This is a genomic window from Gordonia sp. SGD-V-85, from assembly GCF_001456905.1.
In the GTDB taxonomy this organism is placed as follows: Bacteria; Actinomycetota; Actinomycetes; order Mycobacteriales; family Mycobacteriaceae; genus Gordonia; species Gordonia hongkongensis.
Window position 1 is genome coordinate 1 of sequence record NZ_LNQO01000013.1, and the last position, 56,181, is coordinate 56,181.

The following is a 56,181-nucleotide window of genomic DNA, read 5'->3' on the forward strand; positions in this document are numbered from 1 at the left end:
AGCATCCGGAGTCCACACGCAGCATCGCCAAGGCGCTCATCAGCATGGCGGGGGACCTCGTCAAGCAAGAGGCGTTCGTTCGGGAGATGCTTGAGCGTGACGAGCGCATCGCAGGCGTGTCGTTGAGCAGGTTCTTCGTCATGCTGTACTGGGATGGCCATGCCTTCGCGTGTATGGAGAAGCGCATGCTCGTCGTGCGCATCCCCGCCGCTTCGTCTAAGCGCCCGATCCCCGCCCACCGGGCAGAGTGGGTACTTGGGGATATGGTCATGGAGAACTGGCGTGTGGACAACGCTGAGCACTCGATGTGGGTTTCGCTAGCGCTACACGCCCGAGATATCGTCAGCGACGAGCTAGGGCAGGCGGCGTAACGGGTCATCCGCGCCGGGGTTTGGGCAGGTCAAACGGCAGATTGAGCAGATGGTTAGTCTCGCTACTGAGGTTTGAAAGCCATGACGTTCCTTCCACCTGAATGAAGCCCGTTCCGACCGATGTCGGAACGGGCTTCGTCGTCGAACGGGTCGGTTCAGTCGCGCCCGATGCCCACCGGCATGGGGAGGATCTCGACGCGGGCGAGGCCCGAGGTGACGGCCGGGTCGGTGGCGCTGATGGCCCGGACATCGTCCTCGGAGTCGGCGCGCACCACGCCCAGGCCCCAGTCCCCGGCCGGGTCGACGACGGGACCGAAGATCACGGCGGTGCCGTCGGCGAGGAGCCTCGACCAGTACGCGCCGTGCCGGCCCATGATGGCGGCCTCGTCGTCGGACATGTCGCCGGGGCCGAAGGTGGGACGCGGCGGGACGAGTTTGTACACGAAGTGGGTCATGTTCTGACGCTCTCTCTCTTCAGGGGTGGGTAGATTCGATGACGTCGACGCAGGCCGCCAGGGCGGTGGCCCAGCCGCCGGAATACGCGCCGGAGCTGTAACCGCCTGGCGCGGCGCAGTCTTCGCGAAGCTGTTCCTCGCTCAGGTGCTCCCAGCCGCGGTGTTCCACGGACACCCGCGTCAGTGCCGGACCGAGCGAGGTGAACGCCAGCTCGACCTCGGTCGGCTCGGGGGTGTTCAGCCACGACATGACGAACCGGCTCGGGGGTTCCCACACCGCGAGTCGACCCCATTCGGCGGTCGTGCCGTCGTCCCAGGTCTCATAGACCCGGCCGCCGGTGTACTCGTCGATGGTCACCGTCCGTGCCCGGTCCCCGCCGATCGACATCGGCTGCAGCGGCCACCAGACCCCGATGGTCCGGACGAAGGTGGTGAAGACGTGGTCGAGATCGCTGCGTACGGTGGTGGATTGACGTATCGGCGGTCGCCGGAGCGGGAGAACGGCACCGCCATCGCGACTCCCGGCGTCGTCGACCTCGCGTTCACCCGGCACGGTTCACCTCGTCGTCGGTCAGTCCGCGTTCGGCCTCGACCAGTTGGCGCGCGACGTCGAGAGATGACGCCCACATGGTGTCGAGCAGGTCGCGTAGTCGGTCGATGCCCTCGGGTCGGGCGCGGTAGATGCGTCGGGTCCCCTCGCGGCGCTCGGCCAGCAACCCGGCGTCCTTCAACACCGTGATGTGCTGGGAGATCGCGGTGCGGCTGACGTCGAACCGGGCGGCGATGTCGCCCGCGGACAGCTCCTCGCCGGAGACGAGTTCGAGGATGGCGCGGCGACGGGGCTCCGCCATCGCGCGCAGGGCCTCGTCGACGCCCGGGGACTTGTCGGTCACGCCCAGAGTCCGATCGAGTTGCCGTCGGGGTCGGCGAACATGGCGAATCTGCCGTACCCATCCGGGAGGTCCGTGGGCGGTATGAGTGCCTTGCCGCCGAGCGTCTCGGCCCGGTCGAGGGACGCCTGCAGATTATCGACGCGCATGTAGACACTCACCCCACCGGTCCCGCCGGGTTCGGACACGGCGCCGATGCCGCCGGAGACGGCGCCGTCACCTGCGCCGGTGTCGACGAGCGAGTATTCCGGGCCGGAACTGTCGTCGATGGCCCAGTCGAACAGATCGCGATAGAACGCGGTGAGACGGGTGGGGTCATGCGAGGTGATCTCGAAGAATGCGACTGGTGCTCCCATGAGGACTCCTTGTGCCGGAATGTGTCGGTAATGGCTAACGTTAGCGAAGTCTGACGGAAGACGCAAGGGCGTGGAGAGCCATGACCGGTCTCGGCCTGTGCCCTAGAGTCCAGCCATGGGTGTCGCACTGTCGTCGGAGGTCGTATGCGGGATTCGGTGAGCCACGACCGGCCGTGGCGGCGCTCGGGTGCTTTCCGCTACGGCCTGCGGCGGGTGCGGAACGCCGTGCGCCCGCCGGTGACCGTCTACCCGGCACCCGATGACATGATCAAGGACGCCGATGTCCCGGTGGTGATGCGCGACGGGGTCGCCCTGCGGGTCAACGTGTATCGACCGGTGGGGGATGGTCCGTTCCCGGTCCTGCTCTCGGCGCACCCCTACGGCAAGGACGCGCTGCCGGTCCGGACGTGGTTCGGCTGGAAGATCAATTTCCAGTACCGGATCATGAACCAGCCTGCGCCGGTCCGCATCTCTAGTGAGACCGGTTGGGAGGCGCCCGATCCCGCGGTCTGGACATCGCGGAGCTACGTCGTCATCAATGCCGACCTGCGCGGCGCGGGGACCTCGGAGGGAACCGGATCGCTGCTCTCCGACGCCGAGGCCCTCGATGTCCACGACCTGATCGAGTGGGCCGGCCGGCAGTCCTGGTCGACCGGAGCGGTCGGCATGCTGGGCGTGTCGTATCTCGCGCTCTCGCAGTACAAGGCGGCAGCACTTCACCCGCCCCACCTCGCGGCGATCTGTCCGTGGGAAGGGTTCACCGACCTCTACCGCGACTTCATGAAGCCCGGTGGAGTCGACGAGAGAGGGTTCTCCCGCATCTGGGCTCTCGTCACCCGGAAGGCCGCCCGGTTGTCGGAGGACATCGGTGCCGAACGCCGCCGCCACCCCCTGCGAGATGACTGGTGGCAGAGCAAGACACCGAATCTTACGGCCATCGAGGTGCCGATGCTGGTGTGCGCCAGTTTCTCCGACAGCAATCTGCACAGCGCGGGTTCGATGCGTGCGTTCGAGCGGGCCGGGTCGGCTCACAAGTACCTGTACACCCACCGCGGACCGAAATGGGCGACGTTCTACAGCGACGACGCGGTGGCGACCCAGCACGCGTTCTTCGACCGACACCTGCGCGGGGACACGACCAGGACCCTGCCACGGGTCCGCCTCGAAGTCCGGGGGTCGCGGACCGAGGTCACCGATGTACGCGAGGAACATGAGTGGCCGCCGGCGGCGACCACGTGGACCGAACTGCTACTCGCCGACGGTGATCGTCTGACCCGGGTCACCGGGGGAGGCGTGGCGAGTGGTTCGTCGGTTCTCGACCTGCGCGGGGCCGGGCTGGCCTACGACCTTGCCATCGATTCTCATCTCGAACTCCCCGGACCGATGAGTGCTCGACTATGGGTCAGCCTGCCGCGCGGTGGGGATGCGACGTTGTTCGTGGCAGTGGAGAAATGGGCCGGAACGCGGTGGGTCCCGTTCGAGGGTTCATACGGATACGGCCGGGACCGCATCGTGACGGGTAGGCAGAAGCTCTCCCTGCGAGCACTGGACCGCGATGCATCGTCGGTGGCCCGGCCGGTGCACAGCTTCGACCGCGTTCAGTTGCTGGAGCCCGGTCAGATCGTGGAGATAGAGGTCGGACTCGGTTCGTCGGCAACATCTTTCATGCCCGGCGATCGCCTGCGGCTGGTGCTCGCGGGACGGAACATCGACCGGGGCAACCCGTTGACCGGACATTTCCCCGCCCGCTATCAGACCGGTCCCCGCGGAACGTGTCGGATTCATCGGGGCGGAGATCATCCCTCGATGCTGACGGTGCCGCTGATCGAGGCGACGAATCCGGCGGCCGGTCTGAATCCGTGACGACAGCTGAGGAGAGTACGTGGTGACGACCGAACCCCCGACCTGGCTGCTACTGCCGGGAACCCCGCTGTCGCCGGCGGTGTGGGACGGCGTGCGTGCCGAGCTGGCCGAGTACGGACACGTGATCACGCCTGCGATCAGCCCGCCGCCGGGTTATGCGGATGACGATCTACCCGCGCGGCTCGCCGCCGGGGTCGCGGAATCGGTTGCGTCCGAGGCGCCCTGGCATGTGGTGGGACATTCCTTCGGCGGACAGGTGGCCCTGGAACTCGCGATCCGGCGCCCCGAGCTCGTCTCCCGCCTGACGCTGCTGTGCACCCGAGACACGCCCTTCCCGGCATTCGACGCTGCGGCAGCCGCCGTCGAGGCCGACACCGTCGATGTCGACGGCACACTCGGACGCTGGTTCAGCGCAGACGAATTGCGCAACGATGGACCGGTCGTCCGCTACGCTCGCGAAGCCGTGGCCGCCGCGGACCACGCGTCCTGGGCGTCGGCGCTGCGCGCGATCGCCCACTTCGACTGTTCGCAACGCACCGCGTCGATCTCGTGCCCGGTGACCGTGGTCGCGGCCGAACACGACACGGTGTCCGACGTCGCCTCCATGAGAGCCATGCATCAGCGGATACCGGGATCGGACTTCATCGTCTGCGCCAGGGCCTGGCATATGAGCATCTTCGACGACCCGGCCGCGGTGGCGCGAATCCTCCTCTGACGACCGACGAATCTCGACCGTCGGGCTTCAGGTCGCGTCGGCGATGATCTGCCGCTGGGCCGTGAACATCTCGGCCAGATTGTTGCTGACCGTGGTGTCCATCGCGGGCGGTGCGTCGTCAACCGTGTTGTGCGTGACCGTGAACGATACGCCCCGCTCCTCGCCGACCACGATGATCCCGGCGAGGTGAACCTCGATCGCACCGACCTCGTACTCGCCGGTCATCCGGACCGCTTTGTAGTCACCGTCGATCGGCAGCTCGACCTTCTCGAGCGCGAGAGTGACCGGGACGTCGCCGTCCTCGAGGGTCAGCGTGAAAGACGAACAGGCGGAGACGATCTCGTCGAACTCGTCGTAACCGTTGTCGGCCGGCTTGGTCACGTCGGCACTGTAGTTGTCGAGACCGAAGAGTATCTCGTTGGAGGACGAGGTCTCGGTGAGCTCGCGCTCCGCGCGTTCGTTGCCGGTCTGCTGAGACTGGACCAGCGTCGCACACTTCTCGTTGTCCACGGTGCTGCCGTCGTCGTCGGTACTGCCCGTCTCCGTGCTGAATTCGCCCGTGATGTCCGGGAACTGGTCTTCGGGCAGCACCAGTTGGAGGGCCGAGGCGGTCGGGATCGACGGTTCGTCGTCGCCACCACCGCGCAGGGTCAGCGCCAGCACCACCGCCACCACGACGATCAGTACGAGGACCAGTCCGCCGCCGCCGATGAACCACCACTTCTTGCTCCCGCTCTTGGCCGGCGGGGGCGGTTGCTGACCGAACGGCTGGCCATACGGTTGTTGAGCGTACGGATGCTGGCCGTAGGGTTGCCCGCCATAGGGCTGTTGGCCGTACGGCTGCCCACCGTACGGGCCCGGGTTCGGCGGCTGGCCGGGAGCCGGCTGCGGACCGCCGGGTTGGTGACCGCCAGAAGGCGGCCATCCGGGTTGCTGCGGCCCCTGCGGACCCATGGCGGTCGGCTGGTTGGGGTCGTAGGGACTGCCCACGGTCGGCTCCTCTTGGTCGGTGACCTCGGGAGATTACCGCGCTTCGGTGGGGGCATCGCCGGGTTTCATGCGACCGAATGAGCGACGTCCGGCAGACGGGTCCGGACGTTCACATGAGCGCGGGCGGTGAGTATCTCGGTTCGTACAGCGTGATCTCTCCGGCACCGGGGACCTTGACCCGGACAGTCACGCCCCAGCCCTCATCGGTCGGGGTGCCCGCGAACTCGGCGCCTCGGCCGGCGAGTTCGCGCATGGTGGAGTCGAGATCGTCGCACATGAACGACACGTCGAACTTCTGATCGGTGCGCCCGGCGCTTCCCTCGTGCTCCCAGGCATTCGGGTGGGCTCCGAGTTCGCTGGGACCGGTCTGGAAGATCAGCCAGCCGCCGCCCGTGTCGACGTGCGGGAAGCGCAACACGTTGCGGAAGAAGGCGCGGGCGGCGTCCGGGTCGTCGCAGTAGATCAGTGTGTGCACCGCGGTGATCATGGCGATCAGAGTAGTCCGGCCGCGGGAGTCGAACCGGCGTTGTTCGCAGAAGCCCGAACCGGCTCCCAGCGCTGAATCTCCGTCCCCGTGAGTCGGCGCGAAGGGCAATATACCCTTCAAACCTGTTGAGGGGGAGGCAAATTCGCTGGGAGGACGATCCCGCGCCGGTTGCTGGCCCTTCGTGGCTCGTCGCTAACGCTCCTCACACCTCCGGGAGCAGGGCTGGGACCTGCGGGTTTACAGTCTTTCGGATGAGGCAGTAAGGGGAAGGTCAGCTCACCGCCTTGGCGACCAGCGTCGCGATGGTCTTTTCCGCCTCGGTGTCCAGGGTGCTGACCGCGAACGACGTCGGCCAGAATCCGCCGTCGTCGAGGTTGGCGTTCTGGGTGAACCCGAAGGTGGAGTACCGCTCCTGCGTCGTGCCCGCTGCGGAAGAAACACACCACCTTGCCCTGCGACGCGTAGGCCGGCTGTCCGTACCAGAGTTTGGGCGCGAGGTCCGGCGCGGTCGCGGTGACGATCGCGTGGATGCGTTCGGCCATCGCGCGATCGGCCGGGTCCATGGTCTCGAGCTTCGCGAGCAGATCGAGTTCCTCGGCCGCCTTCTTGTTCCCGCGCCCGCGGGTCTTCTCCTTCTCGAGTTCCGCGGCGCGCTCCTTCATCGCGGCCCGTTCCTGATCGGAGAATCCTCCAGAGCTGCCCATTCGCGTTCCCTTCGCGGTCGACGGCCTCGGGGCCGAGGCAGCTCTCACGGTAGTGCGCGGCGGGTCTAGGGGCTTCTCGATTCCGAACCGGTCACAGGTCTCGACGCGGACTCACACCCGCCCTCGCAGGATCGCGTTCCAGTACAGGCGCGGGAGGGCATATCGGTCGAAGGCCCACGCACTCCGGCGCGGTTTGAGCGGGTCGATGACCGACGGCAACGACGACGTGACGGTCCCGTCGCGGTCGAACTCGGCGGCGATCAGATGATGTGCGTCCGTCGCGATCGGAGCGACGGTGTACCCGTCGTAGGCGGTGAGCTCCTCGCCGGCCCGCGCGGCCGCGATGTTGTCTGCGAGCACCGAGATCTGCCGTCGCAACCCGCCGCCCGACGGGTCGGTCGCGATCGCGGCGCCATCACCGGCTCCCCAGATGGACGGATGGGTGCGGTGACGCAGCGTGCGCGGGTCGATGTCGACGAGCCCCCGGCCGCGGGCGCCGGCCAGGTCCGAGTCGGTCACCAGGTCGGCACCTCGGAAGGGCGGGACGAGGTGCAGCATGTCGTAGTACACGTCCTGGGTGTCCGAGCCGGTGACCACGGTGACCCGGCGATCGACCGGATGCAGTCGTACGGAGCTGTCGAGCAGCACGCGGACGCCGAGTTCGTCGAGGCACTCCGAGAGGCGGGCGTCGAGGGCATCGACGCCGAGCAGGCGGGGCCGGTCTACGGTCAAGGTGATGTCGAGCGACTCGAGGATTCCTCGACGCCGCCAGTGGGCGGCGGCCAGGAAGAGTGGTTTGAGTGTGGTCCCGGTGCAGCTGACCGGCGGACGCGGGACGGTGAACACGGCCCGTCCACCCCGCGGCATCGAGGTGACGAGATCCCAGGTCTGTTCGGCCCGGTCGAGATAGTTGCTGGCCACCGCCGGGTCGGCGATCGCGAGCTCGATCCCCGGCATCGCGTCGTGATCCGGTACGAGTCCGACGGCCAGGACGAGGTCCCGGTAGCCGATGTCGGCGCCCGAGACGCAGCGGACCGTTCGCTTTCCCGCGTCGACGACGACGGCGGTGTCGCGCAACCACGTCACCCCGTCCGGCGTCACCGATCGCTGCGTGCGCTCGGCGTCCTGCAGCGTCGCCTGACCTCCGCCGACGTAGGAGAGCAGTGGGCGGTACGTGTGGACGGCCTGCGGTTCGATCACCGCGACATCGGTGACGCCCAGGCGCAGCAGTCGCGCCGCCGCGCTGAGGCCGGCGTTTCCGCCGCCGACGATGACGACGTCGAAGTGTCGGGTCTCGCGAGATGAGGTCATGCGGGTCAATACCCGGCCGGGCGCTCGGGAAAACCGGGGGAGTCGGCTGCCGCGTGCCGGAGCCGCCTCGGCCGGGTCCTCGTGGTCCGAGAGCTGGGTGCGACCATGGACCGATGACCGCCACGCTCGTCGCCAAGGACGTCGCCGGGGGATATGCCCACCGCGTCCTCTTCGACCACCTCGATCTCACGGTGGCACCCGGCGACGTGATCGGCGTGGTCGGTGCGAACGGTGCCGGGAAGACCACGCTGCTGCGGGTACTCGCCGGTGATCTCGCGCCCCTGGAGGGGACGGTGACCCGTGCACCGTCCGACGCTTTCGTCGGATGGTTGCCGCAGGAGCACGAACGGGTTCCCGGTGAGGTGGTGCGCGCGTACGTCGCCCGCCGGACGGGGTGCGCGGCGGCGACGACCGCGATGGACGCGGCGGCGGACGCGTTGGCCGACCCCGACGCCGCGGCGCCGGGAGATCCGGCCGAGACGTATGCGGCCGCGCTCGACCACTGGTTGGCCACCGGGGCGGCCGATCTCGACGAGCGGCTGCCCGCGGTCCTCGCCGACCTCGGGCTCGGTGACGGTGTCATCGACCCGGATGCCACCCTGATGGCGGATCTGTCCGGCGGCCAGGCCGCCCGGGTCGGGCTCGCCGCGCTGCTGTGCTCGCGCTTCGACATCGTGCTCCTCGACGAACCGACCAACGACCTCGATCTCGACGGTCTCGCGCGCCTGGAGGAGGTCGTGGCCGGCATGCGGGGCGGCGTCGTCCTCGTCAGTCACGACCGAGAGTTTCTCGCGCGCAGCGTCACCCGGGTGCTCGAACTCGACCTCGCGCAGCACACCAACACCGTGTACGGCGGCGGCTACGAGAGCTACCTCGAGGAGCGTGCCGTCGCCCGCCGTCACCGTCGCGAGGAGTACGAGGAGTTCGCGGCCAGGAAGGCCGACCTCGTCGCACGCGCTCGGACCCAGCGTGAATGGTCGAGCCAGGGTGTCCGCAATGCCATCCGGAAAGCGCCGGACAACGACAAGATCCGACGCCGCGCCGCCACCGAGTCCAGTGAGAAGCAGGCGCAGAAGGTCCGGCAGATGGAGAGCCGGATCGCTCGGCTCGACGAGGTCGCCGAACCGCGCAAGGAATGGGTTCTCGAGTTCACCATCGGGTCCGCGCCGCGCTCCAGCTCGGTGGTCGCCACCCTCAATGAAGCGGTCGTGCGACAGGGGGATTTCGTGCTGGGCCCGGTGTCGTTACAGGTGAACGCCGGCGAACGCATCGGCATCACGGGCCACAACGGTGCCGGCAAGACGACGCTGCTGCGGCTACTGCTCGGTCGCGTCGAACCCGACGAGGGGACCGCGCGACTCGGTGCCAACGTCGCGATCGGCGAGATCGACCAGGCGCGTGGCCTGTTCACCGGTCCCCGGCCGCTGGCCGAACGGTTCGAAGCGCTGGTCCCCGAATACTCCACCGCGGACGTGCGGACGTTGCTCGCCAAGTTCGGCCTGCGGGCCGATCACGTGGACCGGCCGGTCGGAGAGCTGTCACCCGGCGAACGCACGCGGGCCGGACTCGCCCTGCTGCAGGCGCGGGGCACCAATGTCCTTGTCCTCGACGAGCCGACCAACCACCTCGACCTGCCGGCCATCGAACAACTCGAGTCCGCTCTCGATTCCTACGACGGCGCAGTGCTTCTCGTGACCCACGATCGGCGCATGCTGCAGAACGTGCGCGTCGACCGGCACTGGGACGTCGACGGCGGCCGGGTCGGCGAGCGCTGAGTTCTCTCAGCCCGCGAGCCGGGTGTCTACCCCACGCACGTCCGCGGGCAGATCCTCCTCGGCGCTCCCGAGCCCGAGGTGCTCGCGCAGGGTCGTGCCCTCGTACTCCGTGCGGAACAGGCCGCGGCGCTGCAACTCCGGCACCACGTAGTCCACGAAATCGTTGAAGGTGCCCGGGGTTTGCGCACTCGACACGATGAACCCGTCGGCCTCACCGCCGGTGAAGGACTCCTCGATCTGATCCGCGACATCGGCGGCCGTGCCGACGAACTGCGGCAGCAGGACTCCCTGGGCGTAGAGCTTGCCGATGTCGCGGAGGGTGAGACTGTCCCGCTCGGAGAGGCGTCGGGCGACGTCGAACAGCCCCTGTGTGCCGCTCACCTGGACGTCTTCGACGGGAGCGTCGAGATCGTAGGCGGAGAAGTCGTGGTCGGTGTGAACCGACAGCGTGATCAGGCCGGAGATCGGATCGGCGAGTTCGTTGTGGAACGCCTGCTTCTCCCGGGCGATCGACTCGGTCTCGCCGATGAACGGGATGAACGCCGGGAAGATTGTGACGTGGTCGGGATTTCGGCCGAAGTTCACCGCCCGCGACTTCACGTCGTCGTAGTAGGCCCGGCGTCCCTCCGGGGTCGGGTCGATCTCGAAGATCGCCTCCGCCCACCGCGCGGCGAAGTCCTTGCCGGTGTTCGACGACCCCGCCTGGATGAGTACCGGGCGATGCTGCGGTGAGCGGGGCTGGTTGAGCGGACCCCGCGTGCGGTAGTGCGTGCCTTCGTGGTCGACGGTGTGGATCTTCGACGGATCCGCCCAGACGCCGGACTCCTTGTCGGCGGTGACGGCGTCGGCATCCCAGCTCGACCACAGCTTGATCGCCGTGCTGACGAACTCCTCGGCACGCACGTACCGCTCGTCGTGTCCGACGTGGTCGTCGAAGCCGAAGTTCTGCGCCTCGGCCTGCGACAGCGACGTCACGATGTTCCACGCGATCCGTCCACGGGTGAGGTGATCGAGGGAACCGAAGACGCGCGCGAGTTCGTAGGGGTGAAAGTAGGTGGTGGACTTGGTGACCGCGATACCGAGTCGCGTGGTGACGGCGGCGATGCTCGCCGCGACCAGGCTCGGATCGATCGTCGCGGCGGCCTGAGTGCCGCGCCGGAAGGGTTCGGACTGGTTACCGCCGAACCGGACCGGTGCGGCGAGCAGGTCGGCGAAGAAGGCGAAGTCGAACTTGCCGCGTTCGAGGATGCGGCCGACCCGGTGGTAGTGGTCTGGCCCGAAGTAGTCGGTCTCCGAGCCGGGATGACGCCATGCGGCGTGCGAATGGGTGACGGGGGAGGCGATCAAGAAACCACCGAGGTGGAGCTGACGGGTCACGAGTGGGGTCCTTCGGGTTCGGGATCGCGGAGTCGGTCCGGTGGCGGCGACGCGCGACGGGTGCAGCGAGACGGTCGGGACAAGTCAAGGCGCAGGGTCCGCCGGAGGCCAGGGTTGAGCCCGTCGTGATCGCAACAGACCCTTGACATACAACCAATTGGTTGTATGTTTGAGGCGTGGCCGAGAATGCAGGCGAACCGACAGACGAGGATCGGGCCGACGCCCTGTTCCACGCGTTGTCGGACCGCACCCGTCGTGACATCCTGCGACGCGTGCTCGCCGGCGAACACTCGGTCTCGGTGCTCGCCGCGAAATACGACATGAGCTTCGCGGCGGTACAGAAGCACGTCGCCGTCCTGGAGAAGGCCGGTCTGCTCACCAAGCGTCGTTCCGGACGCGAGCAGCTGGCCAGCGGCGATGTCGCGGCAGTGCGTTCGGTGGCCTCGATGCTCACCGAGCTCGAAGCGGTGTGGCGTGGTCGTATCGCCCGCATCGACGATCTACTCACGCTCGAATCACCCTCACCCACAATCACACCGGAGGAATGACCAATGCCTGTCATCGATGTGACACCCGACCTGGACGCCCGGACGATCACCATCAACGCCGAGTTCGCGGCCCCGATCGAACGGGTGTGGCAGATCTACGCCGATCCGCGTCAGCTCGAGAAGATCTGGGGCCCGCCCACCTATCCGGCGACCGTCGTCGACCACGACCTGCGCCCGGGCGGCAAGGTCACGTACTACATGACCAGTCCCGAGGGCGAGAAGTTCGGCGGCTACTGGAAAGTCGAATCGGTGGACGAGCCCACCGGCTTCACCTTCCTGGACGGCTTTGCCGACGGGGACCTCAACCCGATCACCGACATGCCCGAATCCCGCAATTCCTACGCATTCACCGAGACGGACGGTAAGACCGTCGCCACCTTCATCAGCACCTACGACTCGGCCGAGGCGTTGCAGAAGGTGCTCGACATGGGAGTCGTCGAAGGTGCGTCGTCGGCGATCAACCAGATCGACGAGTTCCTCGCGGCCTGAGGGTCACAGGTTCGAGTTGAGTGTCGGAAACCCCTCGGGCAGTTCGGCAGCCGGGCCACCGGCGCCGGACCCCGTGGGCTCGACCTCCAGCCCGTGCGTGTAGGCGGCCATCGAGATCGACCCGGCGGCATGGCCGTCCACGAGCAGATTCAGCGGGGCGTCCCCGGCGAGTCCGGCGATGTACAGCATCGGCAGATAGTGGTCCGGGGTCGGTACGGACTTGTCGAAGTCGGGATGTCCGTCCAGACTCAGCACACTCGACGGCTTGTCCAGCAACACCTCTCGGGCCGCATCGTCGAACCGGTGGGCCCAGTCGAATCCGCTGTCGGGCTTCGCGAAGTCGACCGCGCGTAGGTTGTGCACGATGTTGCCGCTGCCGATGATCAGCACACCCTGGTCGCGGAGCGGGGCGAGCCGGCGGCCCAGTTCGTAGTGGTGTTCGTAGTCCTTGAAAGCGTTGAGCGACAACTGGAGTACGGGTACGGACGCATCCGGGAACGTGTGCACCAGCACCGACCACGTGCCGTGGTCGATACCCCAGCTGTCGACGTCGTGACCGCACCACGTGGGTTTGACGACATCGGAGACCATGTCGGCGACATCCGGGTCGCCCGGGGCAGGGTACTCCACGTCGAAGAGGTCCTGCGGGAAACCGTAGAAGTCGTGGATGGTCCGTGGCCGTGGCATCGCCGTCACGGCGGTGGCGTTGGTGTACCAGTGCGCCGAGATCACCAGGATCGCTCGCGGTTTCGGCACCGATGCACCCAGAGCGGCCCAGGCCTCGGTGTACTTGTTGCGCTCCAGGGCGTTCATCGGGTTGCCGTGACCGATGAACGCGACCGGCATCGTCCCCGAGCTCGTCGCGTCTACCGCTGACATCGTCGCCTCCTCCGGCCGATTGCGGACGGAGTCGACGCTACTCCGGAATCGACGAAGTCGCCGACAGGGGTTCGGCGCCCGTGAAAATTCGACAATGCACAAGCGCTGGTCAATGCTGATTGCCGCGGTCCTCGCGATCGTTCTGGCGGCGTGCGGCACCGGGGGCGGTGCCGAACCCGCGTCCTCGTAGGCGTCGTCGTCCAACCCGCAGCAGGCGGCGCAGATCGAGTAGATCGTCGAAGGACTGATGGAGTCCCAACACCTCAAGTCGGTGATCGTGCGTGTCACCGACGACGGCCAGGAGGTGACCACCAAGGCGTTCGGCGAGTCGCAGACCGGTGTACCCGCCACCGCGGACATGCACTTCCGCAACGGGTCGGTCGCCATCGCCTACGTCGCGGCGGTGCTGTTGCAACTCGTCGACGAGAAGGCGGTCGCCCTCGACGACATCATCGCGACATGGGTGCCCCAGATCCCCAACAGCGACCGGGTCACCCTCCGGCAACTGGCGACGATGACGTCGGGGTATCAGGACTATGTGCTCGGCAACGACGCGTTCGAGATCGAGGAGCTGACGAACCCGTTCAAGGCGTGGACGACCGACGAGATGTTGTCCTACGCGGTGAACAAGCCGCTGCTCTACGCCCCGGGGACGAACTGGAACTACGCGCACACCAACTACGTGATCCTCGGCCTCGTGCTGGAGAAGATCACCGGTGAATCGGTCGCGGATCTACTCCGGCAGCGGATCTCCGAGCCGCTCGACCTCGACAACACGGTGTCGGATCTGACGGCGGTGATCCCGGAACCCGCCCTGCATGCCAACTTGTCGGAACGCCGCGGGATTCTGAACCCTCCACCGTCGACGCCGTTCTACGAGGAGACGACCGGCTGGAACCCGTCGTGGAGCATCACCCACGGTGCGATCCAGACGTCGAACATCTACGACGTCGAGGCGACGGCCCGGAAACTCTTCGCGGGGGAGACGCTGTCGGCCGAGGGCTACGACACCATGGTCTCCACCCGGCTCCGCGGCGTGGCGCGTCCGCTGGCCGGTTGCTCGACGTGCCGGCCGATGAACGAGGAGTACACCTACGGCATGGGAGTCGTGCTGACCGGCGGCTGGATCGTGCAGAACCCGTTGTTCAACGGCTACGCGGCGGTCGTCGCGTATCTCCCGTCAGAGAAGATCGCCATCGCGGTGGCGGTGACCTACGACGCCGAGGCGTTCGGTCCGGACGGCTCCTACGCCAACGGCGGCAATCCGATCTTCGCGCAGATCGGCGCCCTGATGGCCCCCGACTCCGCGCCACCGATCCCGCGGAACTGACGCCGCCGCGAGCCCCGGCCGTCGTGCTGCGAAAACCCACCCAGCGCGGGTGCCATAAGGTGGCAGGTATGGTCGACCGCCTCCCCGACGACGATCTACGGGTCGGAAACCCGGAACGCGAACGGGCCGTGACTCTTCTCAACGACGCCTTCTCGTCGGGATATCTGGAGATCGCGGAGTTCGAGGACCGGTCCGGTCTGGTGTACGCCGCCAAGACCCGCGCAGACCTGCGAGCCGTCCTGGAACACCTGCCGAACGCCGGTCGCCTGTTCAACGAGCCGGGCCAGGCCGTAGCCGCGACCCCGGCCGTCGCCGTCCCTTCGGCCGGGCCCGTGCACCTCGCGGCCGAGTGGGAGACGGTTCGACGCAAGGGCACGTGGCATGTTCCGCCGTCGACGCTGGTCACCGGCAGCATGGGCACCGTCGACATGGACTTCACCCATGCGACGTTCCCCGGGCCGTCGACGATCCTGCAGCTGCAGGTCTCCATCACCACGGTGAAGCTCCGGATCGGCCCCGATCAGGAGATAAGGTACGGCGACCTCCAACTATCCGGATGGTCGAAGGTGAAGGACAAGGCCGGCGCACCGACGCGTCCGGGCGGACCGGTGATCGAGCTGACGGGGTCGGCGTCGGGGATGACCGGCATCGTCATCAAACGGAGCTGACGCATCGAACGGTATCGACCGGGGCTGACCGCTCGCCGTTACGCGAACGCTGGGCGGGTTTCCTACTTGTGCTCACGTTGAACTCAACGGTGTCGCGAGTGTTTCCCGATTCGTAACGTTGCCGCACGTGGCCGACCGAACACTCAGTATCAGCGCGCCCGGCGATCCGCGGGCGGTGGACCCGGGGTCGTCCGACTCCCCATCGGCCAAGGCGGGCCGGTCGTCCCGGCTGCACACCATCCTGCGCGCGCTGTCACCCATCGCCGTTCTCGTGCTCTGGCAGGTGGGCAGCGCACTGGGGATCATCCCGCAGGACAAGCTGCCCGCACCGTCGCTGATCGCCGAGGCCGGGTGGGAGGTCCTGAACAACGGACAACTCCTCGACGCCATCGCGGCGTCGGCGCAGCGGGTCGCGATCGGACTGACGATCGGCGTCGCGGTTGGGATCGGTCTGGGCCTGCTGGTCGGCCTGAGCAAGTTCGCCGACTCGGCCATCGACCCGAACATGCAGGCTATACGCGCACTTCCGCTCTTCGGTCTGATCCCGTTGTTCATCCTGTGGTTCGGCATCGGCGAGATGCCCAAGGTGCTGCTCGTGTCCCTCGGCGCGCTGTTCCCCCTCTACCTGAACACCTCCGCCGCGATTCGCCAGATCGACGGCCGCCTGGTGGAAACCGCTCGCGTGCTGGGCTTCTCGCGGCTGACCACCATCCGCGATCTCATCATCCCGGGTGCCATGCCGCAGATCCTGGTCGGTCTGCGCCAGGCCCTGGCGATCGCATGGCTCAGCCTCATCGTCGCCGAGCAGATCGCGGCCACGTCCGGGCTGGGATACCTGATCAACAACGCGCGCGACTTCCTGCGCACCGACATCATCTTCTTCGGCCTGATCGTCTACGCCGCACTGGGTTTGATCACCGACGCCATCGTGCGTGCGCTGGAGCGCTACACGACCCGATACCAGAACCGGTGACGCCCCCAACCCGCACATCCCGAGTCCAGGAGGCCCTACCATGACCGCCATCGCCACCCGCGATCTCGAGGTCCCGTCCGCCGACGACCTGGTCGACCCCGCCGGATACGCCGCGGAAGTCGAGAACGCGAGCCTGAGCTACGGGGACTATCTCGTGTTGCGGGACGTGACCCTGCGGGTCGGGGCGCACGAGATCGTCGCGCTCATCGGACGCAGCGGCAGCGGCAAGTCGACGCTGCTTCGCCTGCTGGCGGGCCTGTCGCAGACCGAGTCGGGCAGCGTCCGGACCGCCGGTCACCCGGCGGTGTCCTTCCAGGAACCGCGACTCTTCCCCTGGCGCACCGTCTTACAGAACGTCGCCTTCGGCCTCGTGCGCGAGAAGGTCGGCAAGTCACAGGCCCGCGAACGCGCGCGCCGCACCCTCGACGAGGTCGGCCTGAGCGACAAGACGGGTGCGTGGCCCGCGCAACTCTCGGGTGGTCAGGCGCAACGGGTCTCGCTCGCCCGTGCGCTCGTGGCCCGTCCGCAACTGCTGCTGCTCGACGAGCCGTTCGGCGCACTCGACGCCCTCACTCGGCGCACGATGCACGAACTGCTCATCTCGCTGTGGCGCGACAACGGGTTCGGTGCACTCCTCGTCACCCACGACGTCGACGAGGCGTTGCGGCTGGCCGACCGCGTCGTCGTCCTGGCCGGTGGCGAGATCGTCGAAGACCTCACCGTGCCCCGTCCACGTCAGACCGGCGACGCCGATGACCCCGACTCCGAGATCCCGCGCCTGCGAGCCGAATTGCTGACCGCACTCGGCGTCGCCGATCCGGCGCGCTGACCCTCCCGTTCCCTGACCGAAAGCCGATCTCGATGACACACCACCATCTTTCCGTGCGCGCATCCCGGGCCCGACGACGCCGCGTGCTCGCCGCCGTGCTGGCCACCGCCGCCCTGACCCTGGGCCTCGCGGGCTGTGTGCAGCGGGAGGACACCGCCGAATCGATCGCGAACGAGACGGTCGACGTCGCCTCACTGCAGGACCTGACCCTCCGAGTCGGAGACCAGAAGGGCGGCACCGAAGCCCTACTGCGCGCCTCGGGCGAACTCGAGAAGCTCCCGTTCACCATCGAATTCTCCACCTTCACCTCCGGCCCGCCGCAGATCGAGGCCGCCACCGCAGGCAAGATCGACTTCGCGGTCACCGGGAACACGCCGCCCATCTTCGGCGCCGCGGCGAACGCGAAGGTCAAGATCGTCACCGGGTACGCGAACAACGCCAGCGGCGACGCGATCCTGATCCCGGGAACGTCGACACTGGCCTCGGTCGCCGACCTCAAGGGCAAGAAGGTCGCCGTGGCGAAGGGCAGCTCGGCCCACGGACATCTGCTGCTGCAACTGAACAAGGTGAATCTGACCCTGGGGCCCGGCAAGGATGTCGAGCCGGTCTTCCTTCAGCCCGCGGATGCGTTGTCGGCGTTCACCTCCGGGAACGTCGACGCATGGGCGATCTGGGACCCGTACACCGCGATCGTCCAGCTCGAGAACAACCCGAAGACGCTCGTCACGGCCGAAGGCGTATCGAACGGTTACGGTTTCGGGATCGCGGGCGACGAGGCGCTTGCCGACCCGCGTCGCAACACCGCGGTACGGGAACTGGCGCTCGGGATCGCGCGGGCCGCCAACTGGGCCAAGGCCAACCCGGAAGAGTGGGCCGAGCAGTACTCCGCCGAGGTCGGGATCGACCCGCGGGCCGGCGCGATCGCCCAGGGCCGCAGCCTTCGACCCGCGATCGCACTCGACGACAGCGTCGTGGCGTCGGAGCAGGAGCTCGCCGATGCCTTCGCCGACTCCGGGCAACTCCAGGGGCAGGTCGATTTCGCAAAGTTCGTCGACAACCGCTACGACGAGGCCCTGGCACCGCTGTTCGGCACGCCCCAATCCTAGTGGCGCGAGAAGGGAACACGCCCATGAGCCATTTCCATTGGTTTCTGCCGACCGCCGGTGACAGCCGCGGGATCGTCGGAGCCTCACATGCATCGGCGACGAAACGGCACCCTCCGGGTTACCGTGCGCCAGACCTGCCGTACCTGATCGATGTCGCACGCACCGCCGATCGGCTCGGCTACGAGAGTGTCCTGACCCCGACCGGAACCTGGTGTGAGGACGCGTGGCTGACCACGGCCGCCGCGATCACCCACACCGAGCAGTTGACCTTCCTCGTCGCATTCCGCCCCGGGCTGATCTCGCCGACCCTGGCCGCACAGCAGGCGGCGACGCTCCAGCGATTCTCGGGTGGACGGATCGCGGTCAACATCGTGACCGGCGGTGACGAGGTCGAGCAACGCCGGTTCGGTGACTGGGTCGACCACGACCGCCGTTACGCGCGCACCGACGAGTTCGTGCAGATCGTCGACCGGCTCTGGTCCGGTGAGACCGTCGACTTCGACGGAGAGTTCTACCGTATCGCCGGGGCGTTCCTCGCGGATCCGCCGACCGATCCACCGCGGATCTACTTCGGCGGGTCGTCGGACCCGGCACTGACCGTTGCGGCCTCGCGTGCCCAGGTCTACCTCACGTGGGGCGAGCCGCCGGCGGTGGCCGGAGAGAAGATCGCGGAGGTGGCGCGACGCGCCGAGACGGTCGGCCGGTCACTCGAATACGGTGTGCGGCTGCATGTCATCGCCCGCGAGACCTCCGAGGAGGCGTGGCGGGTCGCCGACACACTGCTGCAGGGGATCTCCGACGACGAGATCGAGACCGCGTTCGCCCTGCACTCGGTCTCGGACTCGACCGGTCAGCGTCGGATGGCCGAACTCCACGGCGGACGTCGCGATGCGCTCGAGATCCATCCCGGCTTGTGGGCGGGGGTCGGGCTCATCCGTGGGGGAGCCGGCACCGCGCTCGTCGGCAGCTACGACGAGGTCGCGGCGCTGATCGGCGAGTACGAATCCGAGGGCTTCTCCCACTTCATCCTGTCGGGCTATCCGCACATCGAGGAAGCGCACTGGTTCGCCGAAGGCGTGCTGCCGGTGATCCGAGACCGGGTCGACGCCCTGAGCTGACAGCGTTCTGGACCGCTCGGGCCCCACCGGGACAGCTCAGCGGGCGAGCCACTCCGACAACCGGTCCGACGACCATGTCGTGACGATCCGGTCGGGGTCGATGCCGTGGTCGACGGCCCGCCGCGCGCCGAGGATCTTGAAGTCGAGTTGCCCGGGTGCGTGGGCGTCGGAGTCGATCGCGAACAGGCAGCCTGCGTCGTCGGCGATCTCGATCAGTTCGTCGGGCGGGTCGACCCGCTCCGGACGGGAGTTGATCTCCACGATGGTGTCGTGGGCCGCGCAGGCGGCGAACACGGCCTCGGCGTCGAAGGTCGAGGGCGGGCGGTGGCCGCGCCCGCTCAGCACTCGCCGGCCGGTGCAGTGGCCGAGGACGTGCACCCGTGGATCAGAGACCGCGGCGATGAGCCGGTCGGTCATGGCGTCGTGCGCCATGCGCAGATTGGAGTGCACGGACGCGGTCACGACGTCGAGCCGGGAGACCATCTCGTCGGTCTGATCGAGCGTGCCGTCGTCGAGGATGTCGATCTCGATTCCACGGAAGAGACGAAAGTGGCTGCTGTGACCGGTGTTCCAGTTGTCGATCGCCTCGATCTGGGCGGCGAGCCGTTCCGCGCTCAGTCCGTTCGCGACCGTGAGGCGCGGCGAGTGGTCGGTGATCGCGAGCCAGTCGTGGCCGGAGGCCTCCGCAGCCGCGGCCATCTCGTCGATGGGCGCGCCGCCGTCGCTCCAGTCGGTGTGGGCGTGCAGGTCGCCGACCACGGCCTCGACGAGGCCCTCGGCGCCGTCGGGGGCGAGGGGTGGATCTTCGCCCTGCAAACGTGCGAGGTACCCCGGTAGCTCACCGTCGGCGGCCTCGGCGATGACCGCCGCGGTGGTCTTGCCTATTCCCTTGATCGCGGTGAGAGTGCCGGCGACAGCCCGTGCGTGTAGCTCGGACGGGTCGAGTCCGGCGGCCGCCTGCCCGGCGCGGCGGAAGGCCTCCACGCGGTACGTGCTCTCCCGGCGACGCTCGAGCAGCCACGAGATGCGCTCGAGTGCGCGAATCGGGTCCACCGGAGCCGACAGCGGGGTCAGGGGCCTCATCGGCGAACAGCCCTTTCAACGCCTGTTGCCCGGCACGCGAAAGGCGGCCGGGCAACAGGTCTCATGTGTGATGACGGTCAGGTCTGACCGATCAGTGTGCGGCTTCGAAGGCCTCGATGATGCTCTGCGGGATGCGACCGCGATCACTCAGTTCGTAACCTTCGCGGATGGCCCACTCGCGAATCGCCTTGGTGGTCTCCTTGTTGCGTCCGCCCCCGGTCGCAGTCGACGCCGTTGCGGTGCGCTTGGTCACGCGACCGGTCTGGCGGGAGATGTCGAGGTACTTCGACAGCGAATCGCGGAATTGCTGCGCGTGCTTCGACGAAGTGTCGAACTCGTAGTTCTTTCCGTCGAGTGACCACCGGACGGTTTCGTACTGATCCAGCACCTTACCGTCGAGATCGTCGATGACCTGAACGATTTCCTTTTTCGCCATGAATTGCTTGTCCCCTCGAATTGTGTCATCCGACCAAGACGGACGTGCAAGGCCCGAAAACCTGCGTCCCCCCGTTTTGATCTATTCCAACTGTGCACAGCTTAGACTCAAACCATGAGTACTTGCTGAGAACCCCCGCCTAGACCATAAATCATTGAATAGCGTTAGGGAAGTCGAGACACGTCCGTTTGTTGACAAGTCGGATCCATGCTGGTCTCGACGGCGGGTTACGCGCAGTGGCGGACCGGTTCGAAGTAGGTGTGGTCTAGCTCGTGGGCACAGCCCCGGTCGTCCGCCGGGACGATTCGTCCGATTCCTCGGGCGACACGCTCACCAACGCTTCGGGCGCCCGATCTGCTGCATAGATGGTTTGGTAACCGTTCGGGGTGATTGCGAATCCTGATTGAGAACGCGATTCTAGACAGAACATACCGACGGTCTCAACGAGACAAGAAAATCGTGATATCGAAATTGTGCGACCGAAGTCGACAATCGAACTGCGATACAGAACGGGATATCGATTGGCGCACGCACCGCGCTGCGGTCCATCCGGTCCCAGGACGGCGTAATCCCGGGCCCAGTCGCAGGCGCCCGAGTCGGACGACGGGCGTTCCGCCGAGGAATCGTCGTCCGCATCCTCATCGATCCGACAGGCGAGCGCCGACGAACCGTTGGTACCGGTCGAGCAATTCACCGCCCGATCCGGCGTCGAGAAATGGAAACCGGACGAGTCCTGCAGCGGCGAATCCTCCGTCACCGAGCCCTGGTGGAAACGCGAGTTGTCGACGCGTGGTGCCATTGCGACGACTCGCCCGATTGTCCAGTCGGGCAGATTCCGCGCCGAGTCCTCGCCGGTGGTCGATGTCGTCGACGAGGACTCGATTTCGGTCACCGTCGACAACTCGTCGGTGGGCGGAATGACGATTCGGGACGGGCCGGAGTCCGACGGCAGGGAGCATCCGGCGAGTGCGACCGAAACGGTCAGAGTCCCGATTGCCGCGGTTGCGCAGATCACGCGCAGAAATCGGCGGTCGCGGGACCGTGATGTGGATTCGGGGCGGGGTCGCCGATTTCCGTACCCTTGCACTGTGCCGACCCCCAAGATCGTCTTGTTCTACGTCTTCGTTCCGCTGCCCGATCCCGAGGCCATCCGGTTGTGGCAGCTGGCGGTGTGCGAGTCGCTCGGGGTCCGGGGCAGGATCATCGTGTCACGCCACGGGATCAACAGCACCGTCGGTGGCGACATCGCCGCGGTCAAACGCTACGTCAGGACGACCCGCGCGTACCCCGGGTTCGCGGGGGCGGACATCAAATGGTCCGACGGCACGGGCCGGGACTTCCCGCGGTTGAGCGTGCGCGTCCGGCCCGAGATCGTGACCTTCGGGGTTCCGGACGAGATCGAGGTCGACGAGAACGGGGTCGTCGGCACCGGAACCCGGCTGAGTCCGGAGCAGGTGCACGAGCTCGTGGACGCCCGCGGCGACGACGTGGTCTTCTTCGACGGGCGCAACGAGATCGAGGCAGAGGTCGGGCGATTCGCCGACGCGGTCACGACCAAGGCGCGGACCACCCGGGACTTCGTGCCGTTGATCGAGAGCGGCGCGTTCGATCATCTCAAGGACCGGCCGATCGTCACGTACTGCACGGGCGGCGTGCGCTGCGAGGTCCTCAGCACGGTGATGCGGAACCGCGGGTTCGCCGAGGTCTACCAACTCGACGGTGGCATCGTGCGTTACGGCGAGCGGTACGGCGACGACGGGCTCTGGCAGGGTTCGCTCTACGTCTTCGACGACCGCATGGGCGTGGAGTTCTCCGACCACGCGGAGGTGCTCGGCCGCTGCGTCGAATGCCGTCGTCCGACGAGCAATGTCGCCAATCACCCCGATCGGGACGGCCGCGACCTCGCCGTGATCTGTGCGGACTGTCTGGAACCCGACCGCCGGTGATGAGCGCTGCGAAGACCCCCGATCGCCGCGGTCCGGTTCCGGTCGTCGTGGTGGCCGGGTATCTGGGTTCGGGAAAGACGACACTGCTCAATCATCTGTTGCGGTCTGCCGGGCGCACCGGCACCCGTTTGGGCGTGCTGGTCAACGACTTCGGCAAGGTGAACATCGACGCGCTGCTCGTCTCGGCGCAGGCGGACGGCACGGTGAGCCTCGGGAACGGGTGCATGTGCTGCACCGTCGACGCCGACGGCCTCGCGGACGCGCTCACCTCGCTGGTTCGTCCGAGCGCGGGGATCGACGCCATCGTGATCGAGGCGAGCGGGATCGCCGAACCCAAAGCGCTCATCCGGATGGTGACGTCGGTGGCGGACGCACGACTCCGCTACGGCGGACTGGTCTACGTGGTCGACGCCGCGCACGTCGAGGAGGTGCGCGGTACGCATCCGGAGCTGGACTCGCACGTCGCGATCGCCGACCTGGTGCTCGTCAACAAGGTCGACCTGATCCCGGATGAGTCCCGACGCGTCGTCGAAGAGCTTGTCGCACAACTCAATGCGACCGCACCGCGGGTGGCGACCCGGAATGCCGCGATCGATCCGGCGCTCCTGTTCGATGTCGTTCAGCGCGACGTCGCGCAGGCTCGGTCCGGCCAGATGGCTTTCGACGAGTTGCTGCTCGACGACGCGGGTCGCGCTGACCACGAGCATCTGCACGCTGAATACGAGTCGGTGTCGTTCTCCAGTGACCGGCCGATGGATCCGCGGCGCCTGGCGCGATTTCTCGAACGTCCGCCCAATGGGTGTTTCCGGATCAAGGGAATCGTCCATTTCGACGTACCGAGGCATCGGCAGCGGTTCGTCGTGCACGGAGTCGGCGGCTTCGTGCGTGATGCGTGAATCCTGGGAAGGGCGGCGTCCGGCCACCGAACTCGTCGCGATCGGGCGCGGTCTCGACGAGGCGGCCGTGCGCGCCGAGCTGGAGGCCGCCGTCGCCCGACCGGAGGGCGATGCGGACGAGAACGGCATCCTCGGAATCCTGCGGCACCTGGCGGACTGACCCGCGACACGCTCGACACGCCGATCGGAGAGGTCACAGCTCCCTAACGAAATGCCGTTGTCCCAGGACGACCATTTCGGAATCCCGCATTCGTTTGTTTCACTGTTATGTCTGTGACCAGTGTGACCAGTGGTACTCAACGGGAGGGAGTGAGGCAAGTGACCAGCGCCTCGGCGCGTCGCGGCCTCGACAGCGCAATGTTCCGAAAGACGACAGCCCAACGCCTCGCCACGATCGGCTTCGCCATGGTGGCCGCCACGTCGATGGCGGTCGCCTCGAACGTGGTCGCGGCACCCGCCGAAGCGGCCCCCGCCCGCGGGACGGCACTGGCGGGGAAGACGATCTTCCTCGACCCCGGTCACCAGGCCTCGGCCGCCGGTCACGACCTCAGGGCACAGGTGCCGGACGGGCGCGGTGGCAAGAAGGACTGCCAGACCAGCGGCGCGACCGGTGTGAACGGCGCCAAGGAGCACACGGTCAACTGGCAGATCGGGCAACTCGTGAAGGCCGGCCTCGAAAGCCAGGGGGCTCGGGTGGTCCTGAGCAGGCCGGACGACACCGGGTGGGGCGGTTGTGTGGACGAACGCGCCGCCGCGGCCAGTCGCTCGGGCGCCGCGGTCGCGGTCAGCCTGCACGCCGACTCGACGGCGCGGGGAGCCGACGAGTCCAAGAAGGGCTTCCACATGATCGTGCCGTCGCTGCCGGTCCCGGATGCCACCGTCGACCGCGTACAGTCCGGCGAGGGACGCGAGGCCTCGACGACCATGCGCGACGCCTTCGTCAAGGCCGGGTTCCCGTCGGCGAACTACGCCGGCGTCCGCGACGGCATCCAGACCCGTCCCGACATCGCCGCGGTGAACCTGACCAAGGTCCCGGCGGTGTTCATCGAGATGGGCAACCTCGCCAACCCCGGTGAGGCCAAGGCGCTCGCCGGCCGGGACGGTCAGGTCAAGTACGCCATGGCGATCACCGACGGCATCCTGAACTACGTCAACGGGAACGCCGCCACCGGAGCGGGCCCGGCGCCGTCGGTGCCGACGGACGACGCCAGCGGACTGTCCTCGGTCATCCCCTTCGTCGAGCAGCTCCTCGCCACCGAGGACCCAGAAGCCGTGGCGCGGCTGCTGATGACCCAGGGCCAGGACGTGTCCGCACAAGTGCTCAAGGCGATGCTGACCATCGTCTACGCGCTCTTCGACGGGAAGCTGCCGATCGGCTGACGTCGCCTGCGCGCGGCCGGACCCGGCGGGGCGATCCGTCGATCGGCTGAGGTCCGCCGCGGCGGACGGCTAACCTCGCGTCATGGGTCTCAGAGAGCTGCTGTTCATGGACACCCCGGTGCCGTCGCTGCGTGGCCGCAAGGTCCTCATCACCGGCGCGGCGAGCGGAATCGGCAGGGCCACCGCCCAGGCCGCCGCCGCCCGGGGCGCCGAACTGGTGCTCACCGACCTGCACGCGGATCAGCTCGACGAGGTTGTCGCGGCCATCACCGCGGCCGACGGAACGGTCCTCTACCACGTGGCCGGGGACGTCTCGGACTTCGACTGGGTGGCCGGGTTCGCCCGCCAGGTCGACGCCGAGGTCGGCGTCATGGACGTGGTGATGAACATCGCCGGGATCTCGGCCTGGGGAACGGTGGAGAATCTCGAACACCGGCACTGGCGGAAGCTGGTCGACGTCAACCTGATGGGGCCGATCCACATCATCGAAAACTTTGTGCCGCAGATGATCCGACGAGGACGCGGCGGACACATCGTGAACGTGTCGTCGGCCGCCGGCCTGTTGGCGCTGCCGTGGCACGCCGCATACAGCGCCAGCAAGTTCGGGCTGCGGGGCGTGTCGGAGGTTCTTCGATTCGATCTGCGGCGTCACGGGATCGGGGTGTCGCTGGTGTGCCCCGGCGGGGTGGACACGCCGCTGGTCGACTCCGTGGAGATCGTCGGCATCGACCGCGAGAACCCGCGGGTCAAGGCCGCCATCAACGGATTTCACAAGGTCGCGGTGTCGCCCGACGTGGCGGCGGCGGCGATCCTGACCGGGATTCGCAAGAACCGCTTCATGGTCTACACCTCGTTCGACATCCGGTTCGGGTACTGGTGGGCGCGAAAGTTCGCACTGCCGTATGAGATCGCGATGCGAGTCGCCAACGATCGTTTCGACCGGCTCGCGCGAGTGAGTGCGAAGAGTCTCGAGGCGACGGCGACCGACGAGCATTCCTCCCGGTGAGTCCCGCCTTCACCAAGACGCTGCGCGAGAGCGGCCCGCGGGGCGGTCATCCCGACTTCTTCGCGGCCGAAGCCGCCGGGTTGCGTTGGCTGTCGGCGTCGGGAGCGCCTGTCGTACAGGTGATCTCGGTGAGCGAAGACGCCATCGAACTCGAACGTCTCGAACGCGGTCGGCCATCGCCCGGAGCGGCACGGGAGTTCGGGGCCGCGCTCGCTCGGATGCACGACGCGGGCGCCCCGCAGTTCGGTTCCCCGCCTGCCGACGCGGACGGAACACCGTTCTCCGGTCAGCTGTTCATCGGTCGCCGAGAGTTGAGCTCGGTCGAATACCGGTCGTGGGGTGAGTTCTATGTCCGGGAACGGGTGGAACCGTATCTGGCCCCGGCACGCGCGGCCGGGAACCTCACGACCGAGGACGAGGACGCGGTCCGCGACGCATGTGCCCTGATCGCGGACGGCGTGTTCGACGACGACGAGGGGCCGGCACGCATCCACGGCGACCTCTGGAACGGGAACGTGATGTGGACTCCGCGGGGCGTGGTGATGATCGACCCGGCCGCGCACGGCGGTCATCGGGAGACCGATCTGGCGATGCTCGCATTGTTCGGGTGCCCGCACCTCGATGCGGTCCTCGACGGATATGGAGACGAGCACCCGCTCGTCCCCGGCTGGCAGGACCGCGTCGACGTCCACCAACTGCATCCGCTCGCCGTGCACGCGGCCGGCCACGGACCCGGATACGGCTCGTCGCTGGGCCGCGCGGCGCGGGCGTCCGCCGCGCTCGCCCGCGGCTGACACACGCCATAATCGTCGGCGTGACTCACGACGCGCTGCCCCGACCCGGTGTCCTCGTCGTCTCGGCGACGCGGGCCGAGGCCAGACATGTGCCGCCCGGGATGCGGGTGCTCGTGACGGGCATCGGCAAGGTGCGCGCGACGATGGCGCTGAGCCGGGAACTCGCCGGCGGGGCGCCGGTCTCCGAGGTCATCAACATCGGTACCGCGGGGGCCCTGCGCGACGGTGTGAGCGGCGACGCCGAGTTGGGTCTGTTCCTCCCGTCGGCCGTGCTCGAACACGACATCAGCAGCACCGAACTACGGGCGATGGGTTATGAGATGACCGACCGCTGGGAGCTACCCGGCGGCGACGGAACGGTGCTGGCGTCCGGGGACACCTTCGTCGCGGATCCGGTTCGTCGGCGCGAACTCGCCCGGCATGCCCACCTCGTCGACATGGAGGGATGCGCGGTCGCCCACGTGAGTGCCGAGTTCGGCGTGCCCTGCCGCCTGATCAAGGCGGTCACCGACAACGCGGACGAGGGTGCGATGGAGTGGCCCGCGCTCGTCGACGCCGCAGCGCGTCGGCTGGGGCGTTGGCTGGAACGCAACGTCACGAGCTGAGGCTCAGGACCGAGTGTCGGCGACTCCGGCCGGGGGGATGTCGGTTGCCGACTCATACGTCGGGATGTCCGGGCGTCGCGGCGCGGGTGTGGCGTCCGACGGCGTGAGGTCGGGGGCCGCGAGGTCGGCGACCGTCGGTCGCGGCGCGCCCGTTGCGGTACGAGAACCCTTCGTCGCCGAGCGGGACGTCGCGGACGGCCGGTCCGGAGCGCCGGTCGAACGCGGTTTCGCCCGCGATCCCGGCGCGGCCTTGGTCGACGGCGAAGACTGCGCTGCCGATCGGTTCTTCTCGGGAGACGCCGACGGGGCCTCGGTGGCGGCTCCGGACGAGCCGGCTCCCTTGGCGCGACGATGCGTTGCCGCGCGGCCCGAGGGCCGGTCGGCATCGCCGCTCCCGGCCGCGGACCTGCTCGGGGGCGTCCGGCCCGCCTTGTCGCGACCCGCGGCCCGGCGTTTCGCCGGCTCGGCGGCCTCGCGGGTCAGGAACCACCGGGCGAGCACGATCCCCAGGGTCACGAGGAACGTCGTCAACATCCAGGGGAAGTCCGCCGCGATGGGGAGCAGGACATTGAAGACGAGGCTCTTCAGTCCCGACGACGCCTGCTCGGAATTGAGTCCGTACAGCGTGACGATGCTGACGAAGAAGGCGATGAGCGGGGGCTGCGCGGCGGCGGTGAACAGGGCACGACGACGCACCGCCAGCGCGGCGATCACACATCCGACGAGGTAGCAGAACTTGTAGATCGAGCCCAGCGAATCGTTGCTGCCGGCGTCGATGGCCGCACCGAGGCCCGTGATCCCGGTGGCCAGGAGAACGGCGCCCCACCACGGCACACCGCGGACCGCGGGCAGTACCGACTGCCGGTCCAGTGGTACCGCGGTTTGGAGACGTTGCGGGGAAGGCACATGGTCACGGTACCGGGTCCTCGACAGAAATCGTTTCACCCCCGGACCGGGGCGTCGATGCCGCCTCAGGCGCCGTCCCAGGCCGGGCGGTCGGCCCCGCCGGGCGGCAGGTGTCGTGGATCACCGGTGGTCGTGGGGCGTCCGGGACGTCGCCCAGGGCGTCGAGCTCGGCCAACCGGCGTGCGGTGACGCCGAGGCGACTGTCCACCGAACCGATCGTCGAGTTGTAGGCGTCGACCGTGCGCTGCAGCGATGTGCCGAGGGTGCCGAGGTGAGTGAGCACCCCGGCGAGCCGCTGATGGAGCTGCAGACCGAGGTCGTGGATGACCGCGGCGTCGCGAGCCATCGCATCGTGACGCCATCCCAGTGCGACGGTCCGTAGCAACGCGATGAGGGTGGTCGGGGTGGCGATGACGACGTTGCGTGCGAAGCCGAACTCGAGCAGGTCGGGGTCGGTGCGGGCGGCGGCTTCCAGGACGACGTCGCCGGGCACGAACAGCACCACCATCTCCGGTGTGTTGTCGAAGGCGGACCAGTAGGACTTCGCGGACAGTCGTGCGATGTGCGCGCGCAGGGCGCGAGCATGTTCGCGGATGAGTTTGTCGCGAACGGACGTGTCGGTGGCCTCGGCCGCCCGCAGGTAGGCGTCGAGGGGCACCTTGGCGTCCACGACGATGTCGCGGCCGCCGGCGAGGTGGACGACGAGGTCCGGCCGCAGCGTCGTGGCACCCCGGCCGTTTCCCGAACCGTTCGGATCGGAGGGGTCGGTGACCGACACCTGGGTGCTGAAGTCGCAATGCTTGGTCATGCCGGCGAGCTCGACCACGCGCTCGAGCTGGACCTCACCCCATCGGCCGCGGGCGTGCGGGCTGTGCAACGCGTTGGCCAGCTGGCGGGTCTGGTCGTTGAGCGCGATCGACGCCGAGTGGATCCCGCGCACCTGCTCGGTCAGTCCGGCGTACGCGCCGATCCGGTTGTTCTCGACCCGGCGCAGTTCGTCGGCGAGCTGGGCGAGGTTGGCGCGCAACGGCTCGACGATGTGCGCAACCGAGCTGCCGATCGCCGACGACTGCCGGCGTGCCGCGTCCTCGGTGGCCCACGACAACGAGGACGCGACGTCGTCGCGGGCGGCGCGCAGCATCTCCACCTCGGCGCGAGCCGCCGCCACGGTCGCGGCACTGCGAGCGGCGTGCGCCCACCAGCCCAGGGCGATCCCCAGGGCGAGGCCGACGACGAGCGAGAGGGCGGCAGCAGTCATGTCGTCGATGGTGTCGGACACCCCCGACAAGTTCGGCCGGACCGCGGGCGACGGGCACTATCGGTCGTCGGAACCGCTCCGCTCGTCCGGGCCGCTCCGCGCGCCGGCCTCGAAGTCGAGCAGCCACTGCTTGGTGGGCAGGCCGTAGCGGAAACCGCCGAGGCTTCCGTCGCTGCGCCTCACCCGGTGGCAGGGCACGAACAGGGCAGCTGCGTTTCGCGCGCAGGCGGCTGCCGCGGCCCGGACCGCCGCCGGCTGGCCGGCCAGTTCGGCGAAGCGGGTGTAGGTGACGGGGTTCCCGGCCTCGACCAGGCGCAGGGCGTCCCAGGCCGGACCGAGGAAGGTCCCGCCGGAACGTTGGACGACCGGAATCCGCGACGGCGCGGCGAGATCGCCGTCGTAGTACGCCGACACGGCGTCGGTGATGGCGCCGAGCGCGGCCGATGGCTGGATCGATTCCGGTCGTAGCGCGCGGTGCACGAGCGCCGTCAGGTAAGCGGGGTCGTCGGTCCACCCCGACGCCAGGACCCGGTGGTCGGGATCGGCGACGACGGTGAACGCCCCGTTGGGAGTGGCGACGGTGGCATAACTGCCGACTGTCGTTGTGCGGCCGATGGTTCGGTCACTCCCCGGTTCGGGGGTGTCGGACCCGGAGGTGGCGGTGGTGGTGGTCGGTGCGGACATTGTCGCTCCTTGCGGATCGCTGGGGATGTGATCGGAAGAGAGATCGCTACGAGATGCCGGTCGTCGGAGTCTGCTCACTGCTCGTCACACGGCCTGTCCGGCGGCGTCGAGTCGGTGTCGCCACAGGTGCATGGTCGCGTACGAGCGCCACGGTGCCCAGTGCCGCGTATCCCGCAGATCGATCCCGAGGTCGGCGGCCGCCCGGACGACCACGAGGTCGTTCGTGAGCAGGACGTCGGGATCGCCGGTGACTCGCATCGTGACGATGTCGGCGGTCCAGGGGCCGATGCCGGGCAACTCGAGAAGCTGGGCACGAAGATCAGACGCATCGACCCCCACATGCGGTTCCACCCGACCTTCGGCGAGTGCCGCCGCGACGCCGATCACGGCATCGATCCGCCGCCGCGGGCCGCGGAGGACCTCGTGTCCACGGGCGGCGATGACACCCGGCGTCGGGAAGGACTTCGACGCCGGACCGTCGACTGTCGTCGCCGTCGCGGACGGGGTGGCGAAGGCGTCGCCGACCGGTTCGCCGAGGGCCTCGGTGAGCCGGTTCACCTGGTTGCGCGCGGCGGCGAGACTCACCTGCTGACCGAGCATGGTCCGGATGATCGTCTCGGCCGGGTCGAGGCTGCCGGGCGCACGGAGGCCCGGCGCCTGGCGCAGCAGCCGCTGCATCGTGGCGTCGGCGGCCAGTGCGTCCTCGGCCGCGGTGATGTCGGCGTCGAGGTCGAGCAGACGCCGGATCCGGTTGACCGCGACCCCCACGTCACGCATGTCCAGTCCGTGGAGGGCGACGACGGCGTGGTCGTCGTGCGGCTCCACCTCCGCCGACGCTGTTCGGTGGGGTAGGGCGAGGACCCGGCGGTAACGCCAGCCGTGCGGACTGTCCGGGGCGTCGACGACGGATTCGACCCCGGCCACGGCGTGCGCGTCCAGGAACCAGCGCATCCATGGCCAGCGATACGGCGCGCGGAACGGCAGGCGCAGGGTGACGCTTCCCGGGGCGGAATCGGTGCCGATCGCATCCTTCCTGCGGCTGTGCAGGCGTCGAAGCTCGGTGGGGGTGAGTCCGAAAACGGCGCGGACGGTGTCGTTGAACTGGCGCACGCTGGCGAATCCGGCGGCGAACGCGACGTCGGTCATCGGCATCGTCGTGCACTGGATGAGCACGCGGGCGTTGGTGGCGCGATGTGCTCGGGCGAGCGCGAGTGGCCCGGCTCCGAGATGCCGGGTCAGCACGCGGGTGAGGTGCCGGGGTGAATACCTCAGACGCGCCGCGAGTCCGTCGACCCCTTCGCGTTCGACGACGCCGTCGGCGATGAGCCGCATCGCGCGAGCCGACATGTCGGCGTTGATGTTCCACAGCGGGGAGCCCGGAACGGCGTCGGGTGCGCAGCGTCGGCAAGCACGGAAACCCTGCTGCTGGGCGGCCGCCGCGGTGAGGACGAACGCCACGTTGGCGGGTCGGGGGGTCTGTGCCGGACACGACGGACGGCAGTAGATGCCGGTGGTGCGGACCGTGACGAAGAACTGACCGTCGAAGCGGGCGTCGCGGGCCTGCACTGCGCGATAACACCGGTCGAAGTCCGGCGCGAAACCCCCGGTGTCGGGTTCTGTTGCGGTGCCTGTGCTCACCCGTCCACTGTGTCATCCGTCGACGTCCCGGTCTGGCGGGAATCGGACATCGCGACGGCATCCCACTGAGCGGACGAAAAGTGTGATCTGGGTTACATGTCTGTGGCAGCATGGCGCCATGACCACCCGGTTCGATGGCCGCCGCAGAAGTCGGCACGACGACCAGTCCCTGTCCGGACTCCCCGCGTGGGGGCTGGAGATGATGATGGGCCTCTACGGCCCGGAGACGATCAGGCGTGCCTGCGCCGAGGAAACCGAGCTCGGCATCACGGCGCGGGCCGAGCGGGTCGCCCCGGCCGCCGGATGCGCTCCGTCGTCGGCCGAGCCCCCGCCGCGATCGGACGCCGGGCCAGCCGGGCGCGACGACACCCCGGTCGTCTTCAACCAGGTCGACGCCGAACTCGAGGCCATCAACTCGCTGGTTCGCTACCTCGGACGGAAATTCCGCCGCCGCTGATCATGTCGTCGGACGGACCACATGTTCGTACGACCGTCGCCGCGTCGATGTCGCATTGTCATGCCGATGTGTGAGGATCCTCGGGTGACCGACAGCTCGGACGATCAGCGCGCGGACGACTCGTCCGCCGACGCAAGACCAGACACCACCAAGGTCGGTGCCGACGCCGTCCTCGGCGGCGATGCGGTGCTCGGCGGCGGTGAGAAGACGTATCCGACCCGGCTCCAGGTGATGATGACCGGCCTGCGGTCGTGCGCGACGGTCGGCGCGCAGATCGTGTTGGTGGCCGCCGCGCTGTGGGTGCTGTTCTGGTTGCTCGGCAAGTTCTGGGTGATCTTGTTGCCGATTCTCCTGGCCATCATCGCGTGCACGATCCTGTGGCCGCCGGTGCGGTGGATGCGCAACAAGGGCGTGCCGGCCGCCGCGGCGTCGTTCCTGATGATGCTCATCGGACTGGGTGTGTTCGCCGGTGTGATCGGGCTGATCGTCCCGTCGGTCGTCGACCAGGCGCCCGAGCTGGCGAGCCGCGCGACCGATGGTGTGGAGCGTCTGCAGGACTGGGTGCAGGGTCCGCCGCTGAACGTCGACGACCAACAACTCGACAACATGGTGAGCACCATCACCGACCGACTGCAGTCGAGCGCGTCGACCATCGCGGCCGGCGTGTTCAGCGGCGTCGGAACGGCGACGTCGCTGCTGATCACGATGTTCACCTCGCTCGTGCTGGTGTTCTTCTTCCTCAAGGACGGTCCGAAGTTCGTGCCGTGGCTCGACCGCACCGTCGGCAAGCCCTCGGGCAACCACCTCGGTGAGGTGCTGACCCGCATGTGGAACAGCCTCGGCGGCTTCATCCGCACACAGGCGATCGTGAGTTTCGTCGACGCCGCGCTGATCGGTCTCGGTCTGTTCATCCTGGGCGTCCCGTTGGCTTCTGTGCTGGTGGTCATCACCTTCCTCGGCGGATTCATCCCGATCGTGGGTGCCTTCGTCGCCGGCGCGCTCGCGGTGTTGATCGCACTCGTGTCCAACGGTCTGACCACGGCCCTGATCGTGCTGGGCATCATCCTCGCGGTGCAGCAACTCGAGGGGAACGTGCTCCAGCCGTGGTTGCAGTCGAAGTCGATGGATCTGCACGCGGTGATCGTGCTGTTGTCGGTGACCCTGGGCGGCACGCTGTTCGGTATCACGGGCGCGTTCCTCGCGGTTCCCGCGGTGGCCTCGCTCGCCGTTGTGCTCCGCTACCTGAACGAGCAGATCGCCGAGCGGGCCGGCGAGTCGTTGCCACCCGCGAACACACCGGTGACGACCCAGGTCGGTGTTCCGAACGATGACCCGCCGAAGGATCCACCGAACCCGGTGAAGGGGTTGCTCGACCGGGACTGACTCCTCGGACCGACGCCCCGCCGGGCGTCGCGCTGCCTGCCGATAGACTGGGCGCCCGTGAGTCTCACCCTGGGAATCGTCGGTCTGCCCAACGTCGGTAAGTCGACCCTGTTCAATGCCCTGACCCGTAACGACGTCCTCGCGGCGAACTACCCGTTCGCGACGATCGAGCCGAACGTCGGCGTGGTCGAACTGCCGGACAGCCGCCTGGGCCGCCTCGCGGAGATCTTCGGCAGCGAGCGGATCCTGCCCGCCACGGTTTCCTTCGTCGACATCGCCGGCATCGTGAAGGGTGCGTCGGAAGGTGAGGGCATGGGCAACCAGTTCCTCGCCAACATCCGCGAAGCCGACGCCATCTGCCAGGTGGTCCGGGTGTTCGACGACGGTGACGTCGTCCACGTCGACGGTCGCGTCGATCCCTTCGCCGACATCGAGGTCATCGAGACCGAGCTGATCCTGGCCGACATGCAGACGCTCGAGAAGGCCATCCCGCGTCTGGAGAAAGACGCGCGCAAGAACAAGGACCTGGCCGAGACCCTCGCTGCCGCCAGGAAGGCGCAGGAGATCCTCGACACCGGCAAAACACTGTTCTCGCAGAAGGATTCGTTCGACCTGGCGTCGGTGCGCGAGCTGCACCTGATGACCGCGAAGCCGTTCCTCTATGTCTTCAACTCCGACGAGGGTGTGCTCACCGACGACGCCCGTAAGGCGGAGCTGCGCGCCGCCGTCGCACCCGCCGACGCGGTGTTCCTCGACGCCAAGGTCGAGAGCGAACTCCTCGAACTCGACGAGGAGGACGCCCAGGAGCTGCTCGACTCGATCGGGCAGGACGAGCCGGGCCTGACCTCGTTGGCGCGCGCCGGTTTTCACACCTTGGGCCTGCAGACCTACCTCACGGCCGGCCCCAAGGAATCCCGTGCCTGGACCATCCACCAGGGCGACACCGCGCCCAAGGCGGCCGGTGTCATCCACACCGACTTCGAAAAGGGCTTCATCAAGGCCGAGATCGTCTCGTTCGACGACCTCGACGCCGCCGGCTCGATGGCCGCGGCCAAGTCCGCCGGCAAGGTGCGCATGGAGGGCAAGGACTACGTCATGAAAGACGGTGACGTCGTCGAGTTCCGGTTCAACGTATAGGCAAACGATGACTTCCGTGCCGCCGAACGACGAGCTCTACCTCGCGGGCGGTTGCCTGTGGGGTGTGCAGGCATTCGTCGCGACGCTGCCGGGTGTGACCTTCACCGAGGCCGGCCGGGCCAACGGCACGAGCCACACCCTCGACGGTGAGTACGACGGCTACGCCGAATGCGTGCGGACCCGGTTCGATCCGGCTGTCGTGAGCGTCGAGCAGTTGGTCTCGTATCTCTTCGAGATCATCGACCCGTACAGCGTGAACCGACAGGGTCCCGACGTCGGCGAAAAATACCGCACTGGTGTGTATTCCGACCGGCCCGAGCACCTCGACCAGGCGCGACTCTTCATCGGTGCGCGGGCCGACGCGGATCGCATCGCCGTCGAGGTGCTCCCGCTGACGAACTACGTCCGTAGCGCCGACGAGCACCAGGATCGGCTCGCGCGGTTTCCGAAGAGCGCGTGCCACCTACCGCACGAGCTGCTGACCAAGTACCGCGTCTGACGAAGCGACCGCCAGACCTCGACTCGACAGCCAGACCTCGATCGAAGTCCATCGGTCGAGATGAGGTTCGTCGGACGAGTCGTATCCGGCAGCGGCGCCCACTAGCGTGACCTCCATGCCCATCACACTCGAGAACGTCGCCATCGCCGTGCGTGACCTCGATGCCGCGATCGCCTTCTTCACCGACCTCGGTCTCGACGTCATCGGCCGGGACACGGTCCGCGGGGAGTGGGCCGACACGGCGGTCGGGCTCGACGGCAACCACGTGAAGGTGGCGATGCTGCAGACCCCCGACGGTCACGGGCGGCTCGAACTGTTCGAATACATCCACCCCGAGGCCATCGAGACGCCACCCACGCAACCCAACGACATCGGGATGCACCGCGTCGCGTTCTCGGTCGACGACATCGACGAGGCCCTCGAGGTGGCGGCACGGCACGGGTGTCATCCCGTGCGCGGCGTCGCCACCTATGAGGACGTGTACAAACTGACCTACGTGCGCGGGCCGAGCGACATCCTCGTCATGCTCGCCCAACGACTCTCGCCGGGCTGATCCGGCGCAGCTCGGGTCACGGGTTCTGACCGAAGGGGCTGCCGCCGAACGGCAACGGGGAACCGCCCGATCCGCTGCCGGATTCCGGCACCGTCGTCTCCTGCTCGTCGACGGCACTGCCCAGCTTCACCTGGACCGTCCGGGCACCCGAACCGGAACCGATGGTCACCGGCACGGTCTCACCCGGCTCGTGGGTGAGGATCTGCGCCATCAGGTCGGCGTAGTCGGAGACGGTGGTGTCCCCGACCTTGGTGATGACGTCGCCCTGCCGGATACCCGCATCTGCCGCGGGCCCGCCACGCTGCACCGACGAGACGGTCGCGCCCTCGGTCCGGTCGCCCGCCGACAGTGAACCCGACACTCCCATCACGGGTTTGGTGGCCTGACCGTCCTGCAACAGTTGATTGGCGATGCGCTTGGCGGTGTTGATCGGGATCGCGAAACCCAACCCGAAGGACTGCGGCCCACCGGACGCGGCCTGGCCGGTGTCCACCGCCGAATTGACCGCGATCACCTGCCCCTGCAGATTCACCAGTGGCCCACCGGAATTGCCCGGGTTGATGGGGGTGTCGGTCTGCAGACCGTTGTACACGGTGAGCGACGAACCACTGGCGTCGCCGGCGGTCACCGTCCGCGACAGCGCGCTGACGATGCCGGAGGTCACCGTGTTGGTCAGGCTGTCCGGGCTGCCGACGGCGACCACCTGCTGGCCGACCTTCAATGCGTCCGAGTCACCGAGTGCCGCCGGGGTCAGGCCCGACGCACCCTCGAGCTTGATGACCGCGAGATCGTACGACGGGGCGTTGCCGGTGACGGTGGCGTTGTGCTGATGCCCGTCGCCGGTGGTGACGACGATCGTGCTGCCGGAGCCGGCCCCGGCGACGACGTGGTGGTTCGTCAGGACGTAACCGTCGGGGGAGAGGACGATACCGCTGCCCACTGCCGTGCCGTTCGCGGTCTGGACCTTGATGTCGGCCGTCGATTTCGACGCCACGCTCGCGGCATACGTCACCGAACCGGGTTGCGCGTCGGCGGCGTTGGCCGCGGCGGCCGGTTGCGAGTTGAGGATCGGTACCGACGCGGCGTCGTGCCCGAGCAGCGAACTGCCTCCCATGCCGACGGCGCCGCCGAGCAGTCCCGCGAGGAGCGCGGTGACGATGATCGGCTTCGTCACGCCGGCCCGCTGCCGCGCGACCGGAGGAGGCGGCGGGGGTGAGACGAATGGCGGCGGGGTGGCCCGCGGGTTCATCGCCCAGGGCCCGGGCGGCGGCACCGGTCCGCGCGGCGGCGCAAAGGGTTCGGTGATCGGGTCGTGGTCGTCGTCGGGAATGGGGGTCTGGGGCGTGTTCACGGCACCACGATGCCTGCGCCTCATGTGAACAGGGCTACGGAAATCCTGCGGATTTGCTGACAAGCTCGACGAGGACTCTCAGGTGTCTCTGACCTGTCCACTGCGGATTTCCCGCGCCACGAAATATCAGTGTCGACCGAATGTGGTTCCGCGGTAATGTGACCCGCCGACCACCCGCATCCGACTCGACCCTCGAGGACATTGACATTTCCATCGACCACGCGATCATCGCGGATCTCGACGATGCCGCCGGCACTCTCGCCGCCGCTTTCGACGCCTATCCCTGGACTCGATGGTCCATTCCCGAGGACGGCTATCGGGAACGGTTGCACCGACTACAACGGATGTATCTGGGATACGCCTTCGACCACGGTGTCGTGCTGGTCACCACGGACCGGTGCGGCGTGATCGCCCTGCTGCCCCCGGATGTGCCGGACCCGGATGGACAGTTTCAGGCCGAAGCGGCCGCCCTGCACGGCGATCGGCTGGCCGCGGTCGCCCGGGCCGAGACCCCTGCGCACCCGGCAGGCGCATGGAACCTGGCGACACTCGGAGTCCACCCGGACCGCCAGGGCAAGGGGCTGGGAAGCGCGCTGGTCCGCGCCGGACTCGCCGCGGTCGACGACAGGACTTCTCCTCCGGGTGCGTGCGTCGCGCTCGAGACCTCCGACGATCGCAATGTGATGATCTACGAACGTGCCGGGTTCGTCGTCACCGCAACGACTCCGGTCGACACGAACCTCGTCGTCCATTCGATGCTCCGCGATCCGGATGGCGGCGGGTTGTCGGCGACCGTGTGAGGACACTGCTAGCGTTCGGTCGATGGCGGACTTCGAGTTGACCGACGACGACCTGCGGGTCGTCGTGCGCTGTGCCACGGAGTGGGCCGATGAAGTGCTGCCGGTCTTCGAGCGAACGCGACCCGACGACCCGCGTCCCCGCGCGGCCATCGAGGCGGCCCGGGAATTCGCCGCCGGCGCACGCAGATCGACGCGACAGCGGACGGCGGCCTTCGCAGCGCATCGGGCCGCGAAGGACGCGCCGTCGGAGACCGCTCGACTGGCCGCCCAAGCCGCGGGCGACGCAGCGGCGGCGGCATATCTGCATCCGATCGCGAAAGCGCACCAGGTCGGTCACATCCTACGGGCCGCGGTGAACCGGGTATACATCGCCGAACTCGACAGCGGCGGAGACCCGACGGTGGGGAACGAGATGATCGCGGCCGTGTGCAACCGGACACCACCCGAGCTCATCGATGTGCTGTGTCGGTACCCGGAACCGGGGGTCGGCGCATCGCGGACGGCCCGCCTGATGGCCGAACTCGACAGCCGGTTGCGGGCGTCGGGCAGACGGACGACTGGGACGCCCGACTGAGACGAATGGCCGCTCGGCCACGTCAAATCCACTGTGCAGGAACAACCTGACGACCTTCCGGGTGAAAGTTGCACATCGTGCGCCGTTCGTCGTCGATACTGCATCGGTGACTCCTTCCAGACGAACCGTGCTCGCCGCGGCCATCGTGGTCCTGCTCGCGGTGGCCGGGCTTCTCGTCCCGACGCCGGCGAGCAGTGCCGCCGCGCCCTCGGGTTGGCGGTACACGATGGTCGCGTTCAGCAATGCGAGTGCGCGCGACATGGACGTGTACAAGTCCTCCGACGGCCTCGAGTACACCCTGGTGCGCAGGTCCGCGTACCGGCCGCCGACGGGCTACGTCCGGGATGCGAGCATCTTCCGGCACACCGACGGCTGGTATTACGTGACGTACACGACCGCCGACGGGGCGAGTATCGGGTTCGCGCGCAGCCGCGACCGCGTCAACTGGAACTTCCTGTACAACTGGCCGGTGCCGCTGTGCTGTGCGTTCCTGCCGGGGACCGGTGACGGCAAGGGATTCGGCTCGAGCGGATCAGGTTCGTCCGGCTCGTCCGGGTCGGCGGGTTCGAGTGACGGTCCGTCGTTGTCGCCGTTCACGACCAAGGCCTGGGCGCCCGAATGGTTCGTGGAGGGTGGCCGGGTCAACGTGATCCTGTCGATGTCGACCGGTGGTGGTTTCGTCCCGTACGTGATGACGGCGCTCGATCCTGGGCTGCGGATGTGGAGTCCGCCCGTGCCGCTGTTGAGCATCGGCGCCGACCACATCGACACCACGGTCATCAAGGTCGGGCCGATCTATCATGCATTCACCAAGAACGAGACGCGAAAGTTCATCGAGCACGCGGTCTCGGGCTCGCTGTACGGGCCCTACCGGTTCGTGCCGCCGGGCAACTGGGGTCGTCTCGTGGAGGGTCCGGCCGTCGTCCAGCTACCGAACGGCGCCTGGCGGATGTACCTCGACGCCTACCGGAACGGTCGATATCTGTACTCCGACAGCACCGATGGGATGCGCACCTGGTCGCCGGTGAAACAGATCCCGGGCATCTCCGGGACGGTCCGCCACGTCGGAGTGATGCGCGAGCGCGCCTGACGGCGACGGGGCCGTACGCCGCCGCGACACGACGCATCGGTCTCGTACGTGCGTCAACCGTCGTGCTCGGTGAGATTCGGCACGGTGCCGAGAAGCCGACGGGCACCTAGTCTCGGTGACGTCGGGGGTGTTTTGCCCGTTTCTCGAGAGGTTCCGATGAGTACATCTGTCCTGCCCCCGCTGGTCGACGTCGCCTGGTTGCGGGAGCGGCTCGACGACCCCACCGTGGTCATCGTCGATGCGACCACCCATCTCCCGATTCCGAAAGAGGGGCCATATGTCCCCGAATCGGGAGCGGAGTCCTTTCGCGCGGAACACATCCCGGGTGCGGTGTTCGCCGATCTGCTGACCGACTTCGCCGACGCCGACAGCCCCGAACCGTGGACGGTCCCGTCATCCGAGCAGTTCGCCACGGCCGCATCGGCGTTGGGGATCGGAGACGGGGCGACCGTCGTGGTGTACGACCAGCTCGAGGGGTTCTGGGCAACGCGCTTCTGGTGGCACCTGCGACTCGAGGGTTTCGACGCCGTGACCGTGCTCGACGGCGGCCTGCCGGCCTGGAAGGCGGCCGGCGCCCCGGTGACCGATGCCGAGTCGACCGTCACCCCGCGTACTTTTCACGGGACGCGTCGTCCCGAACTGTTGCGCTCGACCACGGAGGTCGCTGCCGCGCTTGATGATCCGTCGACGCTGCTGGTCAACGTCCTCGACGAGGCGACTTATCGGGGTGAGACCACCACGTGCGCCCGTCAGGGCCACATCCCGGGATCGGTGAATCTCCCGGTGTTCTCGATCCACGACGCCGAGACCGGCGACCTCCGCCCGGTCGAGGAGCTACGCCGGGAATTCGAAGCGGCCGGGTTGCTGGCCGACGACACCAAGGTCGTGACGTACTGCGGAGGCGGCATCGCGGCCACCGGGATCGCGCACGCGCTCGCCCTCGTCGGTCGCGACGACGTCGCGGTCTACGACGGATCGATGACTGCGTGGGCCAACGACCCGTCGCTCCCGCTGGTCACCGGACCGGAACCGCGTTGACGACGCCGGGCCGCTCCAGCGGTCTGGCGCTACGCGTGAATTCGCGTCCCCCTCAGCAGGATCGAAGGGCACATTGCCCTTCGACCCTGCTCACGGGGACGAGCTTTTCCGGGCCGGCCGGCCGCTCCCCAGGGTGCGAGTAAAGCGAGCCTCGAAGGCTAATGGCTACAGGAACATTCCCACCAGACCCTTAGAGGCTCGTCGCTATCGCTCCTCGCACCTCAGGGAGCGGGGGTCGCGCACCTAGCACCTCAGTATCTGCGGCCTGGCGCCCGTCGTGAACCACGAAAGCACTCTGCTCCCTGAGGAGCGAGCCTGCGAGCGTCACGAAGGGTTACGCAACCCTCGGTCGCCGGACCCTTCGTGACGCGACCTCCGCAAGCTCCGGGCGCTCCTCAGGGAGCGGAGGGGGTTCGCGCTTTTCCGCCTCGGGAGTGGAGGGCCAGGTCTCAGCCGACGGTGATCGCGTCGAGGCGCTGCCGGATGAAGTCCCCGGACACCACCGGTTCGAGTCCGGCGCGGCGGCCCACGGGTGGGGCGACGGGGGAGACGAGGGCGTCGTGATCGAGTTCGTAGAAGAAGATCAGCGAGACGAGGTCCTCGGCGGGTGCGTCGGGTTGCGGTGGCAGGACGCGGTGCCGGCCAGCGGGCCAGCGCCCGGCCGACCAGTACTCGAGGATGTCCCCGATGTTGACGGTCAGGGCGTCGGGGTTCCACGGTGCGTCGGCCCACCCCGAATGCTCGCTGTAGACCTGTAATCCACCGGCGCCGGGTTCGCGGTCGAGGATGGTGACGGTGCCGAAGTCGGTGTGCGGTCCGATGCGGAACTGGCCGGGTTCGGGGGTTCCGACGTCGTGCAGCGGCGGGTAGTGGTTGATGTTGGACGACCACGTCGGCTTCGACGCGAGGTCGCGGAACGGATTGTCCGGGCCGACGAGGCCGAGTGCGGCGGCCATCAGCGCCAGCAGGTCGTCGGACAGCCGCCGCATCTGAGACGTCCACGCCGTGAACAGTTCTCGGAGTTCGGGCGTCTCTGCCGGCCACACGTCGGGGGCGAACCAGTACCCGTCGATCTCGGGTATGCCCACCGGCGTCTGCGCACCGGAGGTGAACGACTCCTTCAGGTCCGGCGGGGTCTCGGTGCCCTCGGCGAAACCGTTGGCCTCCTTGCCGGGACCGATCCAACCGCGGCCGCCGACACCGGCGGAGTACCGGCTCTTGACGTCGGCCGGGAGAGCGAAGAACCGACGGGCCGCCGCGCGAAGGGAGCTCGGCAACTCGGGATCGAGTCCGTGCCCGGTGACGAGCAGGAACCCGGCCTGCTGCAGGGATTCATCGACAGCGGCGCAGACCCGTTGCGCGGCAGCACCTCCGGCCTGCCACTCCCGAAGGTCGACGGTGAGTACCGGGCTGTCGGTCATGACATCTCCACGTTCTCGTCGGCCGGGGCGACCCCGATGTCCTCGTTCCACACCGCAGGATTGGCCGCGATGTACGACGACATCATCTCCGCGCACCGCTCGTCGTCGAGCACGATGACCTCGACACCGTGCTCACGCAACCAGTCCTCTCCGCCGTAGAACGAGGTGTTTTCGCCGATGACGACCGTGCCGATGCCGAATTGGCGGATGAGGCCGGAGCAGTACCAGCACGGCGACAGGGTCGTCACCATGATCGTCGGCCCGTAATCCCGTTGCCGCCCCGCGGCGCGGAAGGCATCCGTCTCGCCGTGGGCCGACGGATCGTCGGCCTGCACGCGCCGATTGTGGCCCGCGCCGAGCAGCGTGCCGTCGGCCGCGAAGAGGGCCGCGCCGATCGGGATGCCGCCCTCGTCGAGGCTCGTCCGTGCCTCCCGGTAGGCGACGTCGAGCATCCCGGACACGTCGAGACCGGCATGGCCGGGCAGCGAGATCGTCATGCTTCGAGAGTGCCGGGTGGCTCCGACGGTGACAACTGACAGATCGTCGTACTGCGGCCGAGGCCGCCGGTGCATATTGTCTTCGTCCATGACGCTCGATCGACCCCCGACGGATACCGCCAGCCCGACGCTTCGGGAGATCCTCGACGACCACCTGGCGGTCGCCGAGCCGCGGGTTCTGAGCGGCCACGAACGTCTCGACGCACCGGTGCGGTGGGTGCATTCGAGCGAGATCTACGAGATCGGGCCGCTGCTCACCGGCGGCGAGTTGCTGCTCACGACGGGGCTCGGTCTGCGCGGACTCGATGCCGGCACCCGCAAGCACTATGTGCAGGACCTGTCGCAGCGCGGGGTCGCGGCGGTCGCGATCGAAGTGGGTCGGACGTTCGAGGCGGTACCCGAGGAGATGGTGCGGGCGGGATCGGCGGTCCGGCTGCCGATCATCGAACTCCGGGCGGTGGTCCCCTTCATCGACGTGTGCCGAGCGGTCAACACCGCGATCGCCGCCCGCGAGGTCGACGAGTTACGAGTCCGCTCGACTCTCGTGGAATCACTCCACGACGACCTGGCGGCCGGAGCGGGGGTCGCGCCGATGCTCGGCCATGTGGCCGAAACCCTGCATGCGCCTGTCGTTCTCGTGTCCACATCCGGGGCGCTGCTGTCCGCGCACGGCGTCGACGACGACTCGGCGGCGTGGCGGGTCGTCGACCGGGCCGTGTCGGACGCCACGGTCCACAGCAAGGGGCGTCCGATCGCCCGGCTGATCGTGGGCGAGCGCACCGACGCCGGCCCGATCCCGTTCGCGCAGAGTCTGTTGCGTGCGGCCGCCGGTCCGGTGGCGGTCGGCCTGACCCGGACCGGGGTCCGGGGTTCGGCCCTGGCCGCGCGGCTCGTCGAAGACCTGGTCGACGGCAGACCGATGCGACCCGCGGATCTGCGGGCACGCCTGGCCGCCGCGGGGGTGTCCGTGGGGGCGCCCACCGTGGTGGTGCCCCTTGCGGCGGAGGCCCCTGACCCGCGGATGGCCGATGCCTCGGTCGCCGGCGCCGAGTTGGATTCGGTGGCACGCAGCATCGTCGACGCCACGGTCTACGCACTGGCCGCGGTGCCGGCCGGGGGAGGAGAGGGCGCCACCGACCCGGTCGACCGGGTGGCGTCCTCGTTGACACAGCAGGGCAACCGAATCGGACGCACCACGGTCGTCGTCGGAAACCCCTGTGTCATCGACGATGTCGGGCCCGGCGCGGATGTGGCGTCCGTCCTCTCCGCCTCACTGCGCCGATGCGGGCGGCAACTCGGGCTCGCGGCGTCCACCGCCGCGGGCCTCGGGACGGGACGACGGGTGTTCACCTCGCGCGAACTCCTCGTCGACGAGGCGATCGGTGCGCTGGATCCCGCTCTTCGGACGGAGCTGCGGTCCCTGGTGGAACCACTCGTCGCGGCCGATGGACGCTCCTCGTCGGACCTCGTCCGGACCCTGGCGGTGCACCTGGCGCACGGCTGCAGCGCGACGCGGTCGGCCGCGGCGCTCCACATCGGCAGGCAGAGCCTCTATCAGCGGCTCGAACGGATCCGGGCGGTCCTCCGTTTCGACCCCACCGACCCGGCCGTCTACCTGACGACGATGCTGGCCTTGCGTTCGGTGACCCGCGAGGTTCACCAGGTGGCTCACCAGTTGTAGTCGAGGAATTTCCCGTCGAAGGTCACGACCACGCGGTCGCCGTTCGGGTCGGGCCGGCGTCGGATGTCGATGTTGAAGTTGATGGCGCTCATGATGCCGTCGCCGAACTCCTCGTGGATGAGTGCCTTCAGCGCGGGCCCGTAGACGTCGAGCGCCTCGTAGAAGCGGTAGATGGTGGGATCGCTCGTCGCCGCCTCGTCGGGTGTCCGCGTCGGCTGTTGTCGCAGACTCTCGGCGACGCCCTCGCCGAGGCCGAGCAGTTCCACCACGGCGGTGGCCTTCGTGGCCGGGACCGGATGTTTGCCCAGCAGCGCAGCGACGGTCCAGACCAGCGGGGCGTCGATCTTCTCGGCAATTGTCGCCCACGTCAGTCCCTGGCGAATTCGCGCGGCGTTGATCAGCTCTGCGGCATCGGTTTTCGGCATGATCGGGGTGGTCATCGTCATCTCCATCGATAGTGTTGGACCACACCCACATTGCCCATCGGCGGGCACGATGCCAAGTCGAGTCAGCGACTTTCGGCAGTGTTCACACGATCGACACGCCCACCGCCGACCGCGACGACACCAGAACTTCACACCGCGACCTGGACCGAGTGAGGGCGGTGTAACAGGGAGACTCGTCGATGACACCGAACGGACATGTGGCCTCGGTTCCATGGGCGCATCAACTGAGGAGTTCGAGGAGAACCACATGTCCTATGTGAAACCGTCCGAATTCGCGGTGAAGATGGTCGACGCCGGCGAGTCCAAGGCGTTCATGTCCACCCGCGACACCCTGATCAGGGCGTTCATGGCCGGCGCGATCCTGGCTCTGGCCGCGGCCTTCGCAGTGACCGTCACCGTGCAGACCGGCCAGCCGCTGGTCGGTGCGCTGTTGTTCCCGGTCGGCTTCATCCTGCTCTACCTGATGGGATTCGACCTGCTCACCGGTGTGTTCACGCTGGTGCCTCTCGCACTGCTCGACAAGCGACGAGGAGTCACGGTCCGGTCGATGCTGCGCAACTGGGGTCTGGTGTTCCTCGGGAACTTCCTCGGCGCCATCCTGGTCGCGGTGATGATGGCAGTCATCCTGACCTATGGATTCAGCGTCGCACCCGACGAGGTGGGACAGCGGCTCGGCGAGATCGGCCACAGCCGTACCGTCGGTTACGCCGAGCACGGGGCCGCCGGCATGCTGACGCTGTTCATCCGCGGCGTGCTGTGCAACTGGATGGTGTCCACCGGTGTCGTCGCCGCGATGATGTCGACATCCCTGCCCGGCAAGGTGATCGGGATGTGGATGCCGATCATGCTGTTCTTCTACATGGGCTTCGAGCACTCGATCGTCAACATGTTCCTCTTCCCCTCGGGTCTCATGCTCGGCGGTGACTTCTCGATCGCCGACTACCTCGTCTGGAACGAGATCCCCACGGTGATCGGCAATCTCGTCGGCGGACTCACCTTCGTCGGTCTGACGCTGTACTTCACCCATGTACGGACCGCTCCGGATCGTCGACCCCCCGCCCACGACGCGACGACCGAGGTCGACGTGGCCGCGCCGGTCCGTACGACGACCGCTTAGTCCCGACGCCGACCCGTATGACGTCGTGCCCGCATTCCGGGCACGACGTCATACCGTTCGGCAGGGTCATACGGCTGTCGCCGAATCCGGCTCGGCCGGGTCGTCCTGGAGGGCGCGGGCGTACCAGGCGCCCAGGCCGAGCAGGATGAGTCCGGTCACGATGAACACGATCACGCGGAAGATCCCGTCGAGGGTGGCCAGGTCGAAGAGGAACAGTTTCGCCATCGCGGCGGCGACGAGGACGAGACCCCCGGTGACCGCGGCGGTACGTGCGGCACCGGTACGACGCCGCGCATAGGCCAGCGCCGTCCCCGCGAGGACCATCCAGCAGGTGGTCGCCAGCACGTGACCGGCGAGGAAGCCGTCCGATCCGGCGACCAGGACGCCCGCGGTCACACTGATCGCGGTGAGTGCGTAGACGACGACCACTCCGGCGGCGATATGGGCTGCGCGCGAGACCTTCTCGTCGGTGAGGCGGGCCCACCCGGCGGCCAGGACCAGGGCGCCGACGGCCGCGAACACACTCGCCACGACGATCCCCAGAGACGCGTCGCGTCGCATCAGGTCCGCATCGGCGAGCACATACGGCGGCGCCGCGTCGAGTAGCGCCGCGAAACCGATGGCCCACAGGACCGAGCCACCGGCGAGAAGTACCCGCGAGGTCGTCGACCATGTCCGGGCGACAAGCGCGGTCACCGTTGCCAGGCCGAGCAGGACGGTGATCGCGACCGTGCCGTCGAAGGCCACCAGAACGGCGACGAACAGCAGCAGAAGGGCGGTCGCGGACCAGATCTGCGCAACGACGTCGGGCACGCGCGGGGTGGAGCCGGTACGCGAGTCGGGAAGCCCCGATCCGATCAACACGGTTCCGATCAGCGCGCCTGCGATGCAGGTCTGCAGGATCACCGCGCCCGGCATGTTCATCACCGCTCCGGCGAACAACGCGGGGATGGTCGTCGCACTCGCCAGACCGGCCAGCGTCTCCCGGAACTGCGTGGTGGGCATCGCGATCAGGGCGCCGGCGACCCCCAGCACGACGACCACGACGACCGCGGCCGCGAAGACGGTGTCGGCGGCACCGGCCGACGTCCACCCGGCCAGCGCGAGGACACCGACCAGGGTCAACGGAATCGTGGGCGCGGCGAGCCGCACGGCATGCAGCCAGATCCAGTCGCGACCGAGCTGGACCCACGCCGATGCCGCGGCGAGGACCACCATGAACGCGATGAGGGTGGTGTCCAGTCCGCCGGTGAGCACCGGTGCCAGAGCGATCAACGGCACGACGACGAGCAGCCCCAGGTGTTCGCTGCGCCACCGATGGGTCAGCGCGAGACCACCCGCGGCGACGAGTCCCGCGACGCCGAGGCCCACGACGATGGGCAACCAGTCGTAGATCTTGGTCGCGGCCAGGACGTCGAGGTAACCCGCCGCGATCCCGGTGGCCGTCAGCGCGATGGCACCGATCCGGCCGTCGGCCCGCCCGCGCGACCAGATCCCGCCGGCGACGAGCGCCGCGGCGAGGACCGCGCCACCCGCGACGCGGAATTCCGGGCGGAGCAATCCGGCCTGTGCGGCCAGGACGAGGAGCAGTGCGACACCGATGAGGGTCACGCCCACGCCGGCGGTGGCGAGGATCTTGCCGATCAATCCGCGTTCGGCGGCCGCGCCGATCCGTTCGGACATCGACGGCCCGGCCGGCCGCGGAGGCGACGCGACCGGCGGATACGGTCGCGCACTCGCCGGGCGCGGCATCGGCGGAGGACCTTGCGGGACCGGCGGAGCGATCGGGGGTCGTTGATGGCCGACTGGTGGCGCCGTCGGCAACCAGGGCCGGGACGGGGGTGTGGGCCGGGGTCCCGCGGCCTGCGCAGGAGCTGCCGCCACCGTCGGTGGGGTGAGGCCGGCGGCGGGTGGCTGCCCGGAAGGTTTCGGTGCGGCGGATTGCGGTGCGGGGGCGACGTCGCGAGCAGGCTCGTCGGGCTGGGCGACGATGCGTCGAAGCTCGGCGAATTCGGCTGACACGGTGGACATCTGGCGTGCTATAGCGTCGAACTCGGTCGAGATCCGCGCCAGGGTGGCAGTACTCGGATCGCCGCCGAATGTGCTGCTGGGAGAGTTCATGTGTCGACGATGACCGGTCGCGCCCCGGCATGGATGAGTAGTCCTACCCATCAGGGGTGGGGGATTCGTGTGACGGGGTGCGCGGCTACGTGATTGCCGGACGGCCCGGCAGGGTATCGCTGGGCCATGACTGATCCGCACAATGCCGCCGACCGTGGACGCGCCGACGTCGAGAAGCGCTGGCAGGACACCGGAAGCTACCGGTCCGCGGCCCTGTATGTCGTGGCCGTCGTCGCGCTCGGCGCGGTGGCCTGCGCGGTCTTCCTCGCCGTCGACCCCGCCAACATCGCCCTCGCGTCGCTCGTCCCCGGTGTGTTCCTTCTCGGCGGGATCGGTGCGCTGGTCAACGCCTACCGCACCTATCGCCGGGGCGGCACCTGGCCGATGTGGCAGGGCGCGGCGTGGTTCCTGTTCGCCCTCATGCTCGTGGCGCTGGCGTTTCCCGCGATGGCGGGCTGATGTCTGTTTCCCAGTGTGACGGGCTGATGTCTACTGTGGGGCCATGCCTGCGCAACGGGTGCGAATCGACAAGACCACGCCGCAGGTCTACCGAAAGCTGATCGCGGTATCGGCCGAGGTCGCCGCGGCCGCCGAATCGATCGGGCTGAGTCGGTCCCTCGTGGAACTGGTGAACCTGCGGTGTTCGCAGCTCAACGGTTGCGGCTTCTGCATGGATCTCCATGCGCAACTGGGCCGCACCGCGGGTCTGACGACGCAGCAGATCGACGTCATGGCCGGGTGGCGGGATGCGCCGGACCTCTACGACGACGTCGAGCAGGCGGCCCTGGAGATCGCCGAACTCGTCACCGAACTGCCGGCGCACGACGCGGCCGACCTCGCCTACGACCGGGCGACGGACATCCTCGACACCGACCAGACCGCGGTGCTGATCTGGGCGGCGGTGACCATCAACGCGTTCAACCGAATGTCCATCGTGAGCGGGTACCGCCCCCGGCCCGGCGCCTCGCCGCAGAAGGCGGCAACACCGTTCACCCGTGGCGCGACAGGCTAGTCGGCCGTCCTCGCCTCACCGCCCTTTGCGCGCGAACACCCAGCCGGCCGCCACGAGTGACACCAGCGCGATCGCCGCGCACCAGGCCAGGCCCGTCACCGCTGTCGAGGTCAGATCGTGCACCGGTGACCCGCCGGTGCCCATGCCGACCAGCAGGGCTCGAATGGACTCGATGACCGGTGTGACCGGTTGTGCCTCGGCGAAGCCGCGCAGCCAGGCCGGCATCGTCTCGGGTGGCACGAACGCACTCGAGACATACGGCAGGAAGAGCATGACGAAGCCGAAACCGCCTGCCGCGGCGGGCGTTCGCACCGCCACGCCGATGAACGCGGCGAGGCAGGTGATGGCCAGGATGTAGGCGAGGACCATCCCGGCGGCACCGAACCATTCGAACAGCGACGCCGACGGCCGGAAACCGATGGCGACCGCGACGATCAGGACGACCGCGGTGGACACGGAATTCTTCACCAGGCTGGCCGCGACATGGCCGAGCACCATGGTCGCGCCCACGATGGGCATCGACCGAAAGCGGTCGATGACGCCGCCGCTCATGTCGTTCGCCACCGCCAGTGCGGTATTGGACGCGCCGTAACCCGCGCACAGCAGGATGACTCCCGGAGTCGCGTAGGTGATGTAGTCGGTACCCACCGACATCGCGCCGCCGAAGACGTAGACGAACATCAGCATGATGGCGATCGGCAGGACGAGCGCGAGGATCAACTCGTCCGGATCGCGGCTCATCATCCGCAGCGATCGCCCGAACATCGTGGTCGCGTCGATCTGCAGGTGCCGAAGTCGCTTCGACGACGAGCGCTCGGCGAGGGCAGTGGTGAGACTCATGCCGCGACCTCGTTCCCGGTGGCCGGTTCGGCGGGTTGTCCGGTCGCCGCGAGAAACACGTCGTCCAGTGTGGGAGAACGCAATTCCCAGGAATCGACGGTGGCGACGGTCCGATCGGCGAGATCGAGGACCGCGCGTGTGTGGGCCACCGACCGGTCGGTGGGCACGCGGACGATGGTCGACTGGACCGACGGCCCGAAAGCCGCCAGGTCGGAGGCCAGTGCGGCGGCGTCGGCCGCAGTCGGCACGACGAACTCGAGCGCGGCCTCGCCGACGCGGCGTTTCAGGTCGGCCGGTGTACCGGCGGTCCCGATCCGGCCGCCACTGATGAGGGCCACGCGGTCGGCGAGGCGGTCCGCCTCCTCCAGATACTGCGTGGTCAAAAGGACCGCCGTCCCCTGCGCGACCACGTCGTCGATCACCTGCCAGAGCATCTGACGGCTGCGCGGGTCGAGGCCGGTGGTCGGCTCGTCGAGGAAGAGGACCACCGGCCGGTCGAGGAGTCCCGCGGCGAGATCGAGACGCCGGCGCATACCGCCGGAGTACGTCGCGACCAGTCGGTCGGCGGCGTCGGTGAGATCGAAGGCGAGCAGGAGTTCGTCGACGCGGTGATCGACGGTGCGGCGGGGATGGTGCGCGAGCCGACCCATCATCCTCAGGTTCTCGCGACCGGTGAGTTTGTCGTCGACGGCCGCGTATTGCCCGGTGAGACTGATGATCTCGCGGACCCGGCGGCGATCGGCGACGACGTCGAAGCCGCCGACACGCGCGGTCCCCCCGTCGGGGCGGGTGAGGGTGGACAGGATGCGCACCGTGGTCGTCTTACCCGCGCCGTTGGGGCCGAGCAGGGCGACGACCTCCCCGGCACCGACGTCGAGGTCGAGCCCGCGCAGGACGGGCACCCGGGAGTCCCCGCGGCCCAACGATTTCGTGAGGCCGACGGCCTCGACCGGCATGGGTGACGAACGGTCCGGGACGGTCATGTCGGACTCCGATCTGTTTAGGTCCGAAACTGTTTATGTCGGTAACTGCGTACAGTAGACGCAGTTGTGCGCGACGGCAAGGGTCGCCGACCGAGAGGACCGCGAATGGCAGAGGGTGGGGACGGGACGCTGCAACGGCTGTGGACTGGTGGCAGGGCGGGCAGCCGTGGTCCCAAACCGGCCCTCGATCTCGACCGCATCGTCGACGCCGCGATCGCGATCGCCGACACCGACGGCCTCGACGCGGTTTCCATGGCGCGCGTGGGTGAGGCGCTCGGCTGTTCGGCCATGGCCCTGTATCGCCACGTGTCCGGCAAGGCTCAGCTGCTGAGCCTCATGGTGGACGCGGTGGCGGGTCAGCTCGCGTTGCCGCCGCGCCGAGGGGAGTGGCGCGAGGATCTGGCGGCGTGGACGCGGGCGCAGATCGACGGCATGGTCGAACGCCCCTGGTTCCTCGAACTGCCGCTGACGGTCGCGGTCCCGGGGCCGCGTCGAATGCGTTGGATGGAGGCGGGTTTCGAGATCCTGAAGGACTTCGACCTGCCCGGTGACGACAAACTCGAGATCCTCGGCCTGCTCGCCCAGTATGTGCTGTCGGCAACCCGGCTGGAGATCGAGATGCGTCGTGCGACGGGTACCGATGTGGAGTCGGACTTCGAGCAGGTGCTGACCGGTCTCGCCGATCCCGCGCAGTACCCGTACCTGTTCGCGGCGATGCAGAGCGCGGGCGGGGAGTCCGACGACCGTGAATTCGGGCTGCAGCTCATTCTCGACGGCATCGCATCGCGCGCCACCGGCTCGCCCTGACGCGTCACCGGGCACGCTGACCGGCCGCCCACCGCCGCACTCGCATCGGTGCGGCATGATGTCACCCATGTCGACTGTGCGCTCGGGCCGGCTCGCGGTCGGCACGCTGTCGCTGCTCACCGTTCTCTACTTCGCGCAGGGCCTGCCCTACGGATTCTTCAGCCAGGCGGTGCCGGTCATCCTCCGCGAGGAGGGTTACTCACTGACCCAGATCAGCGTGTACGGACTGTTGTTCGCGCCCTGGGGCCTGAAATTCCTGTGGGCGCCCTATGTCGACGCCTACGGCACCCGGCGCAGATGGCTGGTGTCCCTGCAGTTGTCGTCGGCGGTCGTCGCACTCGTCTTGGCGACGCTCGATCTGTCCGGGTCCCTGGTCTGGCTCCTGATCGGCATCGCGGTCATCAACCTGCTGTCGGCGACGCAGGACATCGCGACCGACGGGCTGGCGGTGTCGATGCTGGAGCCGCGTCAGCGCGGTCTGGGCAACGGAATCCAGGTGGGCGCGTATCGAATCGGCATGATCGCCGGCGGCGGCGGGCTCCTCTGGTTGTTCTCGTTCGCCGGCTGGCGTGCCTTGTTCGTGGTGATGGCGGTGCTCCTGTTCGCGGTCACCGTCGGCGTGTGGTTTCTCGCGCGTGAGCCGAGCCGACCGACCGGCGATGCGCCGCCGACACCGTCGAAGCGGGTGTCGCCCGGGTTGTTGCTGACGGGCTGGTCGTCGCGGCTCCGACGTCCGGGCGTGATCGCGTTCATCCTCGTCGTCGGCGCGTTCAAGTTCGGGAACTCGATGGCGTCGGCGCTCGTCGGCCCGTTCATGTCCGACATCGGACTCACACTGGGCCAGATCGCGCTCGTCGAAGGTGTGTTGTCGTCGGCCGGAGCGCTCGGCGGAGCCGCGCTCGGCGGGTGGCTCGCGTACACCTACGGTCGGCGGCACGCACTGCTCGTCGGCGGTGTCACCCAGACACTCAGTCTCGGACTGTATCTGGTCGCGTCGATCGGCGTCGGCGGCTTCTCGCTGGTGGTCACGGCCAGCCTCGCCGAGCACATCCTGGGTGGCGCGGCGACCGTCGCGGTGTTCACCCTGATGATGGATGCGTGCCAGAAGGGCTACGAGGGCAGCGACTACACCTTGTTCGCGTGCGCGGTGGTCGGCGTGCAGGGCGCGGCCGGGTTCGCCGCCGGGATCGTCGGCGACCTGTTCGGGTTCCCGGCGATCTTCGCGTCCGGCCTGATCCTGTCCGGCCTCGGCTGCCTGGTCATGATCCGGGCCCTCGATCGCGGTCTCATGAAACGTCTCGGGTAGGCAGGAGGGTCGCCATCGCCTCGTCGACGACGCGGTCGAGGTCGTCACCCAGGCTGCCGGCCAAGAACTGTTGCACCAGTTCGGACATCGCGCCGGTGAAGATCGCGGCCCGCACCCGGCTCGTCAGGCGGTCGGTGTCGCGGGCGTCGGCCTCGGCGAACGCGAGGTCGCGGAGCATGCCCTGGGTGGTGGCCCGCCGTTCGGCGAGAACAGGATTGGTCACCTCGGCGGTGAACAACACGCGGCCGCGCCGCGGATCCGACGACGCGTGGCCGAGGACCGCCCGGATACCCGCGCGGGTGCGCGACCGGACCGAGGGGCCCGCCTCGCGCATCGCGGCCTCGACCACCGCGCCGAGTTCCGCGGTCGCGGTGTCGTAGACGGCGCCGAGCAGATCGTCGGTGTCGGAGAAGCTCTCGTAGAAGTACCGGGTGTTGTAGCCGCAGTATCGACACACCGAGCGGACTGACAGCTCGGCTTCCGCGCCGACGCCTCCGAAGATGTCGAAGGCGGCCGCGATCAGGGCCGCTCTACGCTCCGCGCGCCGGTCCGCGAGCGGTACGCCCGCCCAGCGGGTCGGTGAGGACATCTGCTCACCATAGTCGGCCGCGAACGTGCCCCGCACAGATCTGGTCACGACTGTACCCAAAGAGTTACTCTGGGTACGACCGTGACCAATGGTCGACCCGAGCGGAAGGTCTCCAGATGACTGTGTCCATGGCTCCTCTCCGACTGCCGTCGACCGACTGGATTCCGGTTCCCCTCCCGCACGAGTTCGTCGGGTCGTGGCTGAACGGCAAGTTCGACGCCCACGTCCGAGCGAAGTTCTTCCGCGGGATGGACTTCGAGAAGCCGGCCGGCGATCCGGGTTGGTTCGGCCCGGGCAGCGCGACCTGGTACGTCCATTCGCACACGCCCGCGCTCATCTTCGGACTGCAGTGCGCGTCGTACCTGGAGCGTCTCGACCCGAGCATCTTCTGGATGGGTGTGCAGCACTCACGGCTGGTCCGGCGGCGCGAGGACGGAACCCCGACCCTGTCCATCGACCCCGACGGCGCGATGACCAGACTCGGGCACTCGCTGGCCTTCTTCATGGGGACCGCGTACGGCTCGACCGAGTCCGCCGAGCGACTGGCACGGACGGTGCGCGCGATGCACCACACCATCAAAGGTGTGCGGCCCGACGGTGCGGCCTACGACGCCGATGATCCGGCCTGGCTTCGCTGGAACTATGCCACCGTCGTATGGGGTATCGCCACCGCGCACGAGATCTACCACCCGCGGCCGCTACGGGGCACCGAACTCGACGGCTATTACCGGGAATTCGTGCGCGTCGGTCATGCGCTGGGCGGGACCGACCTGCCCACGACCAAAGCCGACACCCTCACCTGCCTGGCCGAGTATCTGCCGAAACTCGCACTCACACATGGCAATGCGATGGCCACCGGGTTGAACGTACGCAACCCGGCCCAGGGCGTCGTGGACTGGGCGATCCGTGACACGATGCCCCGCTGGGCCCAGCAGCTCATCATGTACCGCCCGCCCAATCCGGTCGAACGGCGTGTGCGCCGGAGTGCGGTGTGGGGTCTGATCAACTCCGCCCATCTGACGATGGGGGAGGCGCCGGAGTTCGCGGCCGCTCGTCGTCGCGTGGCGCACGGGACGACGGTGCCGCACACGCTTCCGCGCTATGAACTCGGATCTGACCCCGAGCGTACCCGTGCCGAAATCGAGGCCTCGTTCGCCCATTAGCCGCTGTGGGCGCTCGTGTCAAACCGGGTCGCTCCGAAACATCAATGAAGGCAACGGAATTCGCGGGCATCAGATCGTGACGGCGGGTCCGGAAGCGGAAACATCGATTTCATCTCACGTCACGCCGGTGTAACAAAGTCAATTTACGTTTACCTCCCATACGCCAGATCGCAAGGCTTGCGACGCGTATCTCATCGGGGGTCACGCGGTGACAGGCCGCGTGTTCGTCGTGCCCCCATCTGAGTGGACCTGAGACGTAATGAGAAAGGCTTCGCCGATGCCGTCTGTTCCGTTGCCGCCCGGCCCCCCGCCGGCGGACATCCCGCCGTCCGCCCCGACCCGGTCACGCCGTCGGCGGTACGGCATCCTGGTCCCCGCGGCGCTGTCCGCGGTGGCGCTGGTCCTGAGCGCCTGTGGCAGTTCGGCCAGCGAGGAATCGGCATCGAGCGCCGAATCGTGTGTCGACACCTCCGGGAGCACCATCAAGGTCGGCTCGCTGAACTCGCTGTCGGGCACCATGGCGATCTCCGAGGTCACCGTGCGTGACTCGATCAAGCTCGCCGTCGATCAGATCAACGACAACGGCGGAGTGCTGGGCAAACAGATTCAGCTCATCGGTGAGGACGGGGCCTCCGAGCCGACGATCTTCGCGGAGAAGGCCGAGAAGCTGATCTCGAGTGATTGCGTCGCAGCGGTGTTCGGCGGTTGGACGTCGTCGAGCCGAAAGGCCATGCTGCCGGTCTTCGAGGACAACAACTCGCTGCTGTACTACCCGGTGCAGTACGAGGGCCTGGAGTCGTCGCCGAACATCTTCTACACCGGCGCCACGACGAACCAACAGATCGTGCCGGCCCTGGAGTACCTGAAGGAGGAGGGCGTGAAGTCGCTCTACCTCGTCGGTAGCGACTATGTCTTCCCGCAGACGGCCAACCGTGTCATCAAGGCGTACGCGGAGGCCAACGGCATCGAGATCAAGGGCGAGGACTACACCCCGCTCGGTTCGACGGACTTCTCGACGATCGTCAACAAGGTCCGTACCGCCGACGCCGACGCCGTGTTCAACACTCTCAACGGCGATTCCAACGTCGCGTTCTTCCGCGAGTACAAGAACGTCGGACTGACCCCGCAGGCCATGCCGGTCGTCTCGGTGTCCATCGCGGAAGAAGAGGTCGGCGGTATCGGTGTGGACAACATCGAGGGCCAGCTGGTCGCGTGGGACTACTACCAGACCGTCGACAACCCGGTGAACGCCTCGTTCGTCCGTGACTACAAGGCCGCCTACGGTGCCAACAAGCCGACCTCCGACCCGATGGAGGCCGCCTACGTCTCGGTCTACCTGTGGAAGAACACCGTCGAGAAGGCCCAGTCGTTCGCCGTCGCCGACGTCCAGAAGGCGGCCGGCGGAGTCACTTTCGACGCTCCGGAGGGGCTCGTCACGATCGACGGCGAG

57 protein-coding genes and 3 pseudogenes (1 of these 60 only partly in view) are annotated in these 56,181 nt (G+C 68.1%); 35 read left to right on the plus strand and 25 right to left on the minus strand.

Annotation, left to right across the window (positions count from 1 at the left end; translation table 11 throughout):
* A partial coding sequence (locus AS181_RS25165) for a hypothetical protein (RefSeq protein ID WP_058252448.1) occupies window positions 1-371 on the plus strand: 371 nt, incomplete at its 5' end.
* 155 nt (window positions 372-526) lie between these two features.
* Here the strand turns inward: AS181_RS25165 and AS181_RS15410 are convergent.
* The 4 genes from AS181_RS15410 to AS181_RS15425 are packed head-to-tail and all read right to left on the minus strand — an operon-like array spanning window position 527 to window position 2,072.
* The gene (locus AS181_RS15410; RefSeq protein WP_058252449.1) at window positions 527-826 is read right to left on the minus strand and encodes a YciI family protein; all 300 of its coding nucleotides are present in this window, start codon (window positions 824-826) and stop codon (window positions 527-529) included.
* Window positions 827-845: 19 nt separating this feature from the next.
* Window positions 846-1,379 carry a hypothetical protein gene (locus AS181_RS15415; RefSeq protein WP_058252450.1) on the minus strand — a complete coding sequence of 178 codons (534 nt, stop codon included), beginning with the start codon at window positions 1,377-1,379 and terminating at the stop codon, window positions 846-848.
* Window positions 1,369-1,719 (minus strand): ArsR/SmtB family transcription factor, encoded by a 351-nt coding sequence (locus tag AS181_RS15420; protein WP_082652949.1) that lies wholly within the window; start codon window positions 1,717-1,719, stop codon window positions 1,369-1,371. The genes AS181_RS15415 and AS181_RS15420 overlap by 11 nt, the downstream gene beginning before the upstream one ends.
* Entirely contained in the window at window positions 1,716-2,072 is a 357-nt protein-coding gene (locus AS181_RS15425; protein ID WP_058252451.1) for a VOC family protein, read from the minus strand. Before AS181_RS15425 ends, AS181_RS15420 begins: the two co-directional genes overlap by 4 nt.
* 144 nt (window positions 2,073-2,216) lie before the next feature.
* On the opposite strand from AS181_RS15425, the gene AS181_RS15430 reads away from it, so the two are divergent.
* Window positions 2,217-3,935, plus strand: a complete 1,719-nt coding sequence (locus AS181_RS15430; RefSeq protein WP_058252452.1) for a CocE/NonD family hydrolase — start codon at window positions 2,217-2,219, stop codon at window positions 3,933-3,935.
* Between the two features lie 22 nt (window positions 3,936-3,957).
* Complete coding sequence (locus AS181_RS15435) at window positions 3,958-4,650, plus strand: alpha/beta fold hydrolase (RefSeq protein WP_231742481.1); 693 nt, start codon at window positions 3,958-3,960, stop codon at window positions 4,648-4,650.
* Between the two features lie 27 nt (window positions 4,651-4,677).
* Here the strand turns inward: AS181_RS15435 and AS181_RS15440 are convergent, their stop codons facing one another.
* From AS181_RS15440 to AS181_RS15450, 4 genes and pseudogenes are all read right to left on the minus strand, one after another.
* A complete protein-coding gene (locus tag AS181_RS15440; RefSeq protein WP_058252454.1) occupies window positions 4,678-5,640 on the minus strand; it encodes a hypothetical protein in 963 nt (320 codons plus the stop codon).
* Window positions 5,641-5,749: 109 nt separating this feature from the next.
* Window positions 5,750-6,127: a VOC family protein gene (locus AS181_RS15445; RefSeq protein ID WP_058252455.1), complete on the minus strand. Its 378-nt coding sequence runs from the start codon at window positions 6,125-6,127 to the stop codon at window positions 5,750-5,752.
* Window positions 6,128-6,398: 271 nt separating this feature from the next.
* Window positions 6,399-6,831 (minus strand): annotated as a pseudogene (locus tag AS181_RS24605) (DUF1801 domain-containing protein).
* Between the two features lie 111 nt (window positions 6,832-6,942).
* Window positions 6,943-8,142, minus strand: coding sequence for an NAD(P)/FAD-dependent oxidoreductase (locus AS181_RS15450; RefSeq protein ID WP_058252456.1), 1,200 nt, complete (start codon window positions 8,140-8,142; stop codon window positions 6,943-6,945).
* Window positions 8,143-8,255: 113 nt separating this feature from the next.
* Between AS181_RS15450 and AS181_RS15455 the strand changes: the two genes are divergently transcribed.
* Window positions 8,256-9,917, plus strand: a complete 1,662-nt coding sequence (locus tag AS181_RS15455; protein ID WP_058252457.1) for an ABC-F family ATP-binding cassette domain-containing protein — start codon at window positions 8,256-8,258, stop codon at window positions 9,915-9,917.
* Window positions 9,918-9,923: 6 nt separating this feature from the next.
* Here the strand turns inward: AS181_RS15455 and AS181_RS15460 are convergent, their stop codons facing one another.
* Window positions 9,924-11,294 (minus strand): LLM class flavin-dependent oxidoreductase, encoded by a 1,371-nt coding sequence (locus tag AS181_RS15460; protein ID WP_058252458.1) that lies wholly within the window; start codon window positions 11,292-11,294, stop codon window positions 9,924-9,926.
* A 176-nt stretch (window positions 11,295-11,470) separates the two neighbouring features.
* On the opposite strand from AS181_RS15460, the gene AS181_RS15465 reads away from it, so the two are divergent.
* The gene (locus AS181_RS15465; RefSeq protein WP_058252459.1) at window positions 11,471-11,842 is read left to right on the plus strand and encodes an ArsR/SmtB family transcription factor; all 372 of its coding nucleotides are present in this window, start codon (window positions 11,471-11,473) and stop codon (window positions 11,840-11,842) included.
* Window positions 11,843-11,845: 3 nt separating this feature from the next.
* Window positions 11,846-12,331, plus strand: a complete 486-nt coding sequence (locus AS181_RS15470; protein ID WP_058252460.1) for an SRPBCC family protein — start codon at window positions 11,846-11,848, stop codon at window positions 12,329-12,331.
* 3 nt (window positions 12,332-12,334) lie between these two features.
* Here the strand turns inward: AS181_RS15470 and ygiD are convergent, their stop codons facing one another.
* Window positions 12,335-13,177: a 4,5-DOPA dioxygenase extradiol gene (ygiD, locus tag AS181_RS15475; RefSeq protein WP_374100809.1), complete on the minus strand. Its 843-nt coding sequence runs from the start codon at window positions 13,175-13,177 to the stop codon at window positions 12,335-12,337.
* Window positions 13,178-13,304: 127 nt separating this feature from the next.
* On the opposite strand from ygiD, the pseudogene AS181_RS15480 reads away from it, so the two are divergent.
* The 6 genes and pseudogenes from AS181_RS15480 to AS181_RS15505 all read left to right on the plus strand — a co-directional run bounded on the left by AS181_RS15480 (window position 13,305) and on the right by AS181_RS15505 (window position 19,234).
* Window positions 13,305-14,540 (plus strand): annotated as a pseudogene (locus tag AS181_RS15480) (serine hydrolase domain-containing protein).
* 68 nt (window positions 14,541-14,608) lie between these two features.
* A complete protein-coding gene (locus AS181_RS15485; RefSeq protein WP_058252553.1) occupies window positions 14,609-15,208 on the plus strand; it encodes a DUF1707 SHOCT-like domain-containing protein in 600 nt (199 codons plus the stop codon).
* A gap of 127 nt (window positions 15,209-15,335) precedes the next feature.
* Window positions 15,336-16,181 carry an ABC transporter permease gene (locus AS181_RS15490; protein WP_058252462.1) on the plus strand — a complete coding sequence of 282 codons (846 nt, stop codon included), beginning with the start codon at window positions 15,336-15,338 and terminating at the stop codon, window positions 16,179-16,181.
* A gap of 40 nt (window positions 16,182-16,221) precedes the next feature.
* Complete coding sequence (locus AS181_RS15495; RefSeq protein ID WP_058252463.1) at window positions 16,222-17,010, plus strand: ABC transporter ATP-binding protein; 789 nt, start codon at window positions 16,222-16,224, stop codon at window positions 17,008-17,010.
* Window positions 17,011-17,042: 32 nt separating this feature from the next.
* Window positions 17,043-18,116 (plus strand): ABC transporter substrate-binding protein, encoded by a 1,074-nt coding sequence (locus AS181_RS15500; RefSeq protein ID WP_058252464.1) that lies wholly within the window; start codon window positions 17,043-17,045, stop codon window positions 18,114-18,116.
* Window positions 18,117-18,139: 23 nt separating this feature from the next.
* Window positions 18,140-19,234: an LLM class flavin-dependent oxidoreductase gene (locus AS181_RS15505; RefSeq protein ID WP_058252554.1), complete on the plus strand. Its 1,095-nt coding sequence runs from the start codon at window positions 18,140-18,142 to the stop codon at window positions 19,232-19,234.
* A 36-nt stretch (window positions 19,235-19,270) separates the two neighbouring features.
* On the opposite strand, the gene AS181_RS15510 is transcribed toward AS181_RS15505, so the two are convergent.
* From AS181_RS15510 to AS181_RS15520, 3 genes are all read right to left on the minus strand, one after another.
* The gene (locus tag AS181_RS15510) at window positions 19,271-20,317 is read right to left on the minus strand and encodes a PHP domain-containing protein (RefSeq protein WP_058252465.1); all 1,047 of its coding nucleotides are present in this window, start codon (window positions 20,315-20,317) and stop codon (window positions 19,271-19,273) included.
* Window positions 20,318-20,408: 91 nt separating this feature from the next.
* Entirely contained in the window at window positions 20,409-20,753 is a 345-nt protein-coding gene (locus AS181_RS15515; RefSeq protein WP_058252466.1) for a histone-like nucleoid-structuring protein Lsr2, read from the minus strand.
* Window positions 20,754-21,018: 265 nt separating this feature from the next.
* Entirely contained in the window at window positions 21,019-21,840 is an 822-nt protein-coding gene (locus AS181_RS15520) for a hypothetical protein (RefSeq protein ID WP_374193920.1), read from the minus strand.
* 1 nt (window position 21,841) lies between these two features.
* On the opposite strand from AS181_RS15520, the gene trhO reads away from it, so the two are divergent.
* The 6 genes and pseudogenes from trhO (at window position 21,842) to AS181_RS15550 (ending at window position 27,380) form a co-directional block, all read left to right on the plus strand.
* Window positions 21,842-22,699, plus strand: a complete 858-nt coding sequence (trhO, locus tag AS181_RS15525; protein ID WP_058252467.1) for an oxygen-dependent tRNA uridine(34) hydroxylase TrhO — start codon at window positions 21,842-21,844, stop codon at window positions 22,697-22,699.
* Window positions 22,699-23,755 (plus strand): annotated as a pseudogene (locus tag AS181_RS15530) (CobW family GTP-binding protein). Before trhO ends, AS181_RS15530 begins: the two are co-directional and overlap by 1 nt.
* Window positions 23,756-23,952: 197 nt before the next feature.
* Window positions 23,953-24,975: an N-acetylmuramoyl-L-alanine amidase gene (locus AS181_RS15535; protein WP_058252468.1), complete on the plus strand. Its 1,023-nt coding sequence runs from the start codon at window positions 23,953-23,955 to the stop codon at window positions 24,973-24,975.
* 82 nt (window positions 24,976-25,057) lie between these two features.
* Window positions 25,058-25,981: an SDR family oxidoreductase gene (locus AS181_RS15540; protein WP_058252469.1), complete on the plus strand. Its 924-nt coding sequence runs from the start codon at window positions 25,058-25,060 to the stop codon at window positions 25,979-25,981.
* A complete protein-coding gene (locus AS181_RS15545; RefSeq protein ID WP_058252470.1) occupies window positions 25,978-26,775 on the plus strand; it encodes a fructosamine kinase family protein in 798 nt (265 codons plus the stop codon). The genes AS181_RS15540 and AS181_RS15545 overlap by 4 nt, the downstream gene beginning before the upstream one ends.
* A 20-nt stretch (window positions 26,776-26,795) precedes the next feature.
* A complete protein-coding gene (locus AS181_RS15550) occupies window positions 26,796-27,380 on the plus strand; it encodes a nucleosidase (protein ID WP_058252471.1) in 585 nt (194 codons plus the stop codon).
* Window positions 27,381-27,383: 3 nt separating this feature from the next.
* Here the strand turns inward: AS181_RS15550 and AS181_RS15555 are convergent, their stop codons facing one another.
* From AS181_RS15555 to AS181_RS15570, 4 genes are all read right to left on the minus strand, one after another.
* Window positions 27,384-28,286 (minus strand): DUF6542 domain-containing protein, encoded by a 903-nt coding sequence (locus tag AS181_RS15555; RefSeq protein WP_058252472.1) that lies wholly within the window; start codon window positions 28,284-28,286, stop codon window positions 27,384-27,386.
* A 4-nt stretch (window positions 28,287-28,290) separates the two neighbouring features.
* Entirely contained in the window at window positions 28,291-29,544 is a 1,254-nt protein-coding gene (locus tag AS181_RS15560) for a DNA recombination protein RmuC (protein ID WP_058252555.1), read from the minus strand.
* 57 nt (window positions 29,545-29,601) lie between these two features.
* Window positions 29,602-30,228, minus strand: coding sequence for a methylated-DNA--[protein]-cysteine S-methyltransferase (locus AS181_RS15565; protein WP_058252473.1), 627 nt, complete (start codon window positions 30,226-30,228; stop codon window positions 29,602-29,604).
* Window positions 30,229-30,312: 84 nt separating this feature from the next.
* Window positions 30,313-31,866, minus strand: coding sequence for a DNA-3-methyladenine glycosylase 2 family protein (locus tag AS181_RS15570; protein ID WP_058252474.1), 1,554 nt, complete (start codon window positions 31,864-31,866; stop codon window positions 30,313-30,315).
* Window positions 31,867-31,984: 118 nt separating this feature from the next.
* Here AS181_RS15570 and AS181_RS15575 point away from each other — a divergent pair, with 118 nt between their 5' ends.
* From AS181_RS15575 to AS181_RS15595, 5 genes are all read left to right on the plus strand, one after another.
* On the plus strand, window positions 31,985-32,323 hold the full coding sequence (locus AS181_RS15575; RefSeq protein ID WP_223258998.1) for a hypothetical protein: 339 nt from the start codon (window positions 31,985-31,987) through the stop codon (window positions 32,321-32,323).
* A gap of 84 nt (window positions 32,324-32,407) precedes the next feature.
* Window positions 32,408-33,706, plus strand: a complete 1,299-nt coding sequence (locus AS181_RS15580; protein WP_058252557.1) for an AI-2E family transporter — start codon at window positions 32,408-32,410, stop codon at window positions 33,704-33,706.
* Between the two features lie 57 nt (window positions 33,707-33,763).
* The gene (ychF, locus tag AS181_RS15585) at window positions 33,764-34,843 is read left to right on the plus strand and encodes a redox-regulated ATPase YchF (protein ID WP_058252475.1); all 1,080 of its coding nucleotides are present in this window, start codon (window positions 33,764-33,766) and stop codon (window positions 34,841-34,843) included.
* Between the two features lie 7 nt (window positions 34,844-34,850).
* Window positions 34,851-35,342: a peptide-methionine (S)-S-oxide reductase gene (locus AS181_RS15590; protein ID WP_058252476.1), complete on the plus strand. Its 492-nt coding sequence runs from the start codon at window positions 34,851-34,853 to the stop codon at window positions 35,340-35,342.
* A gap of 115 nt (window positions 35,343-35,457) precedes the next feature.
* Window positions 35,458-35,895 (plus strand): VOC family protein, encoded by a 438-nt coding sequence (locus AS181_RS15595; RefSeq protein WP_058252477.1) that lies wholly within the window; start codon window positions 35,458-35,460, stop codon window positions 35,893-35,895.
* A 16-nt stretch (window positions 35,896-35,911) separates the two neighbouring features.
* On the opposite strand, the gene AS181_RS15600 is transcribed toward AS181_RS15595, so the two are convergent.
* A complete protein-coding gene (locus AS181_RS15600) occupies window positions 35,912-37,270 on the minus strand; it encodes a S1C family serine protease (RefSeq protein WP_058252478.1) in 1,359 nt (452 codons plus the stop codon).
* Window positions 37,271-37,386: 116 nt separating this feature from the next.
* Here AS181_RS15600 and AS181_RS15605 point away from each other — a divergent pair, with 116 nt between their 5' ends.
* The 4 genes from AS181_RS15605 to AS181_RS15620 all read left to right on the plus strand — a co-directional run bounded on the left by AS181_RS15605 (window position 37,387) and on the right by AS181_RS15620 (window position 40,748).
* Window positions 37,387-38,046: a GNAT family N-acetyltransferase gene (locus AS181_RS15605; protein WP_231742487.1), complete on the plus strand. Its 660-nt coding sequence runs from the start codon at window positions 37,387-37,389 to the stop codon at window positions 38,044-38,046.
* A gap of 22 nt (window positions 38,047-38,068) precedes the next feature.
* Entirely contained in the window at window positions 38,069-38,620 is a 552-nt protein-coding gene (locus AS181_RS15610) for a putative immunity protein (protein ID WP_058252479.1), read from the plus strand.
* Between the two features lie 106 nt (window positions 38,621-38,726).
* Window positions 38,727-39,710: an arabinofuranosidase gene (locus tag AS181_RS15615; protein ID WP_231742489.1), complete on the plus strand. Its 984-nt coding sequence runs from the start codon at window positions 38,727-38,729 to the stop codon at window positions 39,708-39,710.
* Window positions 39,711-39,866: 156 nt separating this feature from the next.
* The gene (locus AS181_RS15620; protein ID WP_058252480.1) at window positions 39,867-40,748 is read left to right on the plus strand and encodes a sulfurtransferase; all 882 of its coding nucleotides are present in this window, start codon (window positions 39,867-39,869) and stop codon (window positions 40,746-40,748) included.
* A 449-nt stretch (window positions 40,749-41,197) separates the two neighbouring features.
* Here AS181_RS15620 and AS181_RS15625 read toward each other — a convergent pair whose 3' ends face one another.
* Entirely contained in the window at window positions 41,198-42,169 is a 972-nt protein-coding gene (locus AS181_RS15625; RefSeq protein ID WP_058252481.1) for an isopenicillin N synthase family dioxygenase, read from the minus strand.
* Window positions 42,166-42,666, minus strand: coding sequence for a nucleoside deaminase (locus tag AS181_RS15630; protein ID WP_058252482.1), 501 nt, complete (start codon window positions 42,664-42,666; stop codon window positions 42,166-42,168). Before AS181_RS15630 ends, AS181_RS15625 begins: the two co-directional genes overlap by 4 nt.
* An 88-nt stretch (window positions 42,667-42,754) precedes the next feature.
* Between AS181_RS15630 and AS181_RS15635 the strand changes: the two genes are divergently transcribed.
* The gene (locus tag AS181_RS15635; protein WP_058252483.1) at window positions 42,755-44,347 is read left to right on the plus strand and encodes a PucR family transcriptional regulator; all 1,593 of its coding nucleotides are present in this window, start codon (window positions 42,755-42,757) and stop codon (window positions 44,345-44,347) included.
* On the opposite strand, the gene cynS is transcribed toward AS181_RS15635, so the two are convergent.
* Window positions 44,335-44,787, minus strand: coding sequence for a cyanase (cynS, locus tag AS181_RS15640; RefSeq protein ID WP_058252560.1), 453 nt, complete (start codon window positions 44,785-44,787; stop codon window positions 44,335-44,337). The genes AS181_RS15635 and cynS overlap by 13 nt on opposite strands.
* A gap of 253 nt (window positions 44,788-45,040) precedes the next feature.
* On the opposite strand from cynS, the gene AS181_RS15645 reads away from it, so the two are divergent.
* Window positions 45,041-45,910, plus strand: a complete 870-nt coding sequence (locus tag AS181_RS15645) for a formate/nitrite transporter family protein (protein WP_058252561.1) — start codon at window positions 45,041-45,043, stop codon at window positions 45,908-45,910.
* Window positions 45,911-45,976: 66 nt separating this feature from the next.
* Here the strand turns inward: AS181_RS15645 and AS181_RS15650 are convergent, their stop codons facing one another.
* Entirely contained in the window at window positions 45,977-48,031 is a 2,055-nt protein-coding gene (locus AS181_RS15650; protein ID WP_058252484.1) for a DUF2339 domain-containing protein, read from the minus strand.
* A 126-nt stretch (window positions 48,032-48,157) separates the two neighbouring features.
* On the opposite strand from AS181_RS15650, the gene AS181_RS15655 reads away from it, so the two are divergent.
* Together AS181_RS15655 and AS181_RS15660 are read left to right on the plus strand one after the other, a co-directional pair.
* On the plus strand, window positions 48,158-48,490 hold the full coding sequence (locus tag AS181_RS15655) for a hypothetical protein (RefSeq protein ID WP_058252485.1): 333 nt from the start codon (window positions 48,158-48,160) through the stop codon (window positions 48,488-48,490).
* Between the two features lie 43 nt (window positions 48,491-48,533).
* A complete protein-coding gene (locus AS181_RS15660) occupies window positions 48,534-49,043 on the plus strand; it encodes a carboxymuconolactone decarboxylase family protein (protein WP_058252486.1) in 510 nt (169 codons plus the stop codon).
* A 15-nt stretch (window positions 49,044-49,058) separates the two neighbouring features.
* On the opposite strand, the gene AS181_RS15665 is transcribed toward AS181_RS15660, so the two are convergent.
* A complete protein-coding gene (locus AS181_RS15665) occupies window positions 49,059-49,883 on the minus strand; it encodes an ABC transporter permease (protein ID WP_082652952.1) in 825 nt (274 codons plus the stop codon).
* Window positions 49,880-50,866 (minus strand): ATP-binding cassette domain-containing protein, encoded by a 987-nt coding sequence (locus tag AS181_RS15670; RefSeq protein ID WP_058252487.1) that lies wholly within the window; start codon window positions 50,864-50,866, stop codon window positions 49,880-49,882. The genes AS181_RS15665 and AS181_RS15670 overlap by 4 nt, the downstream gene beginning before the upstream one ends.
* Before the next feature lie 105 nt (window positions 50,867-50,971).
* Here AS181_RS15670 and AS181_RS15675 point away from each other — a divergent pair, with 105 nt between their 5' ends.
* Window positions 50,972-51,673 (plus strand): TetR/AcrR family transcriptional regulator, encoded by a 702-nt coding sequence (locus tag AS181_RS15675; protein ID WP_058252488.1) that lies wholly within the window; start codon window positions 50,972-50,974, stop codon window positions 51,671-51,673.
* A 67-nt stretch (window positions 51,674-51,740) separates the two neighbouring features.
* Window positions 51,741-52,979: an MFS transporter gene (locus tag AS181_RS15680; protein WP_058252489.1), complete on the plus strand. Its 1,239-nt coding sequence runs from the start codon at window positions 51,741-51,743 to the stop codon at window positions 52,977-52,979.
* On the opposite strand, the gene AS181_RS15685 is transcribed toward AS181_RS15680, so the two are convergent.
* Window positions 52,960-53,568 carry a TetR/AcrR family transcriptional regulator gene (locus tag AS181_RS15685; RefSeq protein WP_058252563.1) on the minus strand — a complete coding sequence of 203 codons (609 nt, stop codon included), beginning with the start codon at window positions 53,566-53,568 and terminating at the stop codon, window positions 52,960-52,962. The two genes, AS181_RS15680 and AS181_RS15685, sit on opposite strands and share 20 nt — an antisense overlap.
* A 116-nt stretch (window positions 53,569-53,684) precedes the next feature.
* Here AS181_RS15685 and AS181_RS15690 point away from each other — a divergent pair, with 116 nt between their 5' ends.
* Both AS181_RS15690 and urtA read left to right on the plus strand, forming a co-directional pair.
* On the plus strand, window positions 53,685-54,731 hold the full coding sequence (locus AS181_RS15690; RefSeq protein ID WP_058252490.1) for an oxygenase MpaB family protein: 1,047 nt from the start codon (window positions 53,685-53,687) through the stop codon (window positions 54,729-54,731).
* A 277-nt stretch (window positions 54,732-55,008) separates the two neighbouring features.
* A protein-coding gene (gene urtA / locus AS181_RS15695) for an urea ABC transporter substrate-binding protein (RefSeq protein ID WP_091344393.1) crosses the window boundary here: on the plus strand, window positions 55,009-56,181 show its 5' portion. 141 nt of this gene lie beyond the right edge of the window; the window shows 1,173 of its 1,314 coding nt (coding positions 1-1,173); it begins with the start codon at window positions 55,009-55,011; its stop codon lies beyond the right edge, outside the window.

Excerpts from the sequence above, each read along its gene's own strand:
- AS181_RS15410 (WP_058252449.1), bottom strand. The coding sequence starts at position 826 with ATGACCCACTTCGTGTACAAACTCGTCCCGCCGCGTCCCACCTTCGGC.
- AS181_RS15425 (WP_058252451.1), bottom strand. The coding sequence starts at position 2,072 with ATGGGAGCACCAGTCGCATTCTTCGAGATCACCTCGCATGACCCCACC.
- AS181_RS15430 (WP_058252452.1), top strand. The coding sequence starts at position 2,217 with ATGCGGGATTCGGTGAGCCACGACCGGCCGTGGCGGCGCTCGGGTGCT.
- AS181_RS15445 (WP_058252455.1), bottom strand. The coding sequence starts at position 6,127 with ATGATCACCGCGGTGCACACACTGATCTACTGCGACGACCCGGACGCC.
- AS181_RS15450 (WP_058252456.1), bottom strand. The coding sequence starts at position 8,142 with ATGACCTCATCTCGCGAGACCCGACACTTCGACGTCGTCATCGTCGGC.
- AS181_RS15455 (WP_058252457.1), top strand. The coding sequence starts at position 8,256 with ATGACCGCCACGCTCGTCGCCAAGGACGTCGCCGGGGGATATGCCCAC.
- AS181_RS15470 (WP_058252460.1), top strand. The coding sequence starts at position 11,846 with ATGCCTGTCATCGATGTGACACCCGACCTGGACGCCCGGACGATCACC.
- ygiD (WP_374100809.1), bottom strand. The coding sequence starts at position 13,177 with ATGCCGGTCGCGTTCATCGGTCACGGCAACCCGATGAACGCCCTGGAG.
- AS181_RS15485 (WP_058252553.1), top strand. The coding sequence starts at position 14,609 with ATGGTCGACCGCCTCCCCGACGACGATCTACGGGTCGGAAACCCGGAA.
- AS181_RS15495 (WP_058252463.1), top strand. The coding sequence starts at position 16,222 with ATGACCGCCATCGCCACCCGCGATCTCGAGGTCCCGTCCGCCGACGAC.
- AS181_RS15500 (WP_058252464.1), top strand. The coding sequence starts at position 17,043 with ATGACACACCACCATCTTTCCGTGCGCGCATCCCGGGCCCGACGACGC.
- AS181_RS15505 (WP_058252554.1), top strand. The coding sequence starts at position 18,140 with ATGAGCCATTTCCATTGGTTTCTGCCGACCGCCGGTGACAGCCGCGGG.
- AS181_RS15510 (WP_058252465.1), bottom strand. The coding sequence starts at position 20,317 with ATGAGGCCCCTGACCCCGCTGTCGGCTCCGGTGGACCCGATTCGCGCA.
- AS181_RS15515 (WP_058252466.1), bottom strand. The coding sequence starts at position 20,753 with ATGGCGAAAAAGGAAATCGTTCAGGTCATCGACGATCTCGACGGTAAG.
- AS181_RS15535 (WP_058252468.1), top strand. The coding sequence starts at position 23,953 with ATGTTCCGAAAGACGACAGCCCAACGCCTCGCCACGATCGGCTTCGCC.
- AS181_RS15540 (WP_058252469.1), top strand. The coding sequence starts at position 25,058 with ATGGGTCTCAGAGAGCTGCTGTTCATGGACACCCCGGTGCCGTCGCTG.
- AS181_RS15560 (WP_058252555.1), bottom strand. The coding sequence starts at position 29,544 with ATGACTGCTGCCGCCCTCTCGCTCGTCGTCGGCCTCGCCCTGGGGATC.
- AS181_RS15565 (WP_058252473.1), bottom strand. The coding sequence starts at position 30,228 with ATGTCCGCACCGACCACCACCACCGCCACCTCCGGGTCCGACACCCCC.
- AS181_RS15575 (WP_223258998.1), top strand. The coding sequence starts at position 31,985 with ATGACCACCCGGTTCGATGGCCGCCGCAGAAGTCGGCACGACGACCAG.
- AS181_RS15590 (WP_058252476.1), top strand. The coding sequence starts at position 34,851 with ATGACTTCCGTGCCGCCGAACGACGAGCTCTACCTCGCGGGCGGTTGC.
- AS181_RS15595 (WP_058252477.1), top strand. The coding sequence starts at position 35,458 with ATGCCCATCACACTCGAGAACGTCGCCATCGCCGTGCGTGACCTCGAT.
- AS181_RS15600 (WP_058252478.1), bottom strand. The coding sequence starts at position 37,270 with ATGAGGCGCAGGCATCGTGGTGCCGTGAACACGCCCCAGACCCCCATT.
- AS181_RS15605 (WP_231742487.1), top strand. The coding sequence starts at position 37,387 with ATGTGGTTCCGCGGTAATGTGACCCGCCGACCACCCGCATCCGACTCG.
- AS181_RS15610 (WP_058252479.1), top strand. The coding sequence starts at position 38,069 with ATGGCGGACTTCGAGTTGACCGACGACGACCTGCGGGTCGTCGTGCGC.
- AS181_RS15620 (WP_058252480.1), top strand. The coding sequence starts at position 39,867 with ATGAGTACATCTGTCCTGCCCCCGCTGGTCGACGTCGCCTGGTTGCGG.
- AS181_RS15625 (WP_058252481.1), bottom strand. The coding sequence starts at position 42,169 with ATGACCGACAGCCCGGTACTCACCGTCGACCTTCGGGAGTGGCAGGCC.
- AS181_RS15630 (WP_058252482.1), bottom strand. The coding sequence starts at position 42,666 with ATGACGATCTCGCTGCCCGGCCATGCCGGTCTCGACGTGTCCGGGATG.
- AS181_RS15635 (WP_058252483.1), top strand. The coding sequence starts at position 42,755 with ATGACGCTCGATCGACCCCCGACGGATACCGCCAGCCCGACGCTTCGG.
- cynS (WP_058252560.1), bottom strand. The coding sequence starts at position 44,787 with ATGACCACCCCGATCATGCCGAAAACCGATGCCGCAGAGCTGATCAAC.
- AS181_RS15645 (WP_058252561.1), top strand. The coding sequence starts at position 45,041 with ATGTCCTATGTGAAACCGTCCGAATTCGCGGTGAAGATGGTCGACGCC.
- AS181_RS15650 (WP_058252484.1), bottom strand. The coding sequence starts at position 48,031 with ATGAACTCTCCCAGCAGCACATTCGGCGGCGATCCGAGTACTGCCACC.
- AS181_RS15655 (WP_058252485.1), top strand. The coding sequence starts at position 48,158 with ATGACTGATCCGCACAATGCCGCCGACCGTGGACGCGCCGACGTCGAG.
- AS181_RS15660 (WP_058252486.1), top strand. The coding sequence starts at position 48,534 with ATGCCTGCGCAACGGGTGCGAATCGACAAGACCACGCCGCAGGTCTAC.
- AS181_RS15665 (WP_082652952.1), bottom strand. The coding sequence starts at position 49,883 with ATGAGTCTCACCACTGCCCTCGCCGAGCGCTCGTCGTCGAAGCGACTT.
- AS181_RS15670 (WP_058252487.1), bottom strand. The coding sequence starts at position 50,866 with ATGACCGTCCCGGACCGTTCGTCACCCATGCCGGTCGAGGCCGTCGGC.
- AS181_RS15675 (WP_058252488.1), top strand. The coding sequence starts at position 50,972 with ATGGCAGAGGGTGGGGACGGGACGCTGCAACGGCTGTGGACTGGTGGC.
- AS181_RS15680 (WP_058252489.1), top strand. The coding sequence starts at position 51,741 with ATGTCGACTGTGCGCTCGGGCCGGCTCGCGGTCGGCACGCTGTCGCTG.
- AS181_RS15685 (WP_058252563.1), bottom strand. The coding sequence starts at position 53,568 with ATGTCCTCACCGACCCGCTGGGCGGGCGTACCGCTCGCGGACCGGCGC.
- AS181_RS15690 (WP_058252490.1), top strand. The coding sequence starts at position 53,685 with ATGACTGTGTCCATGGCTCCTCTCCGACTGCCGTCGACCGACTGGATT.